Below are 57671 nucleotides of genomic sequence, written 5' to 3'. Positions count from 1 at the left end.
TCCCAAGGCGTTGTGGCTGAGCAAGCATCGAATGCACCGGCAATCTGGACCTGTTCGATGCACCCTCAAATTCGGCGTGACGGGCCCGGTAGCTGTCCCATTTGCGGCATGGATCTGGTGCCTGTGAAGAAGTCGGCAAGCGGCGTTCGTACTGTTTCGATCAACGCGGACGTTAAGAAGCTGATGAACATTCAGACGGTTCCGGTAGGACGTCAGTATGTGACCGCTGATGTGCGGATGGTCGGGAAGATTGAGTATGACGAGACACGACTGGCGCACATCACCGCATGGGTTTCTGGGCGGCTGGATCGGCTGTATGTCGACTTCACTGGCGTCGAAGTCAACAAAGGCGATCACATGGCGTACATCTACAGCGAAGAGTTGTATACGGCCCAACAGGAGTTGATCGCGGCGATCGAGTCCAATGCTGGCCGTTCGTCATCTCGTTTCGTCAAACCGATCGACCTAGCAGAATCCGCTCGCGAGAAACTGCGGTTGCTTGGAATTACCGAAGAGCAAATCCAGGGAATCGAACAACGCGGCAAGCCAACCGAGCACCTAACGATTTACTCACCAGCTAGCGGAATTGTCGTAGAGAAACTCCGCCAGGAAGGTGACCGGGTTCGTACTGGCGATCGCATCTATACCGTTGCAGATTTGAGTCATCTGTGGGTGCAAATGGATGCCTATGAGTCTGATCTCGCCTGGCTTCGGTACGGGCAGGAAGTTGAATTCACGACGGAGGCTTACCCGGGTGAAGTCTTCAAGGGGCAGATCGCGTTTATCGACCCGGTTTTGAACAAGGACACCCGTACCGTCAAGGTCCGCGTGAACGTGTCGAACGAAGATGGACGACTGAAGCCAGAGATGTTCGTGCGGGCGATTGTTCGATCTAAAATCGCAGCCGGTGGCCGCGTGTTGGATGCATCGTTGGCTGGCAAATGGATCAGCCCAATGCACCCCGAAATCATCAAAGACGAACCAGGCAATTGCGATATCTGCAAGATGCCACTGGTGCGTGCAGAATCCCTTGGATACGTGACCGCAGAACCCAGTGATACCGCAAAGCCGCTTGTGATTCCCGTGTCGGCTGCCCTCTTAACCGGGACGCGAGCGATTGTTTATGTCCAGGTGCCAGACGCCGAAGAGCCGACTTACGAAGGGCGCGAGATTGTATTAGGCCCTCGCGCTGGCGATTACTACCTTGTCAAATCCGGTTTGAAAGAAGGTGAATTGGTCGTGACCAATGGCAACTTCAAACTTGACAGTGCTCTTCAAATCTCCGCCAAGCCTTCGATGATGACGCCAGCAGGCGGCGGAGGCGGCGGCGGTCACCATCATGGCGGCGACGCGATGCCTAAAGGTGAGGGTGACGCGATGACGGACCACTCGCAAATGTCACTGCCGCACAAAGTTGGCCAACAGATGCTGGCAGTTCTGGAATCCGTTAAGTCAGTCGAAGCAGCCATCGAGGAGGCGGAGCTAAGCAAAATCCGTGAAGCCTTTGCAACAGTGGGACAGCGAGTTGCAGCCGTGGACGCAAACACACTATCGGGCGATATGGCAGCCCAATGGCAGGAGTTTGCCATGTTGCTGGGAAACGACTCGGTCGAAGGGCAAGACATTCAAAGCTTGCAAGATGCGGATCGCGTGACTTTGGTGACCAAGGAACATGCGATGCGGCTACAGAAAATGTTCGGGATTTCACATGCCGGGCATGAGATGCCTGAGGAGACGCTTGATGTGCCGATGGCTTTTCGACAACAGTTAGATCGTTTGTTGCCCGCGTATTTGGCGATCGCTGATGGATTGGCATCGGACAAAGTCGATACGGCTACCAGTGGTGTCGAGCAATTGCATCAGAGCCTCCATTCGATCGACGCGAGCGGTCTTGATGACGTGGTCGCAAAGCGATGGGCAGCCGAGACACGAAGCCTCTCGTCGATTGCTGCTCGCCTAGCGAAGGCGACCGATTTGGAAGCGATGCGTTCCGCGTTTGCACTGCTATCTGATGAGTTAATCACGATCCAACGCATGTTTGGATTCCATAGCGGCAGTCAATTGTTTGAGCTGCATTGCCCGATGGCATTTGATGGGCGTGGAGCGACTTGGCTGCAGAGCAATGACACTGTTCGCAATCCGTATTACGGGGGCTCGATGCTCAAATGCGCCGACAAAGTCGAGCCGCTGGTCACTGCTCCACCGCCCAGTGGTGGCGAGCACGACAAACACAATCACGGCTAACGTCGATCTTCGAGTTCTCGACTTGATGATGAACGAAGCAATATGAACCCAGCCCGAGCCAACCGTATTTGCATGGAGGTATCGGTGTAGAAACTTCAACTAGAAGACACTGCAAACGAATGTCACAAACCCCTGATAATCCCCCCGCCTCCGAGACGGACTCCGATTCGCTCAACGCGATTGCTCCAGATGTAGACACGAACCGTCGAACGCTTCTCGGTGGCATCATTTGGTTCTGCATTCACAACAAGCTGGTCGTAACGCTGCTTGTTTTGGCGATCATGACTTGGGGTGTCATGGTTGCTCCTTTTGATTGGAAGGTGGGTGACCTTCCGCGCAATCCGGTTCCCGTTGATGCAATTCCGGACATCGGCGAAAACCAGCAGATCGTTTTCACGGAGTGGATGGGGCGCAGTCCAGAAGACGTCGAAGACCAGATCGGATACCCACTGACGGTCGCGCTGCTCGGCATCCCCGAAGTGAAGACGATCCGCAGCTACTCGATGTTTGGTTTCTCCAGCATCTACATCATCTTCAACGAGAACGCTGAATTCTATTGGTCGCGTTCGCGCGTACTGGAAAAACTCAACAGCCTGCCCGCCGGTACGTTGCCCGAGGGAGTCCAGCCTGCACTGGGGCCGGACGCAACAGCTTTGGGACAAATCCTGTGGTACACGCTTGAAGGCCATGATCCCGATGGTAACCCAACCGGCGGCTGGGACCTCGACGAACTAAGGACCCTCCAAGACTGGTACGTTCGCTATGCGTTGACATCGGCGGAAGGCGTCAGTGAAGTCGCGTCCATTGGTGGTTTTGTCCAGGAGTACCAGATCGACGTGGACCCAGACGCGATGCGGGCCGCGAATGTGTCGTTGGCCGAAGTGTTCCAGTCGGTTCGTATGACCAATGTCGATGTCGGGGCGCGAACGATTGAGCTTAACAAAGCGGAGTACGTGATCCGTGGCCTGGGATTCATCGAACAAGTCGAAGACATCGAAAGTACAGTCGTCAAAGTCTCCGACAACGTCCCGATTACGATCAAGGATGTCGCCGAGGTGCGGCTTGGTCCCGCGTTGAGACGTGGTGCCCTCGACAAAGCCGGCGCCGAGGCCGTCGGTGGCGTTGTGACGGTCCGATATGGATTCAATCCTCTTGAGTCCATCAAGAACGTCAAAGAGAAAATTGGCGAAATTTCTCCTGGGTTGCCGACAAAGGTCGTGGTCGACTACACGCGGACGACCAAAGAACAAGTCGACGCCTATGCCGATCGACACGGCTTACCAGACATAAGCGGTGCGAAACCCGAATTCGATCCGTGGGTACAGCACTTACGAAGCAACCCACGCGAGCAATGGCCGAAATGGATCACGACCAGCCAAGTTCGAGTTGTGCCGTTCTACGACCGAACGGGTGTGATCTACGAAACGCTCGGAACGCTCAACACGGCGCTCTCCGAGGAAATTCTGGTCACGATCATCGTGATCCTCGTCATGGTGCTGCACCTGAGAAGTTCGTTTCTCATTAGCGCATTGCTGCCGCTGGCAGTACTGATGTGTTTTATCGCCATGAAAACCTTTGGCGTTGACGCAAATATTGTTGCGTTGTCGGGCATTGCGATTGCCATTGGGACGATGGTGGATATGGGGATCATTCTTTGCGAAAACGTACTCAAACATCTCGACGAATCTGATCCCGAGGAGAATCGCGCGCACGTGATCTTTCGTGCTTCGTACGAAGTCGCCAGTGCAGTGCTGACAGCAGTTTCAACCACGGTCGTCAGTTTCCTGCCAGTGTTCACGATGATCGCCGCCGAGGGAAAGCTGTTTCGACCGTTGGCATTCACGAAGACGTTCGCGCTGGTTGCCTCGGTGATTGTCGCATTAACGATCATTCCACCGGCGGCTCATGTTTTGATGGGAGGCCGGATGAAAGCTGGTTCGTTGAGACGAATCATGATGCTATCGCTAATCGCGGCAGGGGTCCTGGCGATGTTCATGATCTCGTGGTGGGTAGGTGCGATCTTAATTGGCCTGGGTGCGTACAAACTCTTTGAGACACGCATTCCTGAAAAGTGGCAAAAGTATGGCCCCTACACCGCCAGTGCCATAGCGGTGCTTGTTGTTGCCTTTCTGTTGACCGAGCATTGGCTTCCGCTGGGGCCGGAGAAGGGAATGATCCGCAACTTGACGTTCGTCGGTCTTTTGATCGGCGGACTGCTAGGCTTCTTTACGATCTTTCAGCGTTTTCTGTACGAGCCTCTGCTGAGGTGGTGCCTGAACCACAAGCTGATGTTTCTTTCGCTGCCCGTTACACTACTGCTGTTCGGTGCGTGTGCTTGGCTCGGGTTCGACAAAGTCTTTTCGTTTATTCCTCGAACAGCCTCTGTTGTTGGTGTGGATGAATCAACCGTTCGTGAATCGAAGCCCTGGGCTGCGGCGACAGCGACCCTGCCCGGCCTTGGCAAAGAGTTCATGCCGCCGCTGGATGAAGGATCGTTCCTGTACATGCCGACAACGATGCCTCACGCTTCGATCGGTGAAGCGATGGACGTCCTGCAACTGCAGAACAAGTTTTTGATTTCGATTCCGGAAGTCGATTCCGTCGTCGGGAAGATCGGGCGTGCGGAAAGCCCTCTCGATCCGGCTCCCATCTCGATGATCGAAACCTTTATCTCATACAAATCTGAATACAAAACGGACGCCAACGGCAATCGTCTCAAGTTTCGCTATGACGATGAAACAGGTGACTTTGTCCGCGATGATAATGGAAAGTTGATCGAAGAGGCTCGTGGCAAACCGTTTCGACAGTGGCGTGACGAAATCAAATCACCCAACGACATCTGGGAGAAGATCACCGAGGCAGCAGACATCCCCGGCACGACCTCAGCACCGAAGCTGCAGCCGATCGCCGCTCGTATCGTCATGCTGCAAAGTGGAATGCGTGCCCCGATGGGCATGAAAGTCAAAGGTCCAGACCTAGAAACCATCGAACGGGTTGCCTTGCAAATCGAAGGTCTTTTGAAACAGGTGCCCACTATTCAGGCGTCTGCTGTGATCGCGGACCGAATCGTCGGAAAGCCGTATCTCGAGATCGATATCGACCGCGACGCCATCAAACGATACGGCTTGCATATACGAACCGTGCAGGATGTGATCGAAGTCGCAATCGGCGGCCGAAAGATAACAACGACCGTGGAAGGACGCGAGCGATATCCGGTGCGTGTGCGATATGCACGCGAGCTTCGAGACGAAGCCGAGTCGCTGGAGAAGATTTTGGTTCCGACGGCGATGGGGCAACAGATTCCCCTGACGCAACTTGCAACCGTCAAGTACGTTCGCGGACCGCAAGTCATCAAGAGCGAAGATACATTTTTGCTTGGTTACGTTCTGTTTGACATGAAGGCTGGCAACGCCGAAGTCGACGTTGTCGAAGATGCCCAGGCGTTCTTGCAGGAGAAGATCGACAGCGGCGAATTCGTTCTCCCGGCAGGTGTCAGCTATACCTTCGCCGGCAACTACGAGAATCAAATTCGTTCGCAAAAGACGTTGATGGTCGTGTTGCCCTTAGCATTAGGAATCATCTTCCTGATTCTGTACATGCAATTCAAATCGGTTATCACCACGTCGCTCGTGTTCAGTGGAATCATGATCGCTTGGTCGGGCGGGTTCATCATGTTATGGCTCTACGGAACCGATTGGTTTCTTAATTTCAACTTGCTTGGGACAAACATGCGTGAGCTGTTCCAGGTCCACACCATCAACCTCAGTGTTGCTGTTTGGGTTGGCTTTCTAGCGCTCTTTGGGATCGCCAGCGATGACGGCGTGGTGATTGCGTCTTACTTGGACGAGAGTTTCCGCAAAGACAAGATCACGAATGCAAAACATGCTCGTGAGGCAACCGTGACAGCGGGAATGCGGCGAGTTCGACCCTGCTTGATGACGACGGCAACAACGCTGTTAGCACTAATCCCAGTTCTCACATCCACCGGGCGTGGCAGCGACATCATGGTTCCAATGGCGATTCCCAGTTTCGGCGGCATGACGATCGAGATCATGACGATGCTTGTCGTCCCGGTGCTGTACTGCGCCGCCATGGAATGGAAACTCAAACTTGGAATCAAGGACGAGAAATTTGCAGAGAATGCATAGATTCGCACGACATCAAATCCTCGTAGAATGGCCAACGCACGTTCTTAGAAAAGCTCAAGAGACAAACATGCCTTACCTCGGTCTGACACCAACGCTCTGTGTTCTCGCAACGCTGTGCCTGTTCGTTGGCGGTGACATCACCAATGCCGCCGATCCAATTGTCGTCGTAACGGAAGGTGCGATCCCTGGAATACGGCAACCGCAAGCGGCTGTCAGTAATACTGGAATTATCGTTGTTACGTTTGGAGCGGGAGAGACTATCTACTTCTGTAAATCCACAGATCGAGGCCGAACGTACACGTCCCCAACAAAGGTTGGTCAGGTCCCAAAATTGGCGTTGGGAATGAGACGTGGGCCGAGAATCGTCGCGATAGAGGACCTCGTTGTCATCACTGCCATCAGCCACGAAACCGGCAATGTACGTGCGTGGCGTTCCATCGACGGCGGTGAATCGTGGGGCGACTCTGTCGAAGTGAACAATGAAGTCAAATCGGCTCGCGAAGGGTTGCACGACCTCGCGATTGGAAGCGACGGACTGCTGTTCTGCACGTGGCTTGATCTACGGAATGGTCGAACACAAGTTTATGGGGCGAGATCAAAAGACAGTGGCAAGACTTGGGAGAAAAACGTTCACGTCTATACTTCGCCATCCGGCACAGTATGTGAATGTTGCCATCCTTCGGTAGTGATTGACCAGAGCGGCGCGGTTCATGTCATGTGGCGAAACTTGATTGATGGCAATCGTGACATGTACGTGTCTACATCTGAAGACGATGGCCAGAGCTTCAGCAGAGCTGAGAAGCTTGGTTTGGATAGCTGGAAGTTGAACGCATGTCCGATGGATGGCGGGGACATCGCGACAAATTCAAACGGCGATTTGCTAACGGTTTGGCGTCACGATCGAAGCGTCTATTCGGCTGGTGTTGGATTGATGCGAGAAAACTTTCTCGGGCGCGGCGAACAGCCCTCGATCGTGGCTGCATCTGACAAATATTTCATCTCATGGGTCGATCGTCGTGGAGGGGAGCTACTGTTGTTGCGGCCGGCCTCCACGAATCCAGTATCCATCGCAACGAGAGCATCCGATCCCGTACTCGCCGCTTCGGTCACAGGCGGTGGTCCAGTGGTCCTGGTCTGGGAATCGAAAGAGGGCGATGTCTCGTCGATCCGATCTGAGATTGTCAATCAGTAAAACCGACTGACGCTGTGTCATCGGTGGCGAAGCATGCAACTTAACGCTCAATTGAGTCCTAAGATGTGAAGTCGGGAGTGCCGCAATCATACTCATCGGCCGATACTTGTTCGATCGCTATAGCTAATTCCTGGATTGATTGATAAACTGTTAGGATGTCCCGACTCCTTTGTTTACTGCTGATTCCCTTCTTAGTGCTGGGGCAATGCTTGCCTCATTCGCACGGGGGAACCGGCGTAGCTGAGCCGGACGGGCATGGCCTGCGTCCACACGTGCATTTGCGCAGTCACGATCACGCCCATGACGACCACCATAAGCATGCTGACCGAAATGAGTCGACATCGCATAGCGACTTACTCTTGCCTGCGGCAGAGCACGATTTTGATGCAGTCTATTTAATAGCTTCTGGTCAGTTATTGACGCGGGTTACTGGGTCTTTCGGGATAGATGTTCACTCGACCGACTGGGTCGAAGTTTTGCCCTCGATTGTCGTCGACACTCGGTCGCGAATGCGAACGACTGATCCGCCGAATCGCTATCGGACTCTGCCAATCTATCTTCTCACGGCCTCTCTTCGGCTGTAGCGGACGCGTGCGCGCAATCTTTGACTGCGTTGCACCTGCCTCTCCGTAGCGGAACTCGCCAAGAGTTTCGATCCATCACTTGGGTCTAGCCGGAAGTCTTTGCAGATTTTCGCTACCGGTTTGTGCTGCCCGCTGAAAATCCGTCGAGAAAAAGCTCCACAATGAAACACTTAACATCCTTTATGAAAGGCCTGATCGGGCCAGCGATCATCATCGGCGCTGTCGCTGCGCTCTGGTTCTTCCGAGCAGAATTGTTCGGTAGCAACGAGGTAAGCGAAACGTCGACTGCTAGCTCGTCGGACGAGTCTGCCGAAAAGCAAACCGTGCTTGAAATCAGCGAGCAGGCTCGAAAAAACTTGTCGCTCACGTCCAAGGCGGCTCGGCCTCAGTCGTACTGGCGGACCGTTGTGATTCCCGGTGAAGTCGCTGACCGTCCAGGGTTGTCCGACCGGGGCGTCACATCACCGGCAGTCGGCGTCGTTTCCGCAATCCATGCGTTTCCCGGCGACACCATGAGTCCTGGCGAACCGTTGTTCACGCTGCGGCTTTTCAGTGAATACTTGCAAGCAACTCAAACGACATTGTTCAAGGCGCGGCAGGAAACGGCGATCGTACAAGCCGAGATCGGCCGACTATCAGGTGCCGTCAGCAGCGGTGCGGTTTCGCGTTCCACGTTGATCGAATTGCAAAGCGAGATCAGTCGACAAAACACCTTAATCCAAGCGGCTCGTCAGGAATTGCTCACTCGTGGGTTAACGCCTGACCAAGTGCAGCAGATTGAATCAGGGGCGTTCGTTTCGACCGTCGATGTCGTCGCTCCGCCGCTTCGCGATTTGTCAGCCGTCACAAAACGGTCGCTGCCGCAAGCGGTTCAGCAGGTCAGTTACATCAACGAATTGGGCGAGGGGCAAGGTATTGCTTACGAGGTGCAAGAACTCTCAGTCGAACTGGGGCAACAAGTTCAAGCCGGGCAGTTACTCGCGAATCTGTCGAATCATCAAATGCTGTACGTTGTCGGACACGCGTTCAAACGCGAGGCCGCGTTTCTTGAGCAGGCAGCTCAAGAAAAACGTCCCATTGAGGTCGAGTTTGCTGAGGATGAAGGAGGTCGCTGGCCGGAGCTGAATCAGACTTTCAATATTCGCCATTTGGCGAATTCCATCGACACAAACAGCCGTACGTTTGACTTCTTTGTACCGTTGACCAATCAGTCGCGATTGTATGGGGAGCAAGAGCGTGCGTTCCTTGTTTGGCGTTTTCGACCGGGCCAACGTGCACGCATCCACATTCCCGTTGAAGAATTTGACGATGTGTTCGTATTGCCATCCGAAGCAGTCGTTTGGGAAGGCCCCGAAGCCTACGTGTTCCGGCAAAACGGCGACTTATTCAAGCAGATTCCCGTTCACGTGCTTCACGAGGATCGAAGATCCGTTGTCATCGCCAACGACGGCAGCATCACGCCGGGTGCCTTCTTGGCGCAAGGCTCAGCGGCATCGCTCAATCGAGTCTTGAAGTCGCAATCGGCTAGCGGCCAGCAACCAGGTGTCCATGTCCATGCCGACGGCACAACTCACGCGGCCCACTAAAGGAATCAACATGCTTGATGCAATTATAAAAATTTCGCTTCGATACCGAATGCTGGTCGTCGTCGTCAGCCTGTTTGTGCTGGTCTACGGCACGTATTTGGCCGCACAGATGTCGATCGACGTCTTTCCCGACCTCGACCGACCTCGCGTCGTCATCATCACCGAAGCTCCAGGACTGGCGACCGAAGAAGTCGAGACGCTGGTGACTCAGCCAATCGAAATTGCGCTGATGGGGGCCAACGGCGTTCAAGCTGTTCGCAGTCAATCGACCGCCGGGCTGAACGTCATCTACATCGAGTTTGATTGGTCAACCGAAATTCGGGCGGCAAGACAAACGGTTCAAGAGCGATTGTCGACGCTGGAAGGTATCTTGCCCGACGGGATTCGCCCGCAGATGACGCCGCCTTCGTCGATCATGGGTCAAATCATCGTCGCGGGCATCTATCGCCAAAACGGTCCCAATGGAGGACGGCTAGCGCAGGTCGGCAATACGGAAATGATGGCCGAGATGGTTATCGGCCCAAACGGTGAATTTCAAATTGGTGCTTGGCTGCCGGGTGATCGGCATGACTTTTCAACTTGGAAAAAATTGGATCCGAAATCCGTTACTTGGTCCCCAATTGAGTCGCCGGCGCTAGCCGCGGGTTCCGTGGTTTCAAAACCCGAGGTTAGTGCCCACGGGCCACAGAACCATCCGACCGGGATGGCAACGATGGAGATCGACGAACGAACCCACCAAGCCAACTTCTATTCCGACCAAAAGCAACAGCTCGAACTACGAACGGTTGCCGACTGGATCATTCGTCCACGGCTATTGAAAGTGACTGGTGTCGCCGAAGTCTTCATGCTCGGCGGCGATCGCAAACAGTACCAGATTCTAATTGACCCTACGGCGCTGCTCGAATACGGCGTCACTGTTCAAGACGTCGAACAAGCGTTGCGAGCAAGCAACATCAACACCAGCGGTGGGTTTGCCGTGACGGGCGAAACGGAGCGACCCATCCGCGTGCTCGGCCGACTGGGGCCTGAGTCGCGTGTTGTGATCGAAGATTTAAAAAAAATTCCAGTTGGAGATTACACCAAACGTGCTGTGTTATTGGAGCAAGTTGCACGCGTGACCGAAGGACCACAGTTCAAACGCGGCGATGGCAGCGTTAACGGCAAACCGGGGATCGTATTCACCACTGTCAAACAACCTCATATTGATACTCGCGATCTAAGTGATGCGGTCGCGGAGGCGTTTGTCGAGGTCGAAGCATCCTTGCCAGCGGACATCATTGTCAATTCAGAATTGTTTCGACTGCGGAATTTTATCGACCGTGGAATTTTCAATGTTGCTGAGGCGCTTGTCATCGGTGCGGTGCTAGTCATCGTCGTCCTGTTTCTGTTCCTGCTGAATTTTCGCACGACGTTCATTACGCTTACTGCAATCCCACTTTCACTGGTGCTAACGACGCTGACGTTTCGCATTATGGGTTGGCTAAGCGGCACCGAGCTTTCCATCAATGTGATGACACTGGGCGGGATTGCCGTCGCCATGGGGGAGCTTGTCGATGACGCCATCGTCGATGTCGAAAACATCTTTCGGCGTTTGAAGCAGAACAATCTTTTGCCCATCGAACAGCAGAAACCCTCCATCGTCATTACCTTCGAGGCAAGCAAGGAGATTCGCAGTTCAATCGTGTTCGGCACAGCAGTCGTGATCCTGTCGTTTATGCCGCTATTTGCACTCTCCGGCGTGGAAGGCCGATTATTCACGCCACTCGGTTTCGCGTACATCGTTTCGATCCTTTCTTCGTTCGTGGTGTCCATGACGGTGACACCAGTGCTGTCCTACTACCTCCTTCCGAAATCCCGAGCAACTCACCATGAAGGCGACGGTTTTCTGCTGCACGGCTTGAAGAAGCTCGTGACCAATTTGATCCGGCTCAGCATGGCAATGCCGCGAACACTACTGATCTTGACATGGCTTGCCGTTGCCGTCGCCGCCTGGCAGATGTCAACGTTGGGACGAAACTTCTTGCCGCCGTTCGACGAAGGCAGCATTCAAGTGAACGTGACCCTGCCGCCGGGTTCGTCGCTTGACGCATCCAATCAGGTTTCGCGCGCTATTGATTCCGTGTTTCTGTCGATGCAAAAGAACGCCGAGAATCCCGAAGGCGAAATTTTGTATTTTGTTCGCAGAACGGGACGTGCAGAGATGGACGAACACGCTTCGCCTGTCAATTTCGGCGAATACATCCTGAGCATGAATCCGGAATCACCGACAGGACGAGAAGAAATATTGGCGCGTTTGCGAGAACGGATCAGCAATGAAGCTCCCGGCGTTGATATTGAAGTTGAGCAACCGCTGGCACACTTGATTAGCCACATGATCTCTGGCGTTTACGCTCAGATAGCTATCAAGATTCACGGCGACGATTTGGACACATTGCAGCGTGTGGCCGAGAAAGTGAAAGCAACGATTCAGGACGTGCCTGGAATTACACCGCCGGTGGTCGAGCCTATTCAAGAGACAACGGAATTGCATATCGAGTTGCGAGCCGATGATTTGGCGTTGCATGGACTGACTCGCGAATATGTTGCCGATGTATTGCAAACGGCACTGCAAGGCGAAGTCGTTTCGCAAGTCCTCGAAGGTCAACGACGTTTCGACTTGCTCGTGCGTCTCGAAGAGGAATACCGCACTGACTACGCTAATCTCGATCGGCTTCGCATCGACCTGCAAGATCGAGAAGGACAACCCGATCGCGGACAGATCGAACTTCGCGAGGTCGCGGACGTGGGCGTCGGCACTGGGCCAAACTCGATCAACCGCGAAAACGCCCGCCGCCGAATTGTCATACGCTGCAATACCGAAGGACGTGATTTGGCCGGTGCAGTCGGCGACATCAAACAGCGCATAGGCGATCAAATTGAAACGCCCGTCGGCTACTTCATCGAATTTGGCGGACAGTTCGAGAGTCAACAGCGGGCAACACAGCTCATCATCGTGCTGGCCGGACTATCCGTGATCGGAATGTTCGTGGTGTTGTTGATTCTGTTTCCGTCAATCCGCGTCGTTCTGCAAATCCTCAACGCCCTGCCGACTGCGTTCATCGGCGGAGTGATGGCGTTGGTCATCACGCAGCAAACTCTCACGGTTGAACGGCCAGACCCAACAGGCCGTTGGCCTGGGCTAGGCAACTCGCTGGGCCGTTGGCCCGAAAACTTTAACCAACCGCTTTCAAGGAACCATTCAATGAAATTCTCGAACACAACTTTGTCACTCGTTTTCTGTGGACTCATCGGCTTCGTTGGCTGTAAGCAAGAGACGGCTTCGACAACAACGACTCCCGCGCCTGCATCGGACGGCGCACACGTACATGACGATGGCACCGAACACGCCCCACACGGTGCCCACGGTACGGGACCACATGATGGAACCATCGCCGACTGGGGCGGTGGTAAGTATCACGTCGAGTTCACCGTCGATCACGACAAGCAAGAAGGCACGGTCTATATCCTTGGTGCCGACGAGAAGTCGCCCGTTCCGATTGACGCTGAGTCCATCGACTTGAGCATCGGCGATCCGGTGATGCAAGTCACGCTGAAGGCTGCACCGCAAGACAGCGATCCGGCCGGCAAAGCATCTCGCTTCGTCGGAAACCACGAGAAACTGGGCGTCGTTCAAGAATACGCTGGCACGATCGCTGGCGTCATTGACGGCACACCGTACTCCGGTGACTTCAAGGAAGAGCCACACGGCGATCACTGAGCTCGTTGTTTAACAGGCTCTGCCCGCCAAATGGCGAGACCTCCGAGGAATGCCAATTTGGCCCGGCACCCTCGGAGGCCGTTTTTCGTGCTGCTGGCAATGTCGTCAAAGACCGGACTGTCGTTCTGGCCTAGCTTTGGTCTGGGAATCTTACTCCCTTCGTTTCAAGATTTGAATTTAGTCGCAAAGCAAACCGAAACTTGGAAGTGTCCGTTGTTGTAGTAAGCCCCGATTGATCCGCAGATGGATTCAACAAGTCGTCGAGTCAGCGTGAGGCCGAGGCCAGCGTGGGTGCCGGTGGCGGTGCGAGCAGTGTCGGATCGCCAAAAACGATCGAATACCTTGTCGATGTCGTGTGCTGGGAAATCACTGGCTTGGTTGTCGAAGGTGATTTTGGTTTGGTTGGCTGTGGAAGTGCTGGTGATTGTGATGGTGGAGTTTGGGTCGGAATAGCTGGTCGCGTTGTCTAACAGGTTGCGAATGATCATCGTTAGGATTTGCGGGTCTGATTCGATGGTCAGTTCTCGTGGGATGTTGAGTTGGATTTCCAAACGCCGATCGAGAATCGTTTCCTCGAAGTCGGCGCAAAGCCGGTCGATCAGTCGATGAAGGTGGACGACTTCGGTGGAATGATTGGCTTGGCATGTCGACCGAGTGGTGGCGAGCAAGGCGGCGACGATGGCGGACGTTTGGGTCGTGATTTCTTGACAATCGCTGAGCGTCCGTTGATACGAATCCGGTTCGCGAGGTTGAGCAAGGGCGACGTCGAGCTTGGCTTGCAGGCCAGCGAGCGGTGTTCGCAACTCGTGCGCGACGTCCGCCGAAAATGAACGCTCACGTTCAAAGGTTTGTTCGAGTCGTTGCAGTAAGGAGTTGATGGTTTGCGAAAGCGGTCGCAATTCGGCGGGTTGTGTTTCGATCGTTTCGATACGTTGATTGAGCGAGTCGGCCTGGATGCCAGTGATCTGCCGCGTGACCGCCACGATCGGTTTCAGGCCAAAGCGAACAGCCAGCCAAGTGAGGCCTAGCGAGACGATCAATCCGGCGATTCCCACTCGCAGCACTGTGCCGCGAAGTTGTGCGATGGTAGCGTCAACGTTGGAAGTCGATCGTGCCAGTGCAATGGTCACGGTTTCGGGCTTGACGATTTGACTTTCCTGTCGCGGGATGAACTGCAACGTCGCGACTCGCTCGCCTAATTGTCCCCATGGTTTGATGGGTTGAGCATTGGCGGGAAACGCATTGACGACTTCTTGGTCGATCCACGCGGTGATGGTTTCGCGATCGACATTGATCGGATTCGTGGTCGCATCATCTTCTTGCCACTCAAACTCGACACGGTTTGACGAGGTAGTCGTCGGCACCGTTGTCGAGACCTCGAACACGCTGATCGACGGCATCAAATGCTGTTAGCAACAGGACCGGCGTCGTTTGCTTGCCGGCGCGAAGCTCTCGCAAGATTTCCAGACCGCTGGTATCAGGCAGCATGATGTCGAGCACGATGGCGTCGTGTTCGCCCGACTTGGAACGCCACATACCATCACGTCCATCGGCGGATGAATCGACTGCGAAACCGTCTTCGCAGAGCGCTTGCACAACGCTGCTGCGAATCGGTTCGTAGTCTTCGATGACGAGCACTCTCATCGGCAATCCTGGAGGGAGCGTGAGGTGACGAGATCAATCATCGTCTTCTTCGTCATCATCGTCGTCGTCATGATCTCCATCCTCGTCGTCGTGATCATCATCGGCTTCCAATTCCATAACGCGGCCGGATGGATCGACCAGCAGCTCGACTTCTTTGCCGTCGACCATCGCCTCGATTTCGTACAGCACCACCATCTTCTTTTCAAACTCGGCGGTCGCACCCTTGGGCAGATGCTTCATCGCGGCAGCTTGCACTGCGGCGGGGACCGCGTCGCCGGAGACGGACATTTCGGTTTCCATCACTTCGCCGGCTTCGTTGACGTTAACCTCATGATCGACGTCGCCAACTTTCCATGCGGCTTCGTACAAGGTGAACCCGTCTTCAGTTTCCTTTTCGACGTCGGTCATCGTAGCGGAGCCAGCAGCGGATTTGATGGCGGTTTGGACAGCGGTCGGTGCGTCGGTCAGTTTGATCTTGGTCGCTTCGGCTTCGTGACCTTCGTGGTGGTCAGGTTTGAGTGCCCAAGCGGTCGACAGGCCGATCGTGCATACGGCCGCAGTGGCGATGATTCGTTTCATTTTTCAATCCTTCGTGATGAGGCGGTGCCAAAGTCACAATGGCTTCGGCTATCGGTTAATGTTAGCGATCCAATGTGAGAGGACCGTGAGAGTCGGGGCCGGTTATTGCGATTATTTGGGTCGTTCGCGTCGACCGTGTACTACTAACCATACCGAATTACGAGGTCGATCTTGTAGGTACGGATACTTCGATCACGACGCAGACCTCATAACTGGAGAAACCAAGGATGGTTTCCAAGGCAGTGACAGCACCGATTTGGCAATCCTTGGCGATTGTTCTGTTCGCATTGACTGGCGTCGTGGGCTGTAGATCGCCGCAACCCTATTGCGATCCCGGCCTGCCCTCCCGCGAGCTTACGACCCGCACTGGCGTGACCCCGCAAACGGTTCTAGCTGCAGAGCAAATGATCCCGCCGGGGGGTTGTCTTGGATGATGGGTTGAGTGAAGACGAGGCGGTCCAGACGGCCTTGTCGAACAACTCGGCATTTCAAGCCGCACTCGCCCAACTCGGCATGGCACATGGCGACGCGGTGCAGGCAAGTCTGCTGGCGAACCCTCAGTTCCTTGCATACTTTCCGACCAGTGCCAAAGAAGGACAGTACACGTTGTTCGCGCCGATCGAGTCGTACTTGTTGCGACCAACACGTGTGAAAGTCGCCAACCGCGAGTACCGACGCATCGGCGAAACACTCGTCCAGAACGGACTCGATTTGGCGCGGAATGTTCGCGTTGCTTACGCGGATCTGGCTGTCGCGACTCAGCAAGCTCAGCTCGCCCGAGAAGCTCTTCAGATTCGTGGCGAGGTATTCGACGTGACCGAGAAGCGTTTGAAAGAGGGCGACATCAGTGAATTGGAAACGATCACCGCCAAAGTGGATCGTTTGAATGCGAAAGCGGCGGCGGGGGTGCAGGATCAAACTGTGGCGATTGCAGAAGCTCGGTTGGCTACGTTGATCGGCTTGACTCGATTGCCGACGCCGTTGGTTCCGTTGCCGCTGCAGTCGCCGGCATTACCGACGTTGGACGAACAGCAAGTTATCGACCAAGCACTCGCTTGCCGGCCGCGACCGCGTCCTTTTGGTTGTCGCCAGAGATCATAATCATCCGCTCGATACCGAGTTCGCGAAGCCGCAAGATTGTTCGCTTGGAAGCTTCACGGGGTGTGTCCATCAAACCGATCACGCCGAGATAACGATCGCCACTCCGGACGATCATGGTTGTCCGTCCGTTCTCTTCGAGCGATTCGACGATCTCGCGAACGCTATCTGGCAGCGGCGGTCCGTCGACTTCGGCGAACAGATCGTCTTTGCCGATGTGAACGATGTCTCCTTCGACCGTCGCCTGAATGCCGCGACCGGTGATGCTCTGCAAATCGGTTCCATCGGGAATCGCTCAACCTGACCGCGACAGTGTTTTGTCTTGCGACAGTTGGTCGAAAACCTCGGCGAGTTTCTCAATACAATCGTCATCCTTTTGCGGATCAAGGTTTGTAGTGGACAAAGTTTTTGACACGTCGTTCCTTTTCTGCGAAAAGGTTGTAACCGACAGTCGCTTTCATCGTGGTCTAATCTATGCAACATTGAACTGACTTGCAGAGTTTGTCTGCAAGGCGAGTTACATCGAGATAACGTTCTCTGTTATTTATCAACGATTTTTCTGGCTATCCATTTTTCTGGCTATCCACAATTTCCACTGGGCAACCTTCGGGGAGCCCATAACCTCCGGCGGTGGCGACTTGGTCGCCGGTTTTGAGGCCGCTGAGAATTTGTACTTGGTCGCTCGTTTCGACTCCGAGTGTGACTGCGGTTTCGTACGCTTTGTTGTTGCGGATGATAGTGACCACGGGCGTCCCCGAATTGTCTGCGACGGCGGCGACCGGGATGGCGAGGGCCGAGGTGACTTCGGGGAGCGACACATGCACTTGGCAACTGAGTCCGGGACGTAATAAGTGGTCGCTGTTCTCAACCAATGCGAAGACGACCACGTTGCCTGTGGCCGGATCGGCTTGGCCGCTGATGCGGATGACTTTGCCAGGGAAGGATCGTCCGGGAAGCGACGCCAATTCGATCTTGATTTCAGTGCCTTCGCGTATCTTCGCGAACTGGGTGCTAGGGATGCGTATTTGCACAAACACTTCGTCGAGGTTCATCACCGTTGCCAACGAAACGGCCCGATCGAAGAACTGGCCTTGTCGAGCTAGTAACTGAACGACCACTCCATCCATGGGACTGGTGATCGAACACCAATCCAGTGTCAGGTTCGCTTGCTGGAGATCCGCTTTCGCGGCGTCGAGTTGGCCTTGAGCTTCGGCGACCATTTCAGGCCGCGTACCGGCTTCGAGCAACTTCACTTTCTCTTGTGCCGATGCGAGTGCAGCTTCAGCTGATTTGGCGGCTTCGGCTTTGGTTTGATAAACGACCGGTGAGATTTCGTTTCGGTCGAGTAGGTCTTTCAAGGCGCGGAGCTCGTTGTTGAGTGCATCGGCGGTTGCCGCCGCGTTGCTGGCGTCCTGCTTCGCTCCGGCAATTTCTTCCGGCAAGTAACCGCTCTTGAGCCGCTTCACTGCCGCTGTTTTCTCGGCCACGGTTGCTTCGGCACGGGCGACGGCGACTCGGGCGGATCGAGTATCAAGTTCCACCAATAGTTCGTCTGCCTTGACCGATTGGCCCTCGACGACATCCAGTTTGCTGACCCAGCCGCCGAGTTGTGGCGAGATCACGGCCGTCTTTTCGGGAATCGCGACGATCTGGCCGACCAGATCAAGCAACGGTCGAAGCGTCGTGATTTCGGCAGTAGCGACTTCAACGGACACGGGTGGCTGCGCGGGTACTTCGTCGATTGGTGCTGTCGCATCGGGTGATTTCGGCGAGCAGCCAACCAGGGTGAGGACTAATAGTGACAACATCCAGCGTAAGGTGTTCATGATTGTTCTCCGACTCTACGTCGCCTAATGCGGTTCGCGATTCGCACCATCAAGTAGTAAAACACTGGCGTCGCGATCAGGGCCAAAACCAGAGACATGCATAACGAGCCGATCACCGCGATCGCCATCGGACGCAGCATGTCGGCACCCGCGCCGACGCCGTATGCCAACGGCAACAAGCCCAGAAAGGTTGTCAACGAAGTCATCAACACGGGACGCAAACGACGACGGCCTGATTGAATCAAGGCTTCATCCAGCGGTAATCCGTCAGCCATCAACTGATCGACGTAATCCAACATCAAGATACCGTTCTTCGCAGTGATCCCGATTCCAATGATCGCTCCGAGGAACGAAATGATATTTAGCGTCGTACCGGTTAACCACAATGCCGCTGCGACACCAAACATGGCGAGAATGGAACCGGCCAGGATCGCAATCGGTTTCATGAAGCCGCGAAATTCTAAAATCAACACGCCGAACACAAGCACGAGGGCCATCGCCAACACGAGAGCCAGATTGCGAAACGATTCCTGTTGTTGTTGGTAAAGGCCGCCAAACTCCATTGATGCCTCCGGTGGTAATTGCACTTTGGACGCAATCGCCTTTTTGATTTCGCTGATCCCGCTTCCCATGTCAATGTTCTCGAACCTAGCCGAGACCGACACGAGTTGCCGCAGGTCTTCGCGGTGCATTTCCAACATGCCCGGCTCGTGTTCGATCTGAGCCACGTCACGAACCGTCATGTTGGCTCCCGCGAGCGTTCGCAGCGGCATCGTCGCCAACTCTTGTTGACTGCTGTGCGATTGGGGCGACGCCATCACCCGCACGTTGTAGATGCGGTCGCCGTGCAGCACATACGACGACACGGTGCCCAGCATGGTTGCTTGGATTTCATTGCCAAGCGCTCGAGGCGTCAATCCAACGCGAGCGGCCTCGGCCACGTTGGTTTTCAAACGCAGTGTCGGCCCCGCGACGACTAAGCCGTCGTTGACATCCACCACACCGGGAATCGCCTCGATCGTCTGTGCGATTTCGGCCGCCTTCGCTTTGAGTAATTCGATGTTGGTTGAATAGAGTTTGATTTCGACCGGGTTGGGCGACCAGGTTAAGTCTCCAATCAAGTCGCCCAGCACGCCGGGGAATTCAAATTGCAACGCAGGTTCAGCCGCGTTTGCTTTGGCTCGCACTTCTTCGATCACTTGAGCGGTCGTGCGATTACGATTCGGTTTCAGTTTAACCAGGAAGTCACCCGTGTTCGGCTCCGCGATTGCAAAGGCCAACCTTGCACCGGTTCGCCGCGAGAATCCTTCGATCTCTGGGACTTCGTGCAGAATCGCTTCGACGTGCATCAGCATCCGATTGGTTTCGGTCAGACTGGTGCCGGGCCGCGAGAAGTAGTCGATCACGAACGCACCTTCGTCCTGTGCCGGCAGAAAGTCGGATTCGAGTTGCAAATAAATCCAACCACCACCGGCAGCAATCACTACGATTCCGATCATCGCGACGGCGGACCAGCGTAGAAGTACTCGCATGATGGCGGCGTAGATCGCGGTGAGTCCGCGTAAGATCGGACCACCTTCCGTAGCGGAATGTTTTGTAGCCGAACTCGCCAGAGTTTGGTTCTTTGGTTCGTCCAAAGTCTGGCGACTTCGGCTACGTCGGAACCGCAATGTTACCCTAGCAATCAATGGCCCAAGCCAACCTTGCTTTCTTGCTCGAATCAGCAGTCCCGCCGTCACCGGCGTCCACGTAACGGCCAACAACAACGAGATTAACAGCGCAATCACCATCGTCGTCGCCAGCGCACGAAAGAAGACGCCCGCGACACCATCCAAGAACGCCAGCGGAATGAATACGACGACCGGTGTCAAAGTGCTGCCCACCAGGGCCGGCCCCACTTCGGCAATTGCTTCTTTCACAGCCGCCGTCGGTCGCTCTCCCGATTCGACTTTTGCGTAGATCGCTTCGACGACAACAATCGCATCGTCGATCACGATCCCCACAACCGCCGCGATTCCTCCCAGCGTCATCAGGTTAAAACTCATCCCGAGCAGCTTCATGCCGATCAACGTCAGCAGCACGGTGACGGGAATCACCATCGCGGCAACCAACGTCGCTCGCCAACTTCGCAAAAACACAAACAGCACGACAACCGACAAAATCAATCCGAGGATGATCGCGTCCCAAACGCTTTGTACTCCCTCACGCACGAACTGCGATTGATCGTAAAAGAACGCCATTTTCATGTCGGGCGGTAGTTCTTTTTTGAGCTGTTCCAGGTCGCGATGCAGGTCTTCGGCGATTTGAACCGTGTTGCAGTCCGGTTGGCCGTAGATGTTCAATAGCACGGCTTCTTTCGCGTCCGCCGTGACACGATTGAACTGCGGAGCCGAACCGGTCTCGACCGTGGCGACATCACGCACACGTACGGGAGCTTGATTGACCCACGCCAGGATCACGTCCTCGATCTCTTTGGCTGTGTGCAAACGATTGTCAACGGTCGTCAGGTAGAGTTGATAGTTCTCTTCGTGCATCCCAGCAGGCGTGAACAGGTTCGTGTCCGCAAGAGCCTGAGTCACCTGCGCGAAGCTAAGCCCGTTGGCATCCAACCGCGTCGGATCGACAACCACGTGATACTCTGGCACACGCCCACCGACCAATTTCACGCGGGCGACACCTCGGATTCGCAAAAACCGAGGGTAGATATCGTAACGAGCCGTCTCCCACAAATCGGTCGGCTGTCGCGTGTCGCTGGTCAGGCTGATGCCGAGAATCGGAAAGGCCGAAAACGTCAGCCGATGAACTTGTACCGAAGCAGTTGGCGGCAGCGTGGATTGAATTTGCGATAGCCGACCGAGTACGTACTGTTCCGCTTCGGTCATGTCGGTTGACCAATCGAAGAAAACGTTGATTGCAGCCGAACCACGACCGGTGGTGCTGCGAATGTTGATCGCGCCGGGTATGTCTTTCATCGACTCTTCGACCGGCCGCGTCACGGTCGCCATCATCTCATCGCCCGGCATCACGCCGTTGTCGATCAGAATCACGACGCGAGGAAAATCAGTTTGTGGAAACACCGACGAGGGCATCGTGTAACCGGAATACGCGCCGGCCAAGCACAACGCCACGATTAGGAACAGAATCGGCTTGCTGAAACGTAGCAGGACGTGAGCCTTGGAGTCCGGTTGGGTGGTCATGGTTGAAGCAGTTCTTTCAGCGAGCTTGCTTCGGCTTGGTCCGTCTTGGGCATGCTCGCCGCATCCTTCTTATCCGACTCGGCATCTTTGCTCGAAGGCATTTCGAGTGTCGCGTTTTCGGCAGTCGCAACGGACTCGGTCATCGACACCAACATCTGCGGTTGCATTCCGGTCGCCTGCGTGACATCGGCCATCGCCAATGTCAATTCATTCAGCAGATCAAAAAAGCCTTGCTGTGACTGAATCAACGTCGTCCGCGCCGCAAAAACTTGCAGCAGGTTAATCTGCCCGGCTTTGAATTGATCTTCAAACGGCTGGAGCGCTTCGTTCAGGTCACGATCAAAGTCCGCTCGCGATTGTTCGACCAAACGCCTCGCTCGCTCGTATCGCTGGATCGCCGCGCGTGCTTCCAGTACCGCGCGGTTTTCAAGCTGTGTTGCGGTGATTTGCTGTTGGCGCAGTTCGGCCAGTCGCTGCTGCACCAGTGGTTTTCCGTTGTTGACCACAGGAATATCAATTTGTGCCTGGACGCCCCAAAACACCGTCGATGAATCGTCACGTTGGAACATCGGCCCGCCCTGTAAACTCGGGCAGCGCATCGCGTCGGCCAACCGCATGTTTTCCGATGCCATCGAGACTGCCGAACGCGCCGCTAAAACATCGGGACGATTGGCTACCAGTTGACGAAGGAAGGCATCGTCCAGTGAATCCAACTGCAAATGGTCTATCGGTTCTTCGGAGGCCATCATGGGCTGAGCCATGCCGACAACAACATCCAGCGGTTGCCATTGCCAGTTCGTCCACTTTCCCGCCAAGTCGATCGTCGCGTCAGGAGCGAAGTTCAGTTGATTCCGCAAACTCAACATCGCCGTTTGATAGCCCGCTTCGGCAAGTCGTTGCTGTCGTAGGGTTGCGCGATACTGCAGCTTGGCCAACTCGACGTCTGCCTTGTTCGACTGGCCCGCTTTCTCACGACGCTCGATCACACCAATGATTTGCTCGTTCATCTCCGCAAGCGCCGCATTGAGGTCACGAAGCTCACGCTGATACAAGGCGGCAAAGAAGAACCGCGTCGTTTGAGCCATGTTCAGCAGTTCGGCTTGGTTGACTGTGTTGTGAACCTGACGCCAATTCGCCGCCGCCATCCCTTCACGATGCTGCTGTTGACCGCCCAGCTCGAACGTTTGCACGACGACATGTTGCTGACTGACCGATCCGTCCTCGCCATTGCGATCACGGCTGTAAGGCAAGACCTGCGTTTGGAATTGCGGGTTGTAGATATAAGTGTTGGCAACCCCCATCGCAGCACTCGCCACGGGTTCAGTCGCCCTCACGGCCGCCAAGTCGGGATTCTGTGAGAGTCCCAATCCAATCGCTTCATCGAGTGATAGCTGAAACGTGTACTCGGCTGGAGGTAATGCCTGCGGTTGAGCCATTTGCACAACCGGATTGGTTGCTGCGTTGTCAGCACCGGCATCAAGGCTCACCAACCTGACCGTAGGCAACGTCTCGGCAACGGAAGTCGCCGGCTTGTAAGCCGAATGAATCGTTGCGTCCGCAGTTCGGTGCGACCTAGGCTGCGGCGAGCGACATCCTGCGAAGACAAGCAACGTTATCAGCAGTAATGTTTTACGTCGCTTGAAAACCATGACTCCCATCCCAATGTTAAGCAATTCCGTTTGTAGCGATCATGACGACCGCAGTTTCGACGAGCCAACCTCGGCCGATTCGATCTCGATACACAGGTCTTTTTCGGAGACAGCGGACTATTCGCGACTCTCATAATCACAGAACCAACCGTTTCAATCGTTCTGCAAGCGTGTCATGACGATTATGACGACGCTTGATGAGAGTTCGATGAGAATGTGAGAACAAAAATTCGATCGACCCTACAGCGGGACCGACTGTCGTCGAAAAACTAGCGTTTTGCGAAGGACGAAGTTCATTACGAACGACGCCCCGACGCAAACAACGGCAGCGAGACTTGTGGAGATCGCGAAGCCACTGATGAGCCAGCAGCCCAGTTGTGCGCCGACGAGATAGCTCATTGATGAGATGCCGAAGAAGAGGCTCATTTCGGTGATTCGTTTGTGTCTGCCTGGCGTGAAGACCCAGCGAACATTGAGCCAATAGCTGAACCCGTTTGCAATGACAAACGCGGCCGTCTTGTTGATGACGAACCGAAACGCTCGGACGTCGTTCACCAAACCGACGCGTCGGCGAGGATCGGCCTGTCGTGCACCTCGCTGACGCGTCGCGTTGGTTTTGCTTTGGCCAAAAGGCTGGTGACTACGGCTACATGAATCGCAAGAGAACCGTGAAGACTTTTGCTTCGCACGATGCCTCGATCGTTCCACCCAGGGACTCGGCGAGCCGTTTGCAGAGCGGCAAACCTAGTCCGCTCTGTTTGCCGGTGTCCGTTCGTGACGTGTCGGCTCTCCAGAACCGATCGAAGACTTTGTCGATATCGCCGGCTGGAAAGTAGCTCGCGGGATTGCTGATTCGCACCGTCAGCAACTTTGGGCTGACTTCCACTGTGAGATTGATCGTTGAACCTGGATCAGCGTAAGTGACCGCGTTGTCCATCAAATTACGAAACAACATGGCGACGGTTTGGGGAGGGCCTTCCAATGCTGTGCCTTCGGGGATATCCCATAAAACCGTTAGGTCTCGCTCGGCCACACCGTCGCAATTTGACTCGACGGCTTCGATGACAAACTCTTTTAAGTCGTTCGTCTCATGGAATAATTCATGTTGAGCTTGCGTCGTCTTCAACAAGCTATCGACCATGGTTGACGTTTGCTCGGTGATTGCCAAACACTGACGCATGGTCGCTTCGTGATCGGTGACCGATCGCTTTTTCGACAACGCGACTTCCAATTTCGCTCGGATGCCGGCAAGGGGCGTTCGCAATTCGTGGGCAACGTCAGCCGAAAAGGCTCGCTCACGATCGAGCGTTGATTGCAGTCGCGTCAGCAATTGGTTGATCGTCTGAACAAGCGGTCTAAGTTCCCGAGGCTGCTGAGCGCTTTCGTGGATGCGTTGGTCGAGTGACGCTGAGTGAATGCCGGCAATTTGCTCGGCTGCTTCATCAATCGGTTTCAGCGCCAGACGGACCGCGAGCCAAGTCAGTCCCAATGTCGCCAGCAAGCCCACGATCCCGACGATGGCGAGAAGTCTTCGCAAGCGACGGATCGTGGCGTCGATCGCGGCAGTGGGGCGTGCAAAGGCAATCGTGACGCGAGCCGACGGAACTTCGTCGAGACCACTGTCCTTGATGTCCTCCAGTTCAACCCGAGGTTGGAAATGCAACAATGCTGCTCGACCCCGTTGTGCGTCTGCTAGTTGAACTTCAACGATGTCACGCGGCGAATCCACGTCGAGCCTGAGTTTGTCGGCCTGAGTTGGGAAGTGATTGACAACTTGGCCGTCTTTCCACACCGATAAAACTTCGCTATTTGAGTCGATGGGAGTTGCCACGCCACCGCCCTCAAGCCATTCAAAAATCAATCCTTCGTGATCCTGCTCGACCAATTGACTGAGCGATTGAACTCGATCCCGCAACCCGCTGTCGAACTCGGACCAGAGGGACGCTTCGATCAGCAAACAAACGAAGATTCCGCTGATGGCAAATAGGATCAGCACACTCGCACCGACGAGTGCGATCAGACGACCATGCAGCGAACGAATCACGAATCAGATGCCTCCAGCACGTAGCCATGACCGCGGCGTGTAACGATCAGCGATGGCTGGTCTGGCAAGTCCAGTTTCTTGCGTAGATAGCCGACGTAGACATCGACAACATTACTGGTCGATTCGTTTTCCATATCGTAGAGGCTCTTCCAAATCTCTGTTCGCGTGACCACCTTGCCGCGCCGACGCGCCAGCAGCTCCAGCAGATTGTACTCGCGGGCCGTCAGTTCGATCGCTTCACCATCGCGACTCACCAACCGCGCCGAAGTATCAATCGTCAGATCACGAACCTGAATCACTGACACACCATCACCAAAGCTGCGACGCACTAACGCCCTGACACGCGCAAGCAGTTCGGCCATTGCAAACGGCTTCACGAGATAGTCATCTGCGCCGCAATTGAGCCCTCGAATCCGCTGGTCCACTTCGTCGAGCGCCGTCAGCAACAGCACAGGAGTGTGCTGTTGCTGCGACCGTAGCGATTCCAGAATTTCGATGCCATTGGTATGGGGCAGCATGATGTCTAAGACAATCGCATCATGCTCACCCGACTTGGCCAGCCACATGCCGTTGCGCCCGTCCTCCGCCGAATCGACGGCGTAACCGTCTTCGGAGAGCGCTTGGACAACCGCACTGCGAACGGGCTCGTAATCTTCGATGACTAGAACGCGCACAGATCAATCCTTGTCGCCGTCATCATCATCATCGTCGTCATCATCCTCATGGTCGTCGTCTGCTTCGAGTTCCACGACGCGGCCGGATGGATCGACCAGCAGCTCGACTTCTTTGCCGTCGACCATCGCCTCGATTTCGTACAGCACCACCATCTTCTTTTCAAACTCGGCGGTCGCACCCTTGAGCAGATGCTTCATCGCGGCAGCTTGCACTGCGGCGGGGACCGCGTCGCCGGAGACGGACATTTCGGTTTCCATCACTTCGCCGGCTTCGTTGACGTTAACCTCATGATCGACGTCGCCAACTTTCCATGCGGCTTCGTACAAGGTGAACCCGTCTTCAGTTTCCTTTTCGACGTCGGTAACCGTAGCGGAGCCGGCGGCGGATTTGATGGCGGTTTGGACAGCGGTCGGTGCGTTGGACAGCTTCATCTTGGTCGCTTCGGCATCGTGACCTTCATGATTGTGCGGCTTGAGTGCCCAAGCGGTGGACAGGCCGATCGTGCAGACGGCCGCAGTGGCGATGATTCGTTTCATTTTTCAATCCTTCGTGATGAGTCGGTGCCAAAGTCACAATGGCTTCGGCTATCAGTGAATGTTAGCAATCCAACGTGAGAGGACCGTGAGAGCCGGGTCGGATTATCGCGATTATTTGGGTCGATCGCGTCGAATGCGTACTACTAACCATACCGAATTACGAGGCCGATCTTGTAGGTACAGTTAATTCGATGGCAACGCAGACCTCATAACGGGAGAAACCAAGGATGGTTTTTAAGGCAACGACAACACCGATTTGGCAATCCTTGGCGATTGTTCTGTTCGCATTGATTGGAGTCGCTGGCTGTAGATCGCCGCAGCCATGTTGTGATCCCAGGCTGCCGACCCGTGAATTGGCGTGTCGGACTGGCGTGACGATGCAGAAGACGCCGCCGTGCCAGCAGGTGATTCCGCCGGGCGTGGTATTGGAAGACGGCTTGAGCGAAGACGAAGCGGTGTTGATCGCGTTGTCGAACAATTCGGCGTTTCAAGCGACGTTGGCTCAGTTGGGAATGGCACATGGCGATGCGGTGCAAGCAAACCTGCTGATGAACCCACAATTTCTTGTCTACTTTCCGACCGGTGCCAAGGAAGGACAGTATACGTTGTTCGCGCCGATTGAGTCGTACCTGTTGCGGCCGACTCGGGTGAAGGTCGCCAATCGCGAGTACCGACGGATCGGTGAAACGTTGGTGCAGAACGGACTCGACTTGGCTCGTAATGTACGCGTTGCCTACGCGGATCTGGCCGTGGCGACTCAGCAGGCTCAGCTCGCACAGGAAGCCCTCGGAATTCGCGGTGAAGTGTTTGACGTTACCGAGAAGCGTTTGGAAGACGGCGACATAAGTGAATTGGAAACGATCACCGCCAAGGTGGATCGTTTGAACGCGAAAGCAGCGGCCGGCGTACAGGATCAAACCGTAGCGATTGCCGAAGCTCGGCTGGCGACATTGATCGGATTGACTCGGTTGCCGACTCCGTTGGTTCCGTTACCGTTGCAGTCGCCGGAATTGCCGACGCTGGACGAACAACAGTTGATCGACCAAGCACTCGCTTGCCGGCCGGATTACAACGCCGCGAAGTGGGCGGTCGCGGCGGCTTCGCAGCGTTCGCGATTGTCGCGTTGGCTGTTCCTGCGGATGGATGGCGTGTTGGACGTTCGCAGCGATCCTGGCGGACGCACTGGAGGTGGGTTGAGGTTGGATGTTCCAATTTTCAACCGCAACGAGGGCGGTGTGATCCGAGCGGATTGGGAGATCAACGCGGCGATGCACCAGCGTGACGCGATCGCGGATCAGATTGTCGCCGACGTTCGCACTTCGATTCGGACGTTGCGACAAGCGTCGGATAACTTGCGAGTGTTGGAGCAAGAGGTCGCGCCGGCTTTGGTCGAGTCGCTGGACATTTCGCGAAAGGGTTTTGCCGACGGGGGAACCGATTACCTGTTGGTGCTGCAAACGACGACGCAATACCTCGACGCGAAGGCTCGTATCTTGGATCAGAAAGCCGCTTATTCGCGGGCACTTGCCGAATTGGAACGAGCCGTTGGATGCCATTTGGAAGCCGGCTTGGTGGACTACGAAACGTTCATGGAAGTGATCGACGTGCCGCTTGCGATGCCAGAGCAAGAAACGAACCAGGAAGCCGATTTGGACATGTCAACGGACGAAGGAGACGAGCCGGATAAATCTGAACCAAAGGATACGGATGCAGAACAAGAATCGAACAATCTTGCGGACCTACTTCAACTCGACGGAAATCTCTAAATTTGCCCACCTATCGCACCCGCACTCGGCAACTATACTATTAGTAAAACCGAAAGCTGCGAGTCTGATCAACGAAAGTTAGCCGCGGTAATCCCAGCAAACGTTTGTTCATGAAACATTCTCATCAAATTCTCATCTTCGCGACGCTCGCGATTTGTGTCGGTTTTTCACCGGGCTGCCACAAGGCAGACAAGACCAAGCCTGAATCGGTCAAACCGGCGAAGGTCGAAAAGTTGCCCGTCGAAACCGACTTGGCAACCATCACGCTGACCGAAGACGCAAACCGACGACTCGGCATCACCACCGCAGCGGTGGCAGAGCGGGAAGTCGCACGACGAAGGACATTGGGGGGCCAAGCGGTCATTCCGTCGGGCAAAACGATCGTCTTGGCTGCTCCGCTGGCGGGCATTATCACGCGAGTTGATCAAACCGCACTGCCGAGGCCGGGAACTCAGGTCCGTCCCAATCAGCCGTTGCTCTCGATCAAACCTCTGTTGTCGGCGGAGCGAGATGTGATGACACCGGCCGAACAAGTGCAATTGGTCGGCGCGCGAGCGAACTTGATGGCGGCACAAACGGTTGCCGTCGGCGACGTTGATCGAGGTAAGGCCGAGGTCGAGGGTGCTCAGATCGCTTTCGACCGAGCGAAAAAGTTGTTCGCCGATCGCGCCGGTGCTCGACGAGCCGTGGATGATGCCGAAGCGGCTTTAAATATCGCCAAGTCAACGCTGGCCGCAGCTCAGGAACGTGAACAACAGCTCGCCGAATTGCTAAAGATGCTGAACGTCGAATCGTCGGACGGCGAGGCGACTCCGCTGCCTATGACCACGCCGATTGGCGGCCTCGTCAATCGCATCGAAGTCAGCGAAGGCCAGACGGTGGCCAGCGGCGCTGTGCTGTTTGAAGTTGTCAATCTGGACACGATTTGGATTCGCGTCCCCGTGTTCGTCGACATGCTCGCGGAGGTTCAACAGGACGAACCGGCGAAGTTGGTTTCGCTGTCTGGACAAGCGCTTTCACAGGACGTCATGGCGACACCCATCGCGGCTCCTCCAACAGCCGACGCGATGTCGTCGTCGGCTGATCTGTACTACACGGTCGACAACGCGAACCTTGGTCTACGTCCAGGTCAAAGAATCGGCGTCGAGCTACCGACGTCAATGAGCAAATTGTCGCTGGTCGTTCCCAATGCCGCGATCCTGTTTGACATCTACGGCGGCGGTTGGGTTTACGCGATGACCGGCGAGCGGCAATACACACGCAATCGCGTCAGCGTTCGTTTTGTAGACGGAAACGAAGCGGTTTTGGCCAGCGGTCCTGCCGTTGGAACGCAAGTTGTCGTCGACGGTGCGGCGGAATTGTTTGGTACAGAGTTCGGGGCCGGCAAATGAACTGGCTGATCACAACCTCACTTCAGTTCCGACTGCTCGTGATTGTTCTTGCGATCGCACTGATCATCGTCGGTGTTCGCACGTCCGATTCGGTGCCGCTGGACGTATTCCCCGAGTTCGCGCCGCCACTGGTCGAGATTCAAACGGAGGCTCCCGGCATCGCGACCGAAGATGTCGAAAGTCTGATCACGGTGCCGATCGAAAACGCAGTCAACGGCATTCCGTTTGTGCAAACCGTTCGCTCGAAATCCGTGCTGGGTTTATCGAGCGTACGATTGATTTTTGATCCGGGTACGGATTTGTTGACCGCTCGACAGTTGGTGCAAGAGCGACTGGCGCTGGCCGCACCGACTTTGCCGATGGTAGCTCGGCCGCCCGTGATTCTGCCGCCGCTTTCGTCACTTAGCCGCTGTTTGAAGATTGGGTTATGGTCGGATACGCAATCGCAAATGGACATGACGGTCCTGACCAAGTGGACGATCCGGCCTCGATTGATGTCGATTCCCGGCGTGGCCAACGTTGCCGTTTGGGGTGAGAAAGAACCGCAACTTCAAGTCGTCGTCGATCCCGATCGGCTGCGGGCGAACAACTTGACGCTCGATGCGATTTTGCAAACCGTTCGTGACGCCACAGCGGTCGGTGCGGGCGGATTCGTTGACACTGCGAATCAACGTCTGGCCCTGCGTCATGTGCCTGCGGTCTATACGCCAGAGCAATTGGGCGAGATCGTCGTAGGCTTTCGCGGGCAGACTGGCAACGCACAGGTCCCCGCCACGGGACCGACAACTATTCCATCACCGGGAACGCCGCTACGCATTAAAGACGTGGCCGAAGTCACCTATGACTACGCTCCGCCGATTGGTGACGCGATCATCAACAGCCGACTGGGCCTGCTGCTTATCGTTGAAAAGCAACCGTGGGCCAATACGCTCGACGTGACTCAGAACGTCGAAAAGGCGATGGCGGAACTGAAACCCGCGATGGCGGAAATTGAATACGACACCACGGTATTTCGGCCCGCGACGTTCATCGAACGAGCGCTCAGCAACCTTGGTCATTCAATGTTGGTCGGATGCGTGTTGGTTGTGATCGTGCTGTTGCTGTTCTTGTTCGATTGGCGGTGTGCGATCATCAGTGCGACAGCGATCCCGCTTTCGTTGTTGGCAGCGGTGTTGGTGTTGTATTACCGTGGCGGTACGATCAATACGATGGTGCTGGCCGGCTTGGTGATCGCGCTGGGCGAAGTCGTCGACGATGCGATCATCGACGTTGAGAACATTATGCGTCGGTTGCGGCTGAACTCGATGCTCGAAAAGCCACGCAGCAACTTCGCCGTCGTCCTCGAAGCCTCTTTGGAAGTTCGCAGCGCCGTCGTTTACGCAACCGTCATCGTGATCCTTGCGTTTCTGCCGGTGTTCTTTTTGACCGGGTTGGCCGGAGCTTTCTTTCGACCGCTGGCTGCGGCTTACATCTTAGCAATCCTCGCTTCGCTGGTCGTCGCACTGACGGTGACGCCGGCGATGTCGTTGATGCTGCTTCCCAAATCAGCCGGGCGGCGCAGCACCGACGGACCGTTGGTTCGTTTGTTCAAACGCGTCTACCGAGCGGTTCTGGCTTTCGCGTTGCGGATCAAATGGGGCACCATCGCGATCACGCTCATCCTGTTCGGATGTCTCGTTTCAACGATTCCGATGCTGGGCGAGCAGTTGATGCCCAAGTTCCGCGAGACCGACTTCTTGATGCACTGGGTCGAGAAACCAGGCATCGGCATCGACGCAATGAACCGCATCACGATCCGAGCCAGCGACGAAATGATGGCCGTCGATGGCGTTCGCAACTTCGGTTCGCACATCGGGCGAGCAACGGTGGCAGACGAAGTCGTCGGCCCGAACTTCACTGAATTGTGGATCAGCATTGACGACGACAAGGACTACGATGCCACGGTTGCCGAGGTCCAAGAGATCGTCGATGGCTATCCCGGTTTGTATCGCGATCTGCTGACGTATCTGACCGAACGCATCAAAGAAGTTCTGACCGGCACGAGCGCTTCGATCGTTGTGCGGTTATACGGACCAGACTTGGACCAATTGCGATTGACGGCGAAGGAAATCGAATCGGTGATCAAGCCAGTCGAAGGCGTCACGACTTTGAAAGTCGAACCGCAAGTGCTAGTTCCGCAAATCGCGATCGACATGAAAGTCGAGGCCGCGTCGCAGTTCGGTTTGACGCCGGGCGTGTTGATGAACAACGTGACGACGCTGGTTAACGGATTGCGAGTCGGTGAAATGTACCGCGACCAAGCAATCTTTCCGGTCGTTGTCGTCGGTGAAAAGAAGTTGCGAACGGACTTGGCGAAGCTAAATGATCTGATGATCGACACGCCCTCGGGTGCTCAGGTGCCATTGTCGAGTGTCGCTGCTCTGACGATCGTCCCCGCACCCAACGTGATCGCTCGCGAAGGAGCGTCGCGCAAGTTGGACGTGACCTGCAACGTCAACGGTCGCGACTTGGCCGCTGTAGCCAACGACATCGAAGCGGCGGTACGAGATAAGATAGAATTCGAGACCGGTTATCACCCCGAATTCTTGGGTGAGTACGCCGAGGCGAAAGCATCACGACAACGCTTAGTATTGCTCTCACTCGGTAGCATCCTCGCCATTACGATCATCCTTTACATCGACTTTGAAAGCTGGCGGTTGGTGTTGTTGATCTTGATGGCGTTGCCGCTCGCACTGGCCAGCGGTCTGCTGGGCGTATTCGCTGGCGGCGGCATCATCTCGCTTGGTTCGCTGGTCGGTTTCGTCACCGTGTTGGGCATCGCGGCTCGCAACGCGATCATGCTGATCAGCCACTACCGGCACCTCGCCGAAGAAGATCCCGGCCTCACCGCCGGCGAGCTGATTGTCCGCGGAGCCGAGGAACGCTTGGCCCCGATCCTGATGACGGCCCTCACTACCGGCTTGGCCCTCGTGCCGTTGATCTACACCGGCGAACTCCCTGGCCAAGAAATCGAATACCCAATGGCTCTCGTCATCCTCACCGGTCTGGCCGGAGCCACGATGGTGAATCTGTTAGTGTTGCCGGTATTGTATTCTTGGTTGGCACAGAAATTGAAGAATGCTGATCTTGCACAGGAGATTCAATCATGACCGATAGTCCTGCGAAGCGATTCTACGATCGAATCAGTCATGCCTACGACATGATTGCAGATGGAGGCGAGCATGTTGCTCGCGAGCGCGGGCTTGAACTCCTCTCGGTGAAAACAGGTGAGTCAGTGTTGGAAATTGGATTCGGCACTGGTCACTCATTGGTCACTTTGGTCGAAGCCGTTGGCGATGAAGGCAGCGTCACCGGCATCGACATATCGTCCGGCATGAGAGACGTTGCGATGAAGCGTTTGAACGAGGCCGGGCAAAGCCATCGTGTGAAATTGATTGCCCAGGAAACTCCGCCACTTCCGTTTGATGACGAAGCGTTCGATGCGATCGTGATGAGCTTTACATTGGAGTTGTTTCCGACCGAGACGATTCCCGAAGTGCTGCGAGAATGTCGCCGCGTATTGAAGCCGAGCGGACGCATCGGGTTGGTCAGTATGGCGACGCTTGAGGACGGCGAATCGGAAAGCGTGTTGGAACGAACCTACGTTTGGATGCACACACATTTTCCGCACATCGTTGACTGCCAGCCAATTCCGCTGGAACAGCTAGTCATCGAAACAGGTTTTCGCATCGACGCTCAGGAACGCATCGACTTATTCACGATGCCGGTGGCGATTGTGGTTGCCGGAATCAGCTAATGAACTTTGGCGAATCGTTGGCTCGGTTGCCGTTTACGTGGTCGATGTTGCTGGTCAGTGGGGTTTGGAACGTCGGATAGACTTCTAGCCTGTCGATTTGGAATTCAGAGGTCGAAAGCCTATCCTGCATTTCTATTGGAACGCGTGATTGTGAATGCAACTCCCCACGTCGTCATCATTGGCGGTGGCTTCGGTGGACTCGAAGTCGCTCGGCGCCTTCGTCGGGCTGCGGTTCGGGTCACGTTGGTTGATCGGCACAATTACCACCTGTTTCAACCGCTGCTTTACCAAGTCGCCACTGGCGGACTTTCGCCAGCGAACATTGCTACGCCGCTAAGAGCGATCGTTCGCAACCAAGCGAATTGCGAAGTCTTGATGGCCGAAGTGACCGGCTTTGACGTTGGCGCTAACAAGGTCAGGCTTGCCGACGGCGAACTGAATTACGACGTTTTGGTTGTCGCTGCCGGTGCAACGCACAGCTACTTTGGCCGCAATGATTGGGAACCGTTGGCACCGGGTTTGAAAACGCTTGCCGACGCCGCCCACATTCGCCGCCGTATCTACCTCGCATTTGAAGCGGCGGAACGCGAATTGGATGCCGAAGCACGCAAGGCGTTCTTGACGTTCGTCGTTGTCGGCGGCGGACCGACGGGCGTTGAATTGGCGGGAGCATTGTCGGAGATCGCACGTCACACGCTCAAGCATGACTTTCGGCATATCAATCCCGAAGATGCTCGAATCATGGTTGTCGAAGCCGCTCCGCACATCTTGGCTCACTATCCCGAGGAACTTTGCACGCGAGCGGCAGAGAAGGTGCGAAAACTTGGGATCGAAATTCACACGCATACGAAGGTAGCTGAAATCACCCCCGATCACGTTCGGCTTGCCAGCGACGATGGCGAGACCGTTGTTCGTACGAAGACGGTTTTGTGGGGTGCCGGTGTGCAAGCAAGTCCGCTTGGAAAGCAACTTACGGACGCTTGCGGTCTGGAAACGGATCGAGCCGGTCATCTGCCGGTTTCTGATCGTTTGGCGGTTGCCGGTCACGACAACATCTTCGCGATCGGTGACATCGCAACTTGTTTGGGGAGCGACGGAAAGCCATTGCCCGGACTGGCATCGGTTGCAGTACAGCAAGGCAAATACGTTGCCGATGCGATTGGCAGTCGCGGCAAGTCGAGCGAAGCGATCAAACCGTTCGTCTACAACGACAAGGGGACAATGGCGACGATCGGACGAGCTGCTGCCGTCGCTCAAATTGGCAAGCGTCAATTTTGCGGGTTCTTCGCCTGGCTCCTTTGGTTGTTCGTTCACTTGATGTTGATTGTCCAGTTCCAAAACCGTTTGCTGATCCTGATTCAGTGGGCGTGGAGTTACGCGACGTTCAACCGCAGCAACCGAATCATTACCGGCGAAACGCCCGTTGTCGTCGAAAAGCATCCGTCGGACGACCCAACGAAAATCGCATGACAAACCACCACAAGACCAATTGCACTGTTTGCGGCAAATCGTTCTCGATGTCAGATCTGAGACCGGGACGGTTTGTTCGTCCGCTGATGGCGGATCGCATCTCGGCAGATCATCCCGAGTGGAACGCGGATGCTTACATTTGTCACGGCGATTTAAATCATTACCGCAGCCAGTATGTTCAGAACGTTTTGGCGTCCTTGGTCGAATACCCATCGAGAATTGATCCAGTAGCTCAACGCGTTGGCGATGACGAACGCGACCGTCTTGTCGATGGCAAAATGACTTGACCGAACGATCTCGCTGATGCTGATGCCGTCGCATGGCAAGACGAAGTTCTCCAGCAGGTGAATGCCGAATAAATCGACCAAGGCAGTGAACGCACCCGCGATCAAGTAGCGATCCCATTGGTGGCGCAATAAGCTCGTTGCGGGATCGTCTATGCAAAGCAATGTGTTAGTAGTCAAACCAGACTCCCAGCCCAAGGTGCGACTCTCGATGTTGAAAGAATGAAAACTGGCTCGTTGGTCCGTCACCGTATTGGGCGCCCAGTCGAATGCGACGGCCAGACTTCGGACTTTGGAACGACCATCCCGCTTGCACCGTGGTGGAAACGTCGTAATCGACCGCTTCGCGAAAGTTCAAATTGACGGCTGCGAACGGAGCACCTCGCCGCATGACTTTCGCGATCGGCGTGTACTCGGCCCCTGTTTGCAACTGGTAACGTTTTGCTCCACCAGACGCACGAAATGAATTGACGAATTCGCCATATAGTCGCATGTCCTCACGCGGCCGATAGCTGCCTCCGACAATCCATGACTCGGTGACGTAGTTAATTCGCGTGAATGTCGGATTGCGAATGAGGTATTCGTCGCCCACATGCGAGCTGATGTGAAAGTATCCGAACTTCATTGCCCACGGTCCTTCGGCCCACGTGATCTCGGTGCCGAAACGATAATCCATCGACTCAACATCTTCGGCGTGCAATAAATCTAACCGCGTGATCACGGCCCCTTCCAGATCCCATTGCCAACCCGATGCACCATGCGATTGGCCGGTTCCATAGCGAAGCAGTCCGACGCGTCCGCCAACGGTCGCGTCCCAATAGATGCCGTCGTTGTTGTCGCCAAAGATGACCGTCGAGATACGTGGCTCTTGCGGCGCTGCCAAGTACGAATGCCACAACAATCCGTCGGGAAGCAGGTGCCATTGATCGTTTTCTGCAGTGCTTCCTAGGCAGGGATCGCAACCGTCATCGCTGAACGCAGCGATGTCGCCTGTCACGGCATTGCGAAAATTAGTTTGCTCGATAAGGTCGGCGTCATTCCATGCGAAACCGTCCTGAGCGATGGCAACGCTGCTAAGCGAAAGAACGAGAACGAGCATATAACCCCGGGGAAACCAAGCCGTTTTCATCTAACGACTCAACTTTCCAGCCGACGCGAATGTCTCGTCGGCCAGCGTGATGCGTGTCGCCCGATAGACGTGTTCATGGCGAGGTGAAACGGTCAAATGATGCGTGGTTGCCAAACTCGCTCGCGTCCGTTCGATCCTCGCATCATCCGTTACCAAGACGAAATTGCGTTCTTTCGACGCGAAACCGACGAACTCATCTTCCCACTCGATCGGAAACGACACTGTCCGACGCTCGGGAAAGTGAAAGGTCGCCCCGTGCGGTTTTTCGCCGAAGAAAACGATTGCCGCATCGGCATCATCTTCTGCGATTCGGAAAGTTTCAACGTAAACCGATCGTTCGGACGAGATTGTGGGCAACAAAACCGCGGACGCAAACAGCATCACACCAACTGAGACCACAGCCGTTCCCGCCCAAGCCGATCGGCCCGCCACAATGTCACGATTCCAACTGGCCAGCACGATGACCGACACGACGACGCAGACGATTGCAGCCAAGACACCCGCTTGTGAAACAGTACCCGCCAACCACGCGTCGACACCAATCATTGCAATGCAAGCGATGATTAACATCACGGTCGCCCGCTGCGGAAACGGAATCAAGTAGTTCGTGATCCGATCCACCGCGCAGCGTCGAAACACGGTTTGATCGAGCATCACGCCCGTCGCCAAACAGATTAGCGGAATGGCGGGCAAAATGTACGTCGGCAATTTGCAACTGGCCGCCGAGAAGAACGCCAGCACCCAGACCGCTCCGCAGACCAAAAAGCCGAGATCCTTGGAACGCAGCGAACGCTTGCAACCCGCCGAACTTGCCACAAACGCGACAACCGAAGGCAATAACAACGACGCCGGAAACATCGCCGCGAATACGATGGGAATATAGAACCAAAACGGCTGCTTGTGATTCGATCCTCGGATGAACCGCTGATAGTTGTGCTCCCAAAAAAAGTAGTCCACGAACTGCGAATTGAATTTCGCCACCGCGATGTACCACGGAACGCAAACCACCAACATCGGAACGAAAAACGCGACCCAGTGCAGTACACGAGTCCGACTGTGATCGGCCCGCAACCAACCACTCACGACCAACGGCGGCGCACACAACACCAATGCCACCGGGCCTTTCGTCATTACCCCCAACGCACACGCCACCCCTGAAACGATCCACCAAACCGGTCGGCGGCGATGCCCCCTGACTGCGATGTAACCGGACAACAGGCAAAGGGTCGTAAACAACGTCAGCAATGAATCGAGAATCAGAAACCGTCCCGAAAGCACAAACCCGCCACACAATGACAACGACATCGCGCCTAACCAAGCCGATCGCCGCCCCAACACGCGACTGCCCCAACCGAACACGAACAAAATCGTCGCCAGCGCAGACAACATGGACGGCAGTCGCGCCGCCGTTTCAGTCGTGCCGAATAATTGAAACGATAATGCCGTCAACCAGTACATCAATGGCGGCTTGTCCAAATACGCTTTGCCGTCCAGTGTCGGCGTGACCCAATCGCGTGAGTCAATCATTTCGATCGCGATCTGGGCGTACCGCGTTTCATCGGGTTCGATCAACGGGTAAGACAAATTCGGAACGAGGACCGCGCACGCGGTGGCGATCAGCGTTGCCCATGCCATGCAGCGTTGACGCCGTGACCAGCCGCTCGCCGGGGAGATGACGTGTTGGGCAGACGCGGGAAAATGATCCTTCCACGCTTGGCGGATCTTCGCTTTGTAAGGAATCAACATGGGGATCACGCGGGTTGATAGACAAGTCGCCGCATCATCAAGATGCTAGCGAAGACAAATACGAGGTTCGCGATCCAGACGCCTTGGGGAACAAGCCGTCCGTTTTTGGCCATGTCCAAGGTCAACGCAAAGATCGGATAGTAGATCAACACCGTCGGCAGAAACACGACGCCGAACGTTGTCATCGTATCCGACGCCTTCATGCGGATCGCCAGCGGAATGCCGATCAACGACATCGCCAAACAGGTGAACCCGCTGGCCCAGCGGCGGTGCATCTCAGTTCCCAAGCGGTGCAATCGTATGCGACTTCGATTGATCTCGGACAGCCGCTGTGCAGACTCGGAGTTTGCGATTGCATCTATCTTTGACGATAGAATGCTGAATGCTGTGTGAACGGCGATCCCGTTCTCGCGGCGACAAATGTCGTCACTTTGCCGCTGCGATGCGGTTGGTAAGTCACGCATCGCCATGTGCGAAGGATGGGCGACCAGCAAGTCAACTTGCGCGTCCATGCCCAGAGGAATCGTATGCACGAATGTCTCGGGGAAAACGAGCGAGGCCACACCGCCCACGTCCACCCGACTGTTGGCGATGCTCAGTTGTAAACTCTCATCGTCCGCTTGATAGCTGAGCTGCGCCGTGCTGGCGGAAATCCTGATCGGCTCCGCTCCGGGCCGATCGATTTTGATTTGCGGCTGAACCAGATCGCGTCCACTGACCGCGCGCACCGACATGGAAAAGCTGTCGTGCTGAAAGTAGTGATCACGCTGTAGTTTGTTGTAGGCGATCTTTTCGACCGATGACAAAATAACTCGCTGCACGCCATGAAATCCCCAAGTGAAAGCCACATTGATCAGCCCGACGGTCGTGATACTCAGGATGGCTGTCAACAGGACCGCAGGAATGATTGATGGCAATAACGAGATACCGACCGACTGCATGGCAACAAATTCATTGTCGGCCGACATGCGACCATAAACGGTACAGACGCTGAACAACGCCGTACCAGGCACCGCAAGCGACAATGCATTGGGCAACGAAAATGGAATGAGTCTCAACACGCCCACCGGACCGAGTCCTTGATTGATCGCCTCGCGAGCGACACCGACGAACATCACCAGCATCGTGATCACAAACAGCGACAGGAAGAATGTGACGAAGATGTCACGAGCGATCCGACGCTGGATCGTCGTCAACATGGCAGTTCCTGTTGTTTTGCTTGGGCTAAATCCGCCGCCTCGCGAGCTTCCAACGCATCGGCGAGTTGACGAACGATGGCAAGTTCACTGGGGTCGCATCCGTCGCAGGGCCGGAAACGGGGCTGCGACGTGAGCAACCATCGAATCAGACCGATCATCGTTGGATTCCTTCGTTTGCAGGCACCGGCTTTACCGCCATCTGCGTGGGGCTTGCGGTGTTGGTCGCTTGGTAGATCGTGGCCGGACCGCGGCGGCCGACTTCGACCAGTTTGGTGGTCTCGGACAATTGTTCCGCAACGTCGCTGGCTGCGATTCGATCATCGACGATCAGAATTGCCATGCCGGAATTCGATACGAAGTCGGCGAGACCAACGTCGGCGACATCGGCGAAGTTGGGGATGTCACTGCGATCGAGGTAGAACGGCACTTCGGAGAATTCATGGTCGACCGTTGCGATCGGCAATTGCTTGGTGATGGCCAACTGATCGGACAGCGGTGAGGTGTCGCCGAACAGCGTTTCCGAGCGACTGTAGGCGGGTACCATTTGGTGCATCACCATGATGGCGAACACGAACGCGACGCCGGCCGACGACGCCCAAGCGAGTTTGGCTTGATGCCGGTCGCCCATCAGCAATAGTGACACCATCAATAGCATCGCCCAGAACATCGCCCAACCGAACAGCGAAATGCTGATCGCGTCGGTCCAAAAGATCACGAATAAGGCAAACGATACGCCCGCCAAACAAGTCGTCGCGGTTGCGGTGCGTGCCGACCAGAACCGGGCAAAGAAGTATTCGGTGCGGCTAGTGGCGTTCGGGTTGCCAGCGTCTCTGAGCACTTCGTTGAGATAGTGACCGATCATCAACGCAAACGCCGGCGCGGCGGGCAACAGGTATGTCGGCAACTTACAGGCAGACAGCGAGAAGAACGTGAAGCACCAGACGCTCCACAGCAACAAGTATCCGACCGCTGGCGGACGCTTGGTTCGAGCAGATTCGTCGCGTCCGAGCAGGAACTTGGCGTAGGGGATGGTCAGGAACGACCAAGGATGGCCGGCGATCAACAGGACTGGGACGAAGAACCAGATCGGTTTGGGATGAAACTCACCGGCGAAGCGTGCGACATTGTGTCTGTAGAAGAACTCGATCAAGAACAATGGGTCTTGCTGGTGAACCAGCACGAACCAAGGCGCGGCAATCATCGCGGCGACACTGCCGAGCAGCACGTAATGCCACCACCGGATCTTTAAGTGATCTTCCGATAGCCAAGCGAACGCAAAAACCGGCGGCAGCCAGAGCACGATCGCAATCGGACCTTTCGTGAGGAACGCAAGTCCGATGCAAACGGCCGATGCGACCCACCAGCCGAGGCGCAATCGCGGCGACCGGACCGCTTCATACGTCATGAACAACGACAGTGAAACGAACAGCGACAACACTCCGTCGAGCAACAGATACCGACTCGTGAACACAAAACCGACCGATAGAAACAACACGATTCCGGCTAGCAGTCCGATTCGCCGTTCGAAGATCCGGGAACCGAAGAACATCGTCGATGCGAGTGTTCCTAGCGCCGCCAGTGCCGGCACCAATCTGGCCGATGCTTCGCTGATCCCAAACAACTTGAAACCGATCGCACACAACCAATACAGCAGCGGCGGCTTGTCGTAGTAAGTTTGGAAATTAAGTTGAGGCAGAATCCAGTTGCCCGTCGCAATCATCTCACGAGGGATCTCGGCGTAGCGCGTTTCATCGCGGTCGATCAGCGGATAACCGAGGTTGGTCAGCATGAAGATGGCGGCGATGAGCAACAGCGCGGCTTGAAGTAGCGGAAGTCGCCAAGACTTTCGGCCCGACGCGTCCTTCGCAATGACATCGAAACTCTTGGCGAGTTCCGCTACGGGTTGGGCCGAAGCAACTGCGGGAAACTGCACCTCGTTCCACCAGTACCGTAGCAACGACATTAGCACTTTCGGGATATGCCGAACCGACACGGTGCTTTCGCCCAGCGTTCGCGGACGGTGTGACACGCCGACTTCGCAAACCGACAGGCCGAGCTGCCTCGCCTGCACCAGCATTTCCGAATTGACCAAAAAACCGTTGCCCGTGATTCGCAGCTTCTTGGCCACGTCGCGGTCGAACATTTTCAACGCACAATCCACGTCTCGAACGCCCGTGCCCAACAGTAAGCGAACGAGCAGGTTGTAGACCTTCGAGTACAAACAACGCAGCGGCGTGTCCTTGCGGTCGATGCGGTATCCGCAAACGATGTCATAGCGACTGGACAGCAACACGAATCGATCCAGTTCCGTCAGATCGAACTGGCAATCCGCGTCGGTGAAAACCACCAACGACTTCTCCGCCACCGAAAATCCCGAGCGAATTGCTGCGCCGTAGCCTTGATTCGGCGAGTGCTGCACCAAACGCACGCAATCGTTGCCCGTCGAAAGTTCGCGTACGATCGCGGCCGTATCGTCCGTGCTGCCGTCATCAACGACGATGATTTCGTAATCGTCGGTGATACGCGACAGAGCAGCGTCGGCCTCGGCCACTGCTGTCGCGATCACGTCGGCCTCGTTCCAAGCCGGCAGGATCAGCGAGATGGATTGGTGGTGTTGTTCTATGTCGTGCATCCTTGCACTTCCCTAATACGGCTGTCTTAGTAGTTCGTTCGATATGGAGATTACGAATTATCAACGCTTCCTCGCAATGCCACCTCGTAACGGTTTAGTAGTTCAGTGCAATGCGGAAGCGGCAAGCGACTCGCTCGCTCGCTTGCCTGTCACCTTCGGCACGGTGTGGGTGAAGAGTCGGTCTTCGGTATCGTAGTACGAAAGCGAAAGCCCGTTTTTGTCGACCAGCAGCCAACAAAATCCCGGCGTGGCTTCGGCGAATACCATTTCTTCGATCCACGAGGTGCTGCGGAGTTTCGAGCCCGCTCCACTGACGATCTGCAACCACCCGGCGTCGGATTCCAGCAACTGCAGGTCGTGGTCGTGACCGGACAGGTACACGTCAACGTCGAACTCCTCAAACATCGGTGGCAGGACTCGGCCGATTCGATCGGCAACTTCGTGTTGCCCACCGGTCATGGCCGGATGGTGCCCAACGACGAACTTGTAATCGGCATCGCTAGCGGAAAGCTCGTTACGGAACCACTTCATCTGTTCATCAGCCTCGGCCGAATCGGTCAACATTGTGTTGGTGTCGAGCACGAAGATGTCGATCACTTGATCGCGTGCGGTTTCACGCGTCCGGAAATAGCGGGCCGGCATTTTCCAGCGCTTGCTGCGATCGGTGTATTGCACCTGTGCTTCCGCGTCGCCACCCACGTCGTGATTGCCCAAGCAAACGTAGAACGGCATATCGAACGAAGCGGCGTCGAACAACGATTCAAAGTCGCTGTCGAAACGCAGGTCATCAATTGAATCGACGCCGCTTTCGTAAAAGTTGTCGCCCAAAAGCATCGCGGCATCGGGGCGGGACCAAGCGGCGTGCTTTCGCATCGCTTCGACGACGGCGGTTCGTCGGAAAGTGTCTTTGCCGGTGTCACCGACGACTAACATGCTGAACCCGCCGTTTCGCTCGGCGGGCTTCGGTTCGATTCCGGTGTCAAATGTTCGACGACCCCGTGTCGCAATGATCCATTGGTTGTGAGCGGCGACGCGGTAGCCGATGTAGCCAAGCGGTGCGAGCAACGAACCGAGAACGACTCGGCGAGTCCACCGTGAAGCGGTTTGTTTTGGTTGATCCACTCCACTATTCCCTTAGTAGTTGGGTGCATAAGCAACCCGATGCGTTAGCGAGAATCGGATTCATGAAAAATTCTCGCTGACGCGCCGGGTTGGTGGTCAATCTTCGTCGTAAAGCAATTCATGCATCTGAACGCGATCTTCAAACAATTCAAAGTCACGGACTTGCACACCGGATTCATGTAGGGCACTTGCCGTCCAAGTTGGCCAAGGCGACCAATCGCTTCGCTGTGACGCCATCGCGTTGGTCGGCAACCAGACTTGCTGAATCAGCACGGCAGATAACAGCAACACGGCCATGGCCGCGACCGGACGCCAGCGTGATTGCGGACGTTCTCCCTCGGCCAGTTCAACCAACCGGTTGCTGCGACGAACGAGGGCACTGGGCTGATTGCCGAACGCGAGCGTTCCATTCGGCACTTCGGTACACGACACGGTTCCGCAACGCTCGGCGACCTTGGCCAACGTTCGCAGGTACGCGCTAAATTTGCCGGCGGTCTTGGCGGCCACTTCGTCGCACAGGTACTCGCGAGTTAGCTCAGCACGGTGTGCCGCCATCCAAGCCATCGGGTGAAACCAGAACACAGTCGAACAGACGCCTTGCAGGAAGTGCTGCATCGGGTGCTGCGTTCGTAAGTGTTCGATCTCGTGCAGCAGTACATGCCGCAGCGTCGCGTTGTCGTCGGTCAACAAAAACGTCGGCAGCACGATCACCGGCCGGTGCAACTGCCAACAGAACGGGCCTTGGATTCGATCGGAAGTCAATATGGAGAGATCTTCGTCAGCGCGTGCTTCCACGTCCGTCCGTTTCAGCAATGCCTCCGCATCGACCCGTTCACATTGTGTTTTCAAGAACCGCAGCAAACCGACGCACAATATCACTCGCCGCAGCACCGACCACGCCGCACCGATGGCCCAGACGCTAGCCAGTGCGATCGCGATTCGCGTCTGCCAGACGACGACGCTGAGCATGGATTCGCGTGACCAATCGCCGGGGAAATCGAACAGTCGACGATGCGGCAACAACAATCCGGCGGCGACCAAACCGATCACGCAGACGAAGCAAATGGTCCATAAACGGCACTGCGACCGCGCGTCGGCGATCCAGCGTTGCAAAAGCAGCGTTGCGGAGATCACAACTGAGATTTGCAGACAAAGCGTGCAGCCGACTTCAAAGGCGAACCGGGGATTCACTACGATTCTCCCAGTTGGTCGGCGGCTTTCTTGACCGCCGCGATGTCATCGGCCGACACCGCATTGGATTGCAGTAGGCTCAACACTAGCGACCGCGTCGATCCGCCGAACAATTGATCTGCGAGCGATTTGATCATGCCTTCGCGGACCTGCTCGCGGGACACTTTTGGTTGGTACGTGAATGCTCGGCCGATCTTATTACCGCGACGGACGATCTTTTTGTCTTCCAGAATCTTCATCGTTGTCAGCACGGTCGTGTACGCCAAATCTCGGTTGATCGACTCGACGACGTCGTTGACTGTCACGCTGCCTTTGTCCCAGACCACGTCCATGACTTCGGCTTCACACTTGGTTAGTTCGACAAGCTTTTTCGATCGTGGCATGTTTTGAAGTTTGCAGGGTGAAGGGTAAAGTCTCAAACGAGGTCAGTTGGCCGCGTCCCGTAGCCGTGACCATTGGTGATACAAACGCAAGTCAACGTCCTCGGTCACGAACGACACGTGGCCATCGCCCCAAAGGAAATTGGCTCCGCCAGGGTGTCGACTTGAATAGTCGCCTTCATCGGCCAGTGGGTTGTTGATGCCTTCGAGCGCCGATCCGACCAAGCGAGCCGCCGCGTCTTCACCGGCGAGACTGACTCCGATCCACGTCGATGGAACTTGTGCCATCGTGCGTTCGCCGACGACCAGAGTGTTCGATAAACCGCGACCGAAATCGCGAAAGCGTCGGGACTTGTTTTCAATGAATGCACCGTCGCCGATCGGAGCGGGAATGTCATCGTCGGCTTCGAGCGTTCCGAACATCGCCACGTAGTTGACCGTCGGTAATCGCACCAAAGCGGCCGGCTCTGTACTCACGTCGAGAGCAGCGGCCATCGACGCCGGCCCTTCGTCATCTTCGTCTTCGTCGTCTTCGTCGTCTTCAAACAACGTGAACATCGGCTCGGTGATGTCGGACGGGCACAGCATGATGGCCAGCGATGTCTCGCGTGCTTTGTCGTGTCGCGGATCATCAATCGGCAGCTCGACGTTGATTTGACCCGCCAGTGCGGGCTGTTCCAAGTACGGCAGCAGCGGCACCACCCATCCGTACGCTGAAGAATCGGTCGGGCCGAACGTCCATCCAGCCGGCAACTCTTTCTTGGCCGAATGGTGGCTGTGCATCGCCAGCCCGACTTCACGCAGATGGCTGGTGCATTGCACTCGCCGAGCGGTCTCGCGGGCGGCTCCCAGAGCGGGCAACAGCAGTCCGGCGAGAATGCCGATGATCGACATCGTGACGAGCAGTTCGAGCACAGTAAAGCCGGCTCGCCGAGTGATCAGTAAAGCGTCGAGAGGCCGACGGTAGGTTTGTCTATTCATCTTGTTGAACCACGTCCTTGCCGGTTGATGGACGAATGATACGAATTATTTAGTTGTTCAACAACCCTGGTTTCGACCGAGTCAAACGAATACGCTCAAGGACACACCTACACCAATGAGGCCGATGGACGACTTGGCGGACGAGCGTGATCAATGATTTGGTTTCCGGACGGCCACATGGTCTTCGAGATCGAGCTGCGTTATATCCGAAACTTGCTGACAGCCGTTCGCACGGTAATTTCGGTCTGCGTCAGTCATCGAAGCGCGGCGACGAACGTCGCCAGTTCGTCGGTATCCTTTACTCCGATCGCGGTGACAAGCCGAGAGCCGATTCGCCAGGTTGCGGCGAGCTGAGCGTCGAGCTGCGTGACCCGGCAGACTTTTTCTCGGCACTTAATGTTGATGCTCGGCTCGCCCTCGAACCAATCATCCATCTTGGACTTGTGCTCAAAAATGGCGACCTGCGTTTGATCAGCACGCTGCCAAACCGCCTGGACGCATTTGCAACACGGCATGTCCAACACAACCAGCTTGTCGCACGAGTATCCACTGGGGGGCGGGTCAACATTGCGCGGCCGGTATCCGACGAGCTCTACCGCCTCTTCCACCGAAACGGTCTGGCCCGAGTATTGGGAGACAAGATGCTCCTGCGCCGCCAGTGGGCTTGAATCTAACAGTTGAGCGTAATTCACCAGCGGATCATGCGGATGGCTGGCCGGTTGAAACATCCAGACCAGTCCGACGCCAATCAGCAACACGGCCGCCATCGCAAACAAGCTCCATGATCGTCTCTGATCAAACCTCGACCTCGATTTTAGATCAACGGTGTCGTTGTTGACTGATTCAGGCAACCGTGGCTCTTTCAATTGAGCGGCGATCCGGTCCCAAAGGTCGTGCGGCGGACGAGCAGAAGAAAGGCTTCGAGCCGCATCCGAAAGCATGCGGATATCGGCCAATTGGTCCGAACATGGCGGACAGTTTTCTAAGTGCGATTCGACTTCAGCCCGCTGGTCGCGTGGTAACTCGTGATCGAAATAGTGCGAGAGCAACTGCTCGATTTGTTGGCAATCCATCTGATTGCTCCACCGGAGAATCGAATTCGACCGATCAAGTGTCGGCCCATGGTTTTTGATGCCATTGGTCCGCCACTTCTTCACGGTTCTTCACGGGAAAACGGCAACCAAGGAAACAATCGCAAGGAGAACAAGCCTGGGAAAAAAACTGTGAAGAACCGAGCGTCCCGTTGCATCCAAATACCAGTAAGGCGAGCAAAGGTGGCCAAGTCTACCTGAACCGTTTGTTTCCCAAATCCCTGACGACTAGAGGTGGAAGTCATGTTATTGAAATCGGTAGCTGCTGGTGTTTTGTCGCTTGGTCTCTTTGGTGCAGCCGCGTTTGGTTTGCCAGCAGCGGATGTCCCGCCGACTGCGACCCCGGCGGCGGTTCCGCAGGTCCAAGAGGTCGATTTCTCGACTGAGTTGGCTGGCAACCATTGCTGTGCAAAACGGGCCTACTGCTGCACTATCAAGCGAAGTTGCTGCGGAAGTTCAGCGGTCGTTGAAAACGACAACTGAACGTGGTCGGGTGACTTATTTGGATCGCCAGCGTCGTCAGACCGCTGGTGATCGTTGTAATCCAATTCCATCTGTCGGGAGAGCATCCAATGAGCACGGGCACAATCACCGCGACTCGACGAGGTTCGCGCAAGCGACAGGGATCGAAAAAGCACGGCGGGATCCAACCTCCTAACGAAGAGTCGCCACACGAGACGGCCGACGATTCAGGGCTGCCCCGTGAAGTCGATCTTCTCAAACCCGACGTGTCGGCAGAGCAGCCCTGCTATTGCTGTATCGTCGCTGCGGTTCGCCGCACTTGGTCGTCCAGTAGCTATACGGCGCTGAAGCGAGTTGAGTGTCGCTTCGAGGACGGCATCCTATTTATCCGCGGCACAGTTAACAGCTTTTACCACAAGCAAATGGCTCAGGAATTGGTCCGTTGCATTGATGGAGTCAAGCAGATCGTCAACGAACTAGAAGTATCGCCCCTTTGCAACACAAGTAAGAATGAGCATGACAACGAGGAAGATTGAAGCCGAAGGATCGCTGGCGACATCGGCGACCGTTGCCTATTTCTCGATGGAAATCGCGATTGATCCGGCAATGCCGACGTACAGCGGCGGACTGGGCGTGTTGGCGGGCGACACGTTGCGAGCCGCTGCGGACTTGAGCGTTCCCATGGTCGCCGTCACGCTGCTGCATCGTCATGGGTATTTGTCACAATCCATCGACAACGACGGTTGGCAGCACGAATCACCTGTGGAGTGGGTGCCAGCAGACTTTTGCGCCGAACAGTCCGAGCGTGTTCAGGTTGTGATCGAGGGTCGCACCGTCCACGTGCGTGCATGGCAATATGACGTGCATGACGGCGGTGGGCACGTCATTCCAGTTCTGTTACTTGATACCGACTTAGATGAAAACTCGGCTGAAGATCGAACACTGACGCACCGTCTTTACGGAGGCGATGATCGTCATCGGCTGTGCCAGGAAGTTGTGCTCGGTATCGGTGGCATCCGCATGCTGCGTGCGTTGGCTTACCGACGGGTTGTCCAGTATCACATGAATGAGGGTCACGCCGCGCTGCTTGGCCTTGAACTGTTGGACGAGCGAGCCAAGAGTTTTGAAAGGGACGTTTTCACGAGCGACGATGTGCAAGCCGTGCGTCGACAATGCGTCTTCACCACTCATACTCCTGTGCCCGCCGGTCACGACCGGTTCGACCTGAATCCCGTGGGGCGAGTCCTCGGTCGAACCGACCTATTCGACATGCACGAAGTGTTCTGCTGCAGTGGTGAGCTGAACATGACGTACCTCGCACTCAACCTCAGCCACTACGTCAACGGTGTTGCCAAGAAGCATGGCGAAGTCTCAAGGCAAATGCTGACGCCGAAGGACGCCGAACATCACTATCAAATCGACCACATCACCAATGGAGTTCACGCACGAACCTGGGCGGCGCGATCGTTTGCCAATCTGTTTGACCAATGGCTACCGGGATGGCGTGAGGACAGTGCAAGCCTTCGCGGAGCAGTCGCTGTTCCCGAGAACGAAGTATGGCAGGCCCATCAGGCGGCCAAGCTTGATTTGATTGACGAGATCAACTCACGCCAAGCAATCGCGTATGACCCAGAAACGCTGACGATTGGGTTTGCCCGTCGTGCAACGGCGTACAAGCGCGCGAATCTACTAGTGAGCGATCCCGGCAGGCTTCGCCAGATCGCGGAGGAACATGGACCTCTGCAATTGGTTTTTGCAGGCAAGGCGCATCCCCGCGACGAAGAGGGCAAGCGACTGATACAGCAAATCGTCCGTATGAAGGACACCCTCACGCCAGAAATCAAAATCGTCTATCTCGAAAACTATGACTGGGAACTGGCTCGCCTGCTGGTTGCTGGCGTTGATGTTTGGCTCAACACGCCGCAGCCTCCACTCGAAGCATCTGGTACGAGCGGAATGAAAGCGGCGATCAATGGCGTACCAAGCCTGAGCATTCTGGATGGTTGGTGGATCGAAGGCTGCGTCGATGGCGTCACCGGATGGTCCTTTGGCGATGCATCGCCAGCAAAGCCCGGCGATGTGAAACGATTTCACGAAGACGCCGCCGCCCTGTTCGGAAAGCTCGACGAGGTCGTCGCCCCGACGTACTACCGCAACCGCGATGCGTGGGTGCGAATCATGTCGCACGCGATCGCATTGAACGGCTCACATTTCAACACTCAGCGGATGGTCCAACAGTATGTGCTGAAGGCTTATTACAAGTCGTAGGGATCGCGAGCGACCATGAAGACAATCATCCAAGGAGACTTATCATGCAGCGCATTTTCCATCCGACTGATTTCTCGAGTGGCGGCGAGTCGGCTTTTGTTCATGCATTGAAGCTTGCCGTCGATGCCAACGCTTTGCTCGAAGTGCTGCATGTGGATCGGCACCCAGAACATGTAACGTGGGACGATTTCCCCCAAGTGCGCCAAACACTCTCGCAGTGGGGCTTGCTTCCCGATTGGGCGCTACCCGAGGACGTTGAACGCCTAGGAATAGGCGTTCACAAGGTGTTGCTGGCCGGAAAAGATCCAGTCAGCGAAATCCTGAAGCATCTGCGTTTTCATCGCCCAGACTTGATCATCATCGCAACGCATCATCGTGAGGGAATCGACCGATGGCTGCACCAAGACATCTCAAAGAAGATCGCACGCTCATCCCATACGAGTTGCCTGTTCGTCCCACACGGTGCCGACGGTTTCGTCGCTCGTAAAGACGGGAGTATCGAAATGCATAAAGTTGTCGTGCCGATCGCATTAGAACCTGACGCGGTAGCCGCTATTGCGCAGTCTTGGGCGTTAGCCAGCCTGCTTGATTGCAAGTCCGTCACGGCGACTCTTGTTCATGTCGGCGACGACGAAAACGTAATCAGGAACCTCGCGATTCCCGACATTGATGGTTGGACGTGGGAGCTTGTCGTCGAAGATGGTGATCCGGCCGCTCAGATTCTCAAAACCGCAGATGATCGCGGAGCCGATCTGATTACGCTAGCGACGCAAGGTCACCTCGGCTTTCTCGATGCCCTTCGCGGCAGCACCTCGGACCAAGTCGTGCAGAAAGCATCCTGCCCGATCCTTGCGGTCCCTGCGGAATGGCATGGGGAACAGCGACCAAATCTCCATCCCATGTGAATAAATCGTTCACCATGTTTATTCGCAGAACTTTCCAAACTGACTGAATATCTGGACCTGATCCAGCATCCAACTTGTAGTCCATCAATCAATCTCAAATTTCAGGAAAAACGAATGTCCGAACAAACGACTCCATCCAAAGCCGACACCGAGCAGGCCACAGAATTTGAGTGCCATGCCCCCGAGGCTGAAAAGGTTTTTCTGGCAGGTTCATTTAATGAGTGGAATCCCGAAGTGACACCGATGGATAAGACCGACAATGGGAAGTGGACCGCCAAACTCAAGCTAGAGCCAGGACGCTACGAATTCAAGTTCGTCGTCGACGGTCAGTGGTGCTGCGAGGCTAATTGCCATGCCAGTGCCGAATGCCCGCAATGTGTCCCTAATGACTTTGGAACGATGAACCGCGTCTGCGAAGTCGCCTGATCAATACCCACCACATTTCATGTTCGAGGACCCGATGAACTGCCAACGTAACCAAATCGTCCGCGCCGTGATCGCCGTTCTCATTAGCCTGCCAGTGGCTTCCATGGCGATGGCTCAAGAAGAAAAGGCCGCAACCGATCACGTTGATTTGCGGTACTTTCAAAAGAAGCTGGAGCTGGCGGAACATGATCTGGAAACGGCATTGGAAGCCAACCGCCGCATCCCCAACATGAACTCGAAGTTGTCGATGCTGAGGCTTGAGAACCAGGTGGCTTACGCGACGCAGTTGCTTCAGCAGGCAGGAAAACACACGGATCACGACCTGCATAAAAGTCATCTTCAGTCAGTTAAGAACGACGTCATCCTTGCCGAGCAACAGCTTTCTTGGGCGAGGAAAGCAAGTGGTTATCTTCGTAGCGACCAGGTAAAGCGGTTGGAACTTACCGCTCAACTCGCGCGTCTGGCATTGGAACGAGCGGAACAGCCAAAAATCACTGCCGATCCTTTGCATCACTTGCAATGGCAGATCGACCGATTGCGTTCTGAATTGCTGAGCTTGCAGGTCGAGTTTTAACGCACGCGATCGGGGCACTAGAAATTCGGCAATCCAATGATACAGAAAACAATCCAGTCGCATTGCCGTCACTGTGGTACAGATGTGACGTCAATACCACGCGGACGTCCAGTGCAGGGACCAAGTTGGGAGCCGGACGAGGGCACGCCACGACCGCTAGGCGTTACATGGCTGGAGCAGGAACAAGCGTACAACTTCGCCATCCATGCAGGCAATGCTCGTAGCGTCACGCTTTTGATGTATCTCAAAGACGAACTGCGCGTTCCATGGCACTCCGTCGAGCTTGATCCGCTGAAGAACAAGTCGGGGCCGATTTGGCACTGCCGTGTCCCTATCTCTGAAGCAGGCGATGCGGAATACTATGCTTACCAAGTCGATGGGCCGGTCGAAGGTGCTGCTCTGCCATGGCACGCTTTCGACCCAGAAAAGATATTGCTCGATCCATACTCACGTAGTGTTTTCTTCCCGGAATGCTTCAACCGCGAAGCAGCCCGCTCACCCGGTTCCAATGCGGGTCGCGCTCCATTGGGGCGGCTGGATGTTTGCCGTTGTCCGTTCGACTGGGGAAACGAGCCAAGGATTCGACATGGTTCGGACTTAGTGATCTACGAAATGCACGTGCGTGGATTCACACGCGACCCCTCTTCCAATGTTGATCCGAGTAACCGCGGCACGTTCGCTGGCGTCGTGGAAAAAATTCCGTACCTCAAGGAGCTTGGCGTCACCGCGGTTGAATTGATGCCGGTCTTTCAGTTCGATCCGGAAGACAACAACTATTGGGGCTACATGCCGCTCAACTTCTTCTCGCCCCATCACGCCTACTCGTCTCACCACTCGTCTTGCGAGCAACACAGCCAGTTTCGCGAGATGGTTCGTGAGCTGCACGCGGCCAAAATCGAAGTCATCTTGGACGTCGTCTACAACCACACATGCGAAGGCGATCATCGCGGGCCGACCTACAGTTACCGTGGAATCGACAACGACGTCTATTACGTTGCCTCAAGTGATCCCGCCTCGCCCTATGCGAATTTCAGTGGCACCGGCAACACTCTCGATACGTCGCATCCCACCGTCCGGTCGCTCATCGTCGATAGCCTGCGATACTGGGCAAAGGAGATGCACGTTGACGGATTTCGTTTTGATCTTGCATCCGTTTTTTCAAGGGACTCGGAAGGCAACATCAATCTGCAGCAGCCACCATTGTTTGATCAAATTGCGAGCGATCCGGATCTGGCCAATGTCCGATTGATCGCTGAGCCATGGGACGCCGCCGGACTGTACCAACTGGGCAGCTCGTTCCCCGGTCAGACTTGGATGCAATGGAACGGTCGCTATCGTGACACGTTGCAACGTTTCGTTCGAGGCGATGCGGGGATGCTTCCGGACCTGATGACAAGGTTGTACGGAAGCAGTGACTTATTTCCTGATCACCCTTCGCAGTCATACCGACCATTCCAGAGCATTAACTACGTTGCGTCGCACGATGGCTCCACGCTCTACGATCTCGTCTCGTACAACGACAAGCACAACGAAGCCAATGGCCAAGGCAACCAGGATGGCCCGAAAGAATTCAGCTCAAATAGCGGCTGGGAAGGCGACGCTGACGCTTCCCAGTCGGTGCGAGACTTACGCAAACGCCAAGTCAAAAACTTCTGTTGCCTATTGATGCTTTCGGCTGGGACGCCGATGTTCCGCATGGGCGACGAATTCATGCAAACGCAGGGCGGCAACAACAATCCTTACAACCAAGACAACGAAGCAAGTTGGCTCGACTGGCATCGACTCGAATCCAACCAAGAAGTGTTTCGCTTCTTCAAGCAGATGATCGCCTTCCGGAAAACGCATCCATCCATTGGACGATCGACGTTTTGGCGAGACGATATCTGCTGGTTTGGTGCTGAAGAACCGACCGTCGACATGTCGGCTCAGTCGCGGGTACTGGCTTATTACCTGAGAGATTCGCGGAGCTGCGGTGGCGATCTGTACGTGATGATCAACGGCTCGAAGGAAGCACGTTCCTTTGTTATTCATCCACGAGATTGCGATTGGCAACGGGTCATCGACATTTCGCTGCCCAGTCCACTCGATATCCAATGCGACACATCAAACCCGGTCATCAACCAGCACGCCTACCGTGTCAATCCACGCAGCGTGGTTGTCTTGCAGCAATCCACCCCATTCAGAGGAGATACACAACGATGAAAACTTATGCACTCTGGCTGACATTGGTTGTCGTGGCGACTACCAACGCCGCCGCAAAAGAATGGTCTGACTCGACCGGGACTTACAGCATCACCGGTGACATGATTGCTTTTAGCGACTCGACCGTGGTGCTCAAGAAGGCCAACAGCGATCTGGTGGCCGTACCACTGGAGAAACTATCGAAGCAGGACCAGGAATACGTTGACAAAGAAGCCGCAAAGCTGGTTCAATCGACCGGAAGCAAGCAAGTTTGGACGCTGAAGTCTGGCTTGAAAATGCCGGGCCGAATCGTTGGCTTTGACAAGCACCCGGTCGTGATCCAACGACGACTCGGGCGCGTCTACGTCAACGACCGCCGATTCGACAAGATGCCTGGTGTTTACCGAGCCATCATCCCCAAGATCGTGGAGCATTTCACAGGCGAAGAAATCGCTGGCGAGAAGGAGCTTGAACAATGGGTGAGGAAACTCAAAGGAAAACCTCGCATATTTGAATGCGCCGGCGTGATGATTGAGCTAGAGGATGGTGATTTGTATTGCGCGCCGTTCTTCCTGTTCACCGATGAGGTCGTCAGCGTGCTCAAGCCAGGCTGGGAGCGTTGGCTGGCGGCCAAAGAAGACTATGAAGCGAAAGAGCAGGAATCGTTCCTCGCGCACGCCCAGGCAGAAGCGTATCAACGCCAGCAGATGCGAGCGCAGCAAATACAGCAGTTACAACTCAACCTGCAAGCCTACGACGCGGGCGCGTTTGATCTCTGGGAAGTCAGAATGGAGCCATCACCCGGCGTCTATGGGATGCCACTGAGTGTCGTCGTTCCGGCCCGAAACAACATCCAAGCCGCCCAAATCGCAAAGCATCAAAATCCAAACTACGTCGTCGGCCCAATGCGAGTTGTTCCACGGAGGAATTGAAAGTAACGTCGAGAGCTAGTGAAATGCATAGCGCCGGCTTCGATGCTGGCCTCTTTGCATCGTGCGCCTGCTCGGCTCGATGACTGTCAATGGCCGACGACGACGGGCAAGCGATTGGCGACGCTCTGCACGGTGTTGATCTAGCAACTGGCTTTCCCTTCGTTTGACGACCAAATTGTCACGTCATGGGCGAGTTGGTATGCGAATTGCCTGATTAGCGGCCGGCCATGCAAGAATGACAGGACAAAGCGGGCAGCATTTGCCGATAAACCGAAGTGGACGCAAGGCTAGCTCTAGCCTACAATTTAGCTAATTGACTCTAAATTAAGAAATACCAAAGGACACGATGTATCGGCTGCTTTTCCTATCGTTTATCGCACTGCGAGTTGTCGCGTGCCCGGTCTGTTGCCAGGGTGCGTTTGACAATCGTGTTGTAAGCGATGTGGCAGTTGTGCATCATTCTTGTGGTTGTTCTGGTGAACAGAACGCGACTTGCGATGACGATGGCGTTCCACCAGCGGAATCACCTTGCCCTTGCGAAACGGGATGCGAGTGTCAGGTCACGCCTGAGCTGAACCATCGGACGATGGTTGATTTTCAGCTCGCCGTGAATCTCGCTCCGCTGAAATTGGAGTCGCTTGATCTCTCTGAGGGCTTGGTTTCTCGATTCGAGCATCAGCCTCGTCCATTCGATCTCTTGACGGGTCGCTCGGTGCGCGTTGCGCACTCTTCTTGGCTGCTCTAAGCCGCGACTAGAACGCTTCGTTTGCTGACCGGCGAACTCGGTTTGTAATTCCGGCTACGGATGTGCTTACTCGGGATCTAGCTTCTGGTCGGCGGCGTTGTTGGTCGTTGTATGCGCTCGCGGTTGTTGCGTGCGCTGCTTGCACCGTCTTTAGTCAGCAAGGTTTTCCAATGAGTCATCCGATTGCCGATGCGCCGAGGAAAAGTTCTCGGCAACAGTCAGTGGAGTCCTCCGTCAATGGTCGCACAGTTCCTGCCCCCGAAACTGAATTTAGTCAGGACGCCAAATCGAAACGTTGGGGTCCCATTCGCCGCGGCATCTCGTTGGTCCTCGGTAGTATCGGACCAACGCTGGTTTTGGCCGGGTTCGCTGCCGTGTTTTGGTATGGCCATCACAACGATTGGCGGATTCCCAAATTCGCCGCGCTGACCGGTGATGTCGAGCCGGTTGTCGATGATTGGTGTGAAGAACATTCGGTGCCGGAGTCCATTTGCGTCGAGTGCGACCCAACGTTGATGGCCAAGGGGCCGGATTACGGTTGGTGCAGCGTCCACGGCGTTCACAATTGTACGCTCGACCATCCCGACGTTGCTCAGCTCAAGGAAACGCCATCGGTTTCGGCGGAGGATTTGGAACGTGCGGCGCGTGCGTTGGCGATTGCGCCTCGCAAAGAAAACAACAGTGCTTGCGAGGTCTACCAGACACGCATCCAGTTCGCTTCGATCGAGTCGGTTCAACAGGCTGGCGTCGATGTTGAACTGGTCGAGCGTGCCCCGATCACCGAGTCGATCGTTGGTAACGGAGAAATTATCTACGATCCAACGCGACAGGCGAGCATGGCGTCGCGGGTGCCGGGAAGCGTTTGGAAGGTCACGAAGAACGTGCGCGATCCGGTGGAGGTTGGTGAAGTTCGTCTCACTGGGAAGGTTGTTGCCAAGTCGTCTTTGTTCGCGACAAGGACTACTTCGTCAGCCCCGACAGCTACAAGGTTTTCCATGTCCGCTCGGTTCGTTTGGGAGCGGTCAATGGCGATGTGACAGAAATTCTTTCGGGTGTATTGCCGGGCGAAGTGATCGCGACCGACGGCAGCGACGTGCTGCGGGCACAACTCCTCAAGAACAACCTTGGTGCAGGCTGCGACTGCGTCGCCGAACAAGGATTGCACGGATGCTCAACTACCTCATTGTTTAGGCATTGGCAAGACGTTGGGCATCACGGCGATGACCGTGTTCGGTTTCCTGCTACTGAAACTGACGCGCGGAACTGCCGCACTTCCAGTGAACGACGAAACCGGCGAGCGTCTGACGTGGGGAGATGTGCCGGTCATCGGACTTCTGGGCGCAATGGGTTTTACGGTGGCACTATTTGTGGCCGAGGCGGCCGGCGGTCAGGACTCGCTCAAGCTTGGAGCGCTGGCGAGTTTTGCCTATCTCGGTCTTGCGGTTGTCCTGGGAAAACTGCTGCGAAACTCCACTTCACTCGACCATTGAATCACAGCAAGGCAAAACGAAATGGACTGGAAAATTGAACTGATGTTTGCGGTACGGGCTCTGGTCGCAGCCGCTCTGGGCGGCTTCATCGGTTGGGAACGTGAATGGCACGGCCGAGAAGCCGGAATTCGGACCTACGCCTCGGTGGCTCTTGGTTCCTGTTGGCCACGTCTTAAAGTGACCAAGATACAAGGACCTGCTATGAAAAGACAATCTTTACTCCGAAGCGATAACAAATGAATAAGGTCAAAATAGAACTCAGTTTTCTGCTGCCCGGCGTTCCGGATGCCCGTGACGAATGCGTCGAACGTATTCGCGAACGGTTGCGGGAGCATACCGGGATTGATGACGCGCATATCTCGGCAGCGGACGAGAGCCAGCCGGATCGACTGTGCATCCACTTCAATCCGGATGCGATGTCAGTGGCTGACGTGCGACGAATCGCCCGTCAGGAAGGCGCGAAACTGGAAGAACGTTACGGTCACTTCGTCACATGTATCGAAGCGATGCATGCCCGACGAGCGTCCGCCATCGAATCTCGACTTGGTCGCGTCGATGGCGTGCTGGAAGCCGTCGTTACGCCGGACGGTGCGTTGCGTGTCGAGTATGACCGAGAGGTCACGTCGGAGGGCAGAATCGCGACCGCTCTACGAGAATGGTCGCGGCAAACCGAGCAGCCACGCGATGACCATGCCGGGCACGACCACGCCCACGGTGGCATCTTCGGACCGAAGTCGGAACTGGTCTTTGC

The 57671-nt window shown here is 55.5% G+C and carries 45 protein-coding genes and 1 pseudogene (2 of these 46 cut by a window edge); 24 read left to right on the top strand and 22 right to left on the bottom strand.

The window, feature by feature from the left end:
* The 5 genes from Enr13x_RS35590 to Enr13x_RS35565 all read left to right on the top strand — a co-directional run.
* A protein-coding gene (locus Enr13x_RS35590; protein ID WP_145391686.1) for an efflux RND transporter periplasmic adaptor subunit crosses the window boundary here: on the top strand, positions 1-2244 show its 3' portion. The gene continues 126 nt to the left of window position 1, outside the view; 2244 of the gene's 2370 nt are visible here — the last part of the coding sequence; its start codon lies beyond the left edge, outside the window; the stop codon is at positions 2242-2244.
* 119 nt (positions 2245-2363) lie between these two features.
* Entirely contained in the window at positions 2364-6392 is a 4029-nt protein-coding gene (locus Enr13x_RS35585) for an efflux RND transporter permease subunit (RefSeq protein WP_315856977.1), read from the top strand.
* 67 nt (positions 6393-6459) lie between these two features.
* A complete protein-coding gene (locus tag Enr13x_RS35580) occupies positions 6460-7584 on the top strand; it encodes a sialidase family protein (RefSeq protein ID WP_231743981.1) in 1125 nt (374 codons plus the stop codon).
* Positions 7585-8329: 745 nt separating this feature from the next.
* Positions 8330-9754, top strand: a complete 1425-nt coding sequence (locus Enr13x_RS35570) for an efflux RND transporter periplasmic adaptor subunit (RefSeq protein ID WP_145391683.1) — start codon at positions 8330-8332, stop codon at positions 9752-9754.
* Between the two features lie 10 nt (positions 9755-9764).
* Positions 9765-13511: an efflux RND transporter permease subunit gene (locus Enr13x_RS35565; protein ID WP_231743980.1), complete on the top strand. Its 3747-nt coding sequence runs from the start codon at positions 9765-9767 to the stop codon at positions 13509-13511.
* A gap of 164 nt (positions 13512-13675) precedes the next feature.
* Here the strand turns inward: Enr13x_RS35565 and Enr13x_RS35560 are convergent, their stop codons facing one another.
* Genes Enr13x_RS35560 through Enr13x_RS35550 form a run of 3 tightly spaced genes read right to left on the bottom strand, consistent with a single transcriptional unit; the run spans position 13676 to position 15734 of the window.
* Positions 13676-14875, bottom strand: a complete 1200-nt coding sequence (locus Enr13x_RS35560) for an ATP-binding protein (protein ID WP_197455613.1) — start codon at positions 14873-14875, stop codon at positions 13676-13678.
* Complete coding sequence (locus Enr13x_RS35555) at positions 14838-15155, bottom strand: response regulator (protein ID WP_145391681.1); 318 nt, start codon at positions 15153-15155, stop codon at positions 14838-14840. The genes Enr13x_RS35560 and Enr13x_RS35555 overlap by 38 nt, the downstream gene beginning before the upstream one ends.
* Positions 15156-15188: 33 nt before the next feature.
* Complete coding sequence (locus Enr13x_RS35550) at positions 15189-15734, bottom strand: hypothetical protein (protein ID WP_145391680.1); 546 nt, start codon at positions 15732-15734, stop codon at positions 15189-15191.
* A gap of 438 nt (positions 15735-16172) precedes the next feature.
* On the opposite strand from Enr13x_RS35550, the gene Enr13x_RS35545 reads away from it, so the two are divergent.
* A complete protein-coding gene (locus Enr13x_RS35545; protein ID WP_197455612.1) occupies positions 16173-16835 on the top strand; it encodes a TolC family protein in 663 nt (220 codons plus the stop codon).
* Here Enr13x_RS35545 and Enr13x_RS35540 read toward each other — a convergent pair.
* The 8 genes from Enr13x_RS35540 to Enr13x_RS35505 form a co-directional block, all read right to left on the bottom strand.
* The gene (locus Enr13x_RS35540) at positions 16771-17106 is read right to left on the bottom strand and encodes an HAD family hydrolase (protein ID WP_231743979.1); all 336 of its coding nucleotides are present in this window, start codon (positions 17104-17106) and stop codon (positions 16771-16773) included. The two genes, Enr13x_RS35545 and Enr13x_RS35540, sit on opposite strands and share 65 nt — an antisense overlap.
* A gap of 289 nt (positions 17107-17395) precedes the next feature.
* Positions 17396-18547: an efflux RND transporter periplasmic adaptor subunit gene (locus Enr13x_RS35535; RefSeq protein WP_197455611.1), complete on the bottom strand. Its 1152-nt coding sequence runs from the start codon at positions 18545-18547 to the stop codon at positions 17396-17398.
* Between the two features lie 107 nt (positions 18548-18654).
* On the bottom strand, positions 18655-21855 hold the full coding sequence (locus Enr13x_RS35530; RefSeq protein ID WP_145391677.1) for an efflux RND transporter permease subunit: 3201 nt from the start codon (positions 21853-21855) through the stop codon (positions 18655-18657).
* Entirely contained in the window at positions 21852-23291 is a 1440-nt protein-coding gene (locus Enr13x_RS35525) for a TolC family protein (RefSeq protein ID WP_197455610.1), read from the bottom strand. The genes Enr13x_RS35530 and Enr13x_RS35525 overlap by 4 nt, the downstream gene beginning before the upstream one ends.
* Before the next feature lie 453 nt (positions 23292-23744).
* Positions 23745-24059, bottom strand: a complete 315-nt coding sequence (locus Enr13x_RS39995; RefSeq protein ID WP_197455609.1) for a GtrA family protein — start codon at positions 24057-24059, stop codon at positions 23745-23747.
* Between the two features lie 91 nt (positions 24060-24150).
* Positions 24151-25548 carry an ATP-binding protein gene (locus tag Enr13x_RS35515; RefSeq protein ID WP_145391674.1) on the bottom strand — a complete coding sequence of 466 codons (1398 nt, stop codon included), beginning with the start codon at positions 25546-25548 and terminating at the stop codon, positions 24151-24153.
* Positions 25545-26222, bottom strand: coding sequence for a response regulator transcription factor (locus Enr13x_RS35510; RefSeq protein ID WP_145391673.1), 678 nt, complete (start codon positions 26220-26222; stop codon positions 25545-25547). The genes Enr13x_RS35515 and Enr13x_RS35510 overlap by 4 nt, the downstream gene beginning before the upstream one ends.
* 3 nt (positions 26223-26225) lie before the next feature.
* Complete coding sequence (locus Enr13x_RS35505) at positions 26226-26759, bottom strand: hypothetical protein (protein WP_145391672.1); 534 nt, start codon at positions 26757-26759, stop codon at positions 26226-26228.
* Positions 26760-27136: 377 nt separating this feature from the next.
* Between Enr13x_RS35505 and Enr13x_RS35500 the strand changes: the two genes are divergently transcribed.
* The 5 genes from Enr13x_RS35500 (at position 27137) to Enr13x_RS35480 (ending at position 35182) form a co-directional block, all read left to right on the top strand.
* Positions 27137-28525, top strand: a complete 1389-nt coding sequence (locus Enr13x_RS35500) for a TolC family protein (RefSeq protein ID WP_197455608.1) — start codon at positions 27137-27139, stop codon at positions 28523-28525.
* Between the two features lie 110 nt (positions 28526-28635).
* Entirely contained in the window at positions 28636-29916 is a 1281-nt protein-coding gene (locus tag Enr13x_RS35495; protein WP_145391670.1) for an efflux RND transporter periplasmic adaptor subunit, read from the top strand.
* Positions 29913-33065 carry an efflux RND transporter permease subunit gene (locus Enr13x_RS35490; RefSeq protein ID WP_145391669.1) on the top strand — a complete coding sequence of 1051 codons (3153 nt, stop codon included), beginning with the start codon at positions 29913-29915 and terminating at the stop codon, positions 33063-33065. Before Enr13x_RS35495 ends, Enr13x_RS35490 begins: the two co-directional genes overlap by 4 nt.
* Entirely contained in the window at positions 33062-33712 is a 651-nt protein-coding gene (locus tag Enr13x_RS35485; RefSeq protein WP_145391668.1) for a class I SAM-dependent methyltransferase, read from the top strand. Before Enr13x_RS35490 ends, Enr13x_RS35485 begins: the two co-directional genes overlap by 4 nt.
* Before the next feature lie 150 nt (positions 33713-33862).
* Positions 33863-35182 (top strand): NAD(P)/FAD-dependent oxidoreductase, encoded by a 1320-nt coding sequence (locus Enr13x_RS35480; protein ID WP_145391667.1) that lies wholly within the window; start codon positions 33863-33865, stop codon positions 35180-35182.
* Positions 35183-35334: 152 nt separating this feature from the next.
* Here Enr13x_RS35480 and Enr13x_RS35475 read toward each other — a convergent pair whose 3' ends face one another.
* The 11 genes from Enr13x_RS35475 to Enr13x_RS35430 all read right to left on the bottom strand — a co-directional run bounded on the left by Enr13x_RS35475 (position 35335) and on the right by Enr13x_RS35430 (position 46919).
* Positions 35335-35664, bottom strand: a complete 330-nt coding sequence (locus Enr13x_RS35475; RefSeq protein WP_197455607.1) for a GtrA family protein — start codon at positions 35662-35664, stop codon at positions 35335-35337.
* Entirely contained in the window at positions 35636-36565 is a 930-nt protein-coding gene (locus Enr13x_RS35470) for a DUF1207 domain-containing protein (protein ID WP_231743978.1), read from the bottom strand. The genes Enr13x_RS35475 and Enr13x_RS35470 overlap by 29 nt, the downstream gene beginning before the upstream one ends.
* A 30-nt stretch (positions 36566-36595) precedes the next feature.
* Positions 36596-38341, bottom strand: a complete 1746-nt coding sequence (locus Enr13x_RS35465; RefSeq protein WP_145391664.1) for a glycosyltransferase family 39 protein — start codon at positions 38339-38341, stop codon at positions 36596-36598.
* 5 nt (positions 38342-38346) lie between these two features.
* Entirely contained in the window at positions 38347-39540 is a 1194-nt protein-coding gene (locus Enr13x_RS35460) for an LptF/LptG family permease (RefSeq protein ID WP_145391663.1), read from the bottom strand.
* Positions 39534-39698 (bottom strand): hypothetical protein, encoded by a 165-nt coding sequence (locus Enr13x_RS38675; RefSeq protein WP_197455606.1) that lies wholly within the window; start codon positions 39696-39698, stop codon positions 39534-39536. Before Enr13x_RS38675 ends, Enr13x_RS35460 begins: the two co-directional genes overlap by 7 nt.
* The gene (locus Enr13x_RS35455) at positions 39695-42172 is read right to left on the bottom strand and encodes a glycosyltransferase (RefSeq protein ID WP_145391662.1); all 2478 of its coding nucleotides are present in this window, start codon (positions 42170-42172) and stop codon (positions 39695-39697) included. The genes Enr13x_RS38675 and Enr13x_RS35455 overlap by 4 nt, the downstream gene beginning before the upstream one ends.
* Before the next feature lie 102 nt (positions 42173-42274).
* On the bottom strand, positions 42275-43294 hold the full coding sequence (locus Enr13x_RS35450; RefSeq protein ID WP_145391661.1) for a metallophosphoesterase: 1020 nt from the start codon (positions 43292-43294) through the stop codon (positions 42275-42277).
* A gap of 96 nt (positions 43295-43390) precedes the next feature.
* A complete protein-coding gene (locus Enr13x_RS35445) occupies positions 43391-44485 on the bottom strand; it encodes a M56 family metallopeptidase (protein ID WP_145391660.1) in 1095 nt (364 codons plus the stop codon).
* Positions 44485-44868, bottom strand: coding sequence for a BlaI/MecI/CopY family transcriptional regulator (locus Enr13x_RS35440; RefSeq protein WP_145391659.1), 384 nt, complete (start codon positions 44866-44868; stop codon positions 44485-44487). The genes Enr13x_RS35445 and Enr13x_RS35440 overlap by 1 nt, the downstream gene beginning before the upstream one ends.
* Before the next feature lie 42 nt (positions 44869-44910).
* Positions 44911-45846: a DUF1559 domain-containing protein gene (locus Enr13x_RS35435; RefSeq protein WP_145391658.1), complete on the bottom strand. Its 936-nt coding sequence runs from the start codon at positions 45844-45846 to the stop codon at positions 44911-44913.
* Between the two features lie 254 nt (positions 45847-46100).
* The gene (locus Enr13x_RS35430; RefSeq protein ID WP_145391657.1) at positions 46101-46919 is read right to left on the bottom strand and encodes an anti-sigma factor; all 819 of its coding nucleotides are present in this window, start codon (positions 46917-46919) and stop codon (positions 46101-46103) included.
* Positions 46920-47180: 261 nt separating this feature from the next.
* Here Enr13x_RS35430 and Enr13x_RS39250 point away from each other — a divergent pair, with 261 nt between their 5' ends.
* The 13 genes and pseudogenes from Enr13x_RS39250 to Enr13x_RS35370 form a co-directional block, all read left to right on the top strand.
* On the top strand, positions 47181-47420 hold the full coding sequence (locus Enr13x_RS39250; protein WP_231743977.1) for a hypothetical protein: 240 nt from the start codon (positions 47181-47183) through the stop codon (positions 47418-47420).
* 89 nt (positions 47421-47509) lie between these two features.
* A complete protein-coding gene (locus tag Enr13x_RS35425; RefSeq protein WP_145391656.1) occupies positions 47510-47935 on the top strand; it encodes a BON domain-containing protein in 426 nt (141 codons plus the stop codon).
* The gene (gene glgP, locus Enr13x_RS35420) at positions 47910-49667 is read left to right on the top strand and encodes an alpha-glucan family phosphorylase (RefSeq protein ID WP_315856976.1); all 1758 of its coding nucleotides are present in this window, start codon (positions 47910-47912) and stop codon (positions 49665-49667) included. The genes Enr13x_RS35425 and glgP overlap by 26 nt, the downstream gene beginning before the upstream one ends.
* A gap of 44 nt (positions 49668-49711) precedes the next feature.
* The gene (locus Enr13x_RS35415; RefSeq protein WP_145391654.1) at positions 49712-50572 is read left to right on the top strand and encodes a universal stress protein; all 861 of its coding nucleotides are present in this window, start codon (positions 49712-49714) and stop codon (positions 50570-50572) included.
* A 114-nt stretch (positions 50573-50686) separates the two neighbouring features.
* The gene (locus tag Enr13x_RS35410; RefSeq protein ID WP_145391653.1) at positions 50687-50998 is read left to right on the top strand and encodes a glycogen-binding domain-containing protein; all 312 of its coding nucleotides are present in this window, start codon (positions 50687-50689) and stop codon (positions 50996-50998) included.
* A gap of 34 nt (positions 50999-51032) precedes the next feature.
* A complete protein-coding gene (locus Enr13x_RS35405; RefSeq protein WP_145391652.1) occupies positions 51033-51572 on the top strand; it encodes a hypothetical protein in 540 nt (179 codons plus the stop codon).
* Positions 51573-51608: 36 nt separating this feature from the next.
* Positions 51609-52010: pseudogene (locus Enr13x_RS39990) on the top strand (hypothetical protein); the annotation flags it as partial.
* A 180-nt stretch (positions 52011-52190) separates the two neighbouring features.
* A complete protein-coding gene (locus Enr13x_RS35400; protein WP_390621124.1) occupies positions 52191-53774 on the top strand; it encodes a glycogen debranching protein in 1584 nt (527 codons plus the stop codon).
* Positions 53666-54685: an SHD1 domain-containing protein gene (locus Enr13x_RS35395; RefSeq protein ID WP_231743976.1), complete on the top strand. Its 1020-nt coding sequence runs from the start codon at positions 53666-53668 to the stop codon at positions 54683-54685. The genes Enr13x_RS35400 and Enr13x_RS35395 overlap by 109 nt, the downstream gene beginning before the upstream one ends.
* Positions 54686-55600: 915 nt before the next feature.
* Positions 55601-56467: a hypothetical protein gene (locus Enr13x_RS35385; protein ID WP_231743975.1), complete on the top strand. Its 867-nt coding sequence runs from the start codon at positions 55601-55603 to the stop codon at positions 56465-56467.
* Positions 56468-56557: 90 nt separating this feature from the next.
* Positions 56558-56920 carry a Na+/H+ antiporter NhaA gene (locus Enr13x_RS35380; protein ID WP_145391649.1) on the top strand — a complete coding sequence of 121 codons (363 nt, stop codon included), beginning with the start codon at positions 56558-56560 and terminating at the stop codon, positions 56918-56920.
* A gap of 21 nt (positions 56921-56941) precedes the next feature.
* Complete coding sequence (locus Enr13x_RS39985; protein ID WP_145391648.1) at positions 56942-57160, top strand: MgtC/SapB family protein; 219 nt, start codon at positions 56942-56944, stop codon at positions 57158-57160.
* Positions 57157-57671, top strand: the beginning of a protein-coding gene (locus tag Enr13x_RS35370) for a heavy metal translocating P-type ATPase (protein WP_145391647.1). The gene runs 1912 nt beyond the window's last position; only the first 515 of its 2427 coding nucleotides appear in the window; it begins with the start codon at positions 57157-57159; its stop codon lies off the right edge, out of view. The genes Enr13x_RS39985 and Enr13x_RS35370 overlap by 4 nt, the downstream gene beginning before the upstream one ends.

The organism is Stieleria neptunia (assembly GCF_007754155.1).
Lineage (GTDB): Bacteria > Planctomycetota > Planctomycetia > Pirellulales > Pirellulaceae > Stieleria > Stieleria neptunia.
This window is presented reverse-complemented; position numbering and strand designations above follow the sequence as displayed.

Excerpts from the sequence above, each read along its gene's own strand:
- Enr13x_RS35585 (WP_315856977.1), top strand. The coding sequence starts at position 2,364 with ATGTCACAAACCCCTGATAATCCCCCCGCCTCCGAGACGGACTCCGAT.
- Enr13x_RS35580 (WP_231743981.1), top strand. The coding sequence starts at position 6,460 with ATGCCTTACCTCGGTCTGACACCAACGCTCTGTGTTCTCGCAACGCTG.
- Enr13x_RS35570 (WP_145391683.1), top strand. The coding sequence starts at position 8,330 with ATGAAACACTTAACATCCTTTATGAAAGGCCTGATCGGGCCAGCGATC.
- Enr13x_RS35565 (WP_231743980.1), top strand. The coding sequence starts at position 9,765 with ATGCTTGATGCAATTATAAAAATTTCGCTTCGATACCGAATGCTGGTC.
- Enr13x_RS35555 (WP_145391681.1), bottom strand. The coding sequence starts at position 15,155 with ATGAGAGTGCTCGTCATCGAAGACTACGAACCGATTCGCAGCAGCGTT.
- Enr13x_RS35550 (WP_145391680.1), bottom strand. The coding sequence starts at position 15,734 with ATGAAACGAATCATCGCCACTGCGGCCGTATGCACGATCGGCCTGTCG.
- Enr13x_RS35530 (WP_145391677.1), bottom strand. The coding sequence starts at position 21,855 with ATGACCACCCAACCGGACTCCAAGGCTCACGTCCTGCTACGTTTCAGC.
- Enr13x_RS35525 (WP_197455610.1), bottom strand. The coding sequence starts at position 23,291 with ATGGCTCAACCGCAGGCATTACCTCCAGCCGAGTACACGTTTCAGCTA.
- Enr13x_RS35505 (WP_145391672.1), bottom strand. The coding sequence starts at position 26,759 with ATGAAACGAATCATCGCCACTGCGGCCGTCTGCACGATCGGCCTGTCC.
- Enr13x_RS35500 (WP_197455608.1), top strand. The coding sequence starts at position 27,137 with ATGCAGAAGACGCCGCCGTGCCAGCAGGTGATTCCGCCGGGCGTGGTA.
- Enr13x_RS35495 (WP_145391670.1), top strand. The coding sequence starts at position 28,636 with ATGAAACATTCTCATCAAATTCTCATCTTCGCGACGCTCGCGATTTGT.
- Enr13x_RS35490 (WP_145391669.1), top strand. The coding sequence starts at position 29,913 with ATGAACTGGCTGATCACAACCTCACTTCAGTTCCGACTGCTCGTGATT.
- Enr13x_RS35485 (WP_145391668.1), top strand. The coding sequence starts at position 33,062 with ATGACCGATAGTCCTGCGAAGCGATTCTACGATCGAATCAGTCATGCC.
- Enr13x_RS35470 (WP_231743978.1), bottom strand. The coding sequence starts at position 36,565 with ATGCTCGTTCTCGTTCTTTCGCTTAGCAGCGTTGCCATCGCTCAGGAC.
- Enr13x_RS35465 (WP_145391664.1), bottom strand. The coding sequence starts at position 38,341 with ATGTTGATTCCTTACAAAGCGAAGATCCGCCAAGCGTGGAAGGATCAT.
- Enr13x_RS35460 (WP_145391663.1), bottom strand. The coding sequence starts at position 39,540 with ATGTTGACGACGATCCAGCGTCGGATCGCTCGTGACATCTTCGTCACA.
- Enr13x_RS38675 (WP_197455606.1), bottom strand. The coding sequence starts at position 39,698 with ATGATCGGTCTGATTCGATGGTTGCTCACGTCGCAGCCCCGTTTCCGG.
- Enr13x_RS35455 (WP_145391662.1), bottom strand. The coding sequence starts at position 42,172 with ATGCACGACATAGAACAACACCACCAATCCATCTCGCTGATCCTGCCG.
- Enr13x_RS35440 (WP_145391659.1), bottom strand. The coding sequence starts at position 44,868 with ATGCCACGATCGAAAAAGCTTGTCGAACTAACCAAGTGTGAAGCCGAA.
- Enr13x_RS35435 (WP_145391658.1), bottom strand. The coding sequence starts at position 45,846 with ATGAATAGACAAACCTACCGTCGGCCTCTCGACGCTTTACTGATCACT.
- Enr13x_RS35430 (WP_145391657.1), bottom strand. The coding sequence starts at position 46,919 with ATGGATTGCCAACAAATCGAGCAGTTGCTCTCGCACTATTTCGATCAC.
- Enr13x_RS39250 (WP_231743977.1), top strand. The coding sequence starts at position 47,181 with ATGTTATTGAAATCGGTAGCTGCTGGTGTTTTGTCGCTTGGTCTCTTT.
- Enr13x_RS35425 (WP_145391656.1), top strand. The coding sequence starts at position 47,510 with ATGAGCACGGGCACAATCACCGCGACTCGACGAGGTTCGCGCAAGCGA.
- glgP (WP_315856976.1), top strand. The coding sequence starts at position 47,910 with ATGAGCATGACAACGAGGAAGATTGAAGCCGAAGGATCGCTGGCGACA.
- Enr13x_RS35415 (WP_145391654.1), top strand. The coding sequence starts at position 49,712 with ATGCAGCGCATTTTCCATCCGACTGATTTCTCGAGTGGCGGCGAGTCG.
- Enr13x_RS35410 (WP_145391653.1), top strand. The coding sequence starts at position 50,687 with ATGTCCGAACAAACGACTCCATCCAAAGCCGACACCGAGCAGGCCACA.
- Enr13x_RS35405 (WP_145391652.1), top strand. The coding sequence starts at position 51,033 with ATGAACTGCCAACGTAACCAAATCGTCCGCGCCGTGATCGCCGTTCTC.
- Enr13x_RS35395 (WP_231743976.1), top strand. The coding sequence starts at position 53,666 with ATGCGACACATCAAACCCGGTCATCAACCAGCACGCCTACCGTGTCAA.
- Enr13x_RS35385 (WP_231743975.1), top strand. The coding sequence starts at position 55,601 with ATGAGTCATCCGATTGCCGATGCGCCGAGGAAAAGTTCTCGGCAACAG.
- Enr13x_RS39985 (WP_145391648.1), top strand. The coding sequence starts at position 56,942 with ATGGACTGGAAAATTGAACTGATGTTTGCGGTACGGGCTCTGGTCGCA.